This is a genomic window from Gordonia sp. McavH-238-E, from assembly GCF_022348225.1.
Taxonomy (GTDB): Bacteria; Actinomycetota; Actinomycetes; order Mycobacteriales; family Mycobacteriaceae; genus Gordonia; species Gordonia terrae.
In genome coordinates this window covers 57,672-115,342 of sequence record NZ_JAKRFE010000005.1, presented here as the reverse complement: position 1 = coordinate 115,342, position 57,671 = coordinate 57,672, and the positions used below count along the sequence as shown (strand labels likewise).

Here is a 57,671-nt window from a genome sequence, read left to right as displayed (position 1 = left end):
GAGATAACTCATCGCGAAGCTGGACAACAGGTTTCCGATCAGCATGCCCAGCCACAACGGCATTCCCAGCGGCGCCGTCATCAGGGTGAGGAACACCACCGTGGGGTAGAGGCCGACCCAGACCGCCACGGAGGTCTTGACATTCGACGGAGGTGGCGCGTCATCCCCGCCGTGGGAGAACCAGTTGCCGAAGGAGTGGTCGATCCGGCGAAGGGTGAAGTCGCCGAAGTCCTCGGCCTCGGCGAGGAGTTGGGCACGCTCACCGGATGTCAGCCAGGCGTCGAGGTGCTCGGCGGTGTCGAAGCGGTACGAGATCGTCCAGTCCTCCTGGACGCCGGGGATCGGCCGGAACAATTCCGTGCCGCGGAAGCCGGGGAATCGGTGCTCGGCGGCGTCGACCTGTTGCTGCCACGCCAGGAAGTCGTCGACCTTGGACTCGGCGACCCGGTGCGACACCACGACGGTGACGAGCGTCTCCGGCTCGGCGGTGCCCGGCGCCAGGACCTGGGCGGTGGCCGGACCGTCGAAGAGGGGCTTGCCCTCGTCGACGAGGTCGAGCCGGGCGGCGCTGTTGAGCCAGTCCTGGAGGTGGCCGACCGAGTCGAATCCGTAGATCGCCGTCCAGTCCGGTTGGCTGGGATCCGGCGCCCGCAGCTTCGAGCCGACGAAGCCGGGAAACCGGGCCGCCGCGGTCTCGATCTTCCCGAACCACTCCCGGTAGCGATCGTCCATACCCGCATGGACGCGTTGGCCGATGATGAGGGTCGCGGCGCCCTCGGGGGCTCCGGACTTCCGCCCCGTCTCGGGGCGGGAGATCTCGTTGGTCATGGGTCCTCCGGCGTGGTCTCGGGCGGGTGGGCGATCAGAGCGGCAGAACCCCCAGTGCCCGACCGGGGTCGATGTGGTCCCGCAGTCGTCGAAGTCGCGCGAGATTGCCGCCGAATGCCGCTTCGGTCTCCCGCTCGGTCTCGGCGAATCCGGGCCGGAGCTCGACGCTGTAGACGCCGATGGTGTCCGCGGCCAGCACATCGAGGGCGGCGCGGGCCCAGGCCTCGCACCGATCGGTGGCGGCGTCGTCGGACCAGATGGCGTTCAGCGGGACGTTCCACTCGGCGCCACGGCCCCAGAAGGCGGTGCTCGCGTCGTCGACGTCGGCGAGGGCGCCGCCGGTGTGCTGGAAATCGATACGGCACGCCCGGGTCGGGGCGGCGGTGATCGCGTTCCGCAATCCGTCGGCGACGTCGTCCCCGAGCGTCGGGCCGACGAACACCGACTTCCCGAAGAAGTGCCCGCGTTCCGACGACGTGTCAGGGTCGGCTGCCCGGATGGGCGGCGGGTCGGTGCCGCCCGGACCGGGGTGCGCGAATTCGGGCAACCCGCTCAGATAGCGACCCGTGGTCTGCGACCGGAAGCGGGGCGGACGGGCGGAACCGGCCACGACGGCGTCGGTGGCTTCGCGTGCCTCGGCGAGGTCGGTCGCCCGGGAACCACGGCACGCCGTGTAGACCAGAAGTGCGGGCTCGTCGTCATCGGCGCCGTACCCGAGGACCGCGCCCATCGTCGTGTGTCGGGGGAGTGTGGGCGCGATCGCGAAGTAGTCGGCCAGCGCATCGAGTTCGACCACCGCACGGTCGATGTGCACCGGGCCCTGCGCCACCGTGCGCAGTTCCGCCGCGGTGACCACGCCGAAGCTCGGGGCACATCCGCGCACCGCCCACCACAGGTCGGCCTCGGTGCCCGTGCTGTCCGCGTCGAGCCGCACCACCTCGCCGTCGGGCCGGACGAGTTCGACCTCGACGAGATGGTCGAGGGTGAGTCCGGCGCTCCGCGTGAGGTATCCGACGCCGCCGCGCGTGGCGAGGCCGAACCCGGCCAGACCGACGATGCCCACCGGGATGACCCGCCCGGACCCGGTCAGTGCCTCGAGCACCGCGCCGACGGTGGCGCCGCCCTGGACCCGGACGCGGTCGTCGTGGGCGTCGATCCGGGTGAGATGAACCGACAGGTCCATCAGCACGGCGGAGTCGTCGACGCAGGTGGAGCTGAGTCCGCCCCCACGGGCGGTGACGCGACCACCGCCGGCCGAGACGATCCGCATGGCCGTGGCCACGTCCGAGGTGTCCCGGGGGTGCACCACACATGGCGGAGTGCGTCGGGACGCGTCGGGAAAGAAGATGCGCGACAGTGACTCTCGATATCCGGCGGACCCGGGTCGATGCATGCGCCCCGCCAGCGCGGCGTCGAGCTCGGCGGCGATGCCGTCGGAAAGGGTCGTCATCGGCCGTCCGCCCCGGTACTCGTGATCGTCCGAGACGCTGGGTGTGATCTCGGACGCGGTCGGCGCAAGTATCACCCCGCCGCATCCGCATGCGCGCGCCAAACCGGAGAACTCGTCGTGAATTGGTCCGGGTGGACCAGCACGAACCGCCCGAGCGGTCCGGCGTCAGCTGTTCATGCGGACCGCTGTCCACTCGACGAAGGGGACCGTCGCCCGCCAGTCACGGCGTATGCGATCCACGAGTTCCGGCGAGTGGATGATCTCGTCGAATCCGTAGTCCCGGCCGACCGACAACGACCGGTGGCGGAGCAGTTCGATCCGCGGATGGGAGACGTCGTATCCACGTGGCGCGGTCTTGAGCCGGTCCCCGGCGATCTCCCAGCCGTCCTTCGTGAGCCGCCGGAGAATTCTCTCGAGCTCCGGTCCGCTGCGGTCGTGGTCGATGGACTTCCGCAGCTCGGCGAGCCGGGCCGGCGACGCCTCGTAGAAGCCGGCGCCGACCCGGACACCCGGAGCGCCGATCTGGACGTAATACCCGGTGGCCGGGGCCACGGCGACGAACGCGCCCTGATGGGTCTTGAACGGCGTCTTGTCCTTCGAGAATCGGACATCGCGATGTGGCCGGAAGATCTTGGCCGGACCGAACTCATCGGCCAACGCGTCGGTCAGGGCCCTCATGGGCTCGGCGACCGCCGAGCGGTAGACGTCCTTGTGGTCCTCCCAGAACACCTTGGAGTTGTCGATCTCCAGGTCGTCGTAGAAGTCGAGTGCGGCCTCGGGGAAACCGGTGAAGTCCATCGCCGTCATCCGGGGAGGCCACGACCGAAACCGACGACACCACCGTCGGACCGCCAGTCCAGCGAGTGAATCCGGATGCGCCCCATCTCGTTGCCGCCCACCGTGACGGCGGTCTCACCGTCGACCGCCACGACGATGTTGGTGTGCTGACCGAATCCCGACGACCGGTCGTACAGCACGACGTCCCCGACCCGGGGTGCGTGGTCGCCGACGGCCTCGAACCGGTTCTCGGCCTCGTAATACTCCTGGAGCGTGTACACGCCGGGGATGCGCCAGTGGCCGGAATGCGGGTTGGCCAGCGGACTGCCCGCCGCCCGCATGATCCAGCTGACGAAGTTCGCGCACCACGGCTCGTCGGCGCCCTCGGAGAAGAACGTCCCCGGGCGCTGGGCGGCGTGTTCGCGCCGCACCGCTTCGACGACCCGCACCTGCCCCGGCGTGAGCTCGGATGCGTCGACCTCGGGGAACTCGGCGGTGTCCCAGGGCAACCACCGCTCGGGCACGGTCCGCCAGGCGACGAGGCCGACGCCGGCGAGAACGACCACGACCAGCGCCGCGGCGATCGCCATCCGCCGCCCGCCCCGACGCGTCGGGCGCGCGCGCTCGGCAGCGTCCTCTGGTCGATCGGCAGTCGGGTCGGCGGTCACCTCGACGAGTGTAGGCATCCGACGCGCAGCCCGGCGGCGACCCGCCTCGCCCGCGCGAGCGCCACGGCGCCTTGGCACAATGGGCGCCGGTGGGGCCCGAGGCGATGCGAGGAGTGAACGCGGTGGACGAGTCAGCTCACGAGCCGATCCTGCGTGCCGGGGACACGTGCCGCGAGATCGCGACCGCGGACCGCGTGGCCTGCATCGTCGATGCGGCGGACTACTTTCTGCACGCGAAGTCGGCGTTGTTGCAGGCCCGGCGACGAATAGTGCTCATCGGGTGGGATGTGGACACCCGCATCAGACTCGACCCGACGACCACCGACGATGAGGTCCCCGATGTGCTCGGCGACTTCTTGCGGTGGCTGATCGACACCCGTCCGGAGCTGGAGATCCACGTCCTGCGCTGGAGCACCGGAGCATTCACCGGCATCCTGCGCGGGGTCGCACCGCCGTTCGTCCAGGACCTGCTCACCGGTCGCCGTCTGCACTATCGGATCGACGCCGCGCACCCGGTCTCGGCCGCCCACCACCAGAAGATTGCGGTGATCGACGACCAGTTCGCCTTCTGTGGCGGCATCGACATGACCGTGGACCGCTGGGATACCTCGGAGCATCTGTCGCAGAACGACTTTCGCCGAGATCCCGACGGCCGGCCGCATGGGCCGTGGCACGACGTCACCGTTGCGCTCGACGGCGACGCCGCGCGCGTGGTCGCGTCCGTCGCCCTCGACCGCTGGGAAGCAGCCACCGGCGAGTGTCTCAAGCCCCTGGTCGACACGGACGGCCCCGACATCTGGCCGGCGGATCTCGACGTCACGTTCACCGACTGCGACGTCGCGGTGGCGCGGACGATTCCGCAGTACGACGCCCGGCCCCAGGTCGAGGAGATCCGTCGCCTCTATCGCGCGGCCTTCGCCGCGGCGCAACGGACCATCTACGTGGAGAGTCAGTACCTGGCGGCCCGGGAGGTCGCGGATGCGCTGGCCGAACGCCTCGCCGAGCCCGACGGTCCCGAGATCGTCGTGGTGCTGCCTCGGCATGCGGACAGCCCGGTCGAGCGACTCGCGATGGATGGTGCGCGGCACAAACTCCTGCAACTGCTGTGGCGCGCCGACAAGTACGACCGATTCCGCGCCTACTATCCGGTCACCGCCGACGGCGACCCGATCTACGTGCACGCCAAGGTGCTGATCGTCGACGACGTCCTCCTGCGCATCGGGTCGTCGAACCTCAACAACCGGTCGTTGGGATTCGACAGTGAATGTGACGTCGCGATCGAAGCCGATCCGCGTGATCCGGCGGACCGGACCCTGCGGTCGACGATCCTGTCCATGCGTACGCGCTTGCTGTCCGAGCATCTGGGCGTCGAGCACCGGGTATTCGACGAGGCCGTGGCTCAGGCGGATTCGCTCGTGAGGGCGATCGACGGGCTGACCGGCCCCGGCCGGACACTCGAGGCCTTCGATCGCGAGACGATCGACGGCGAAGAATCGGTCATCGCGGAAAACGAACTCGTGGACCCCGAGGACGCACGGGTCGGCACCATCGACCGGATCTATCGCGCGGTCATCCGGCGCGGCACGCGGAGCCTCCTGCGCGGCTGACCGTCAGACCCGTGCGCGGGCCACCTCGATGGCCGGGGCGATGATGGCGGCGAGGTCGGAGGCGACATCCCGATCGCCCTCCGGCGGCATGGCGATGTAGCTCAGGGCCATCCTGGTGATCGCGCGTGAGATACGCACGACGTCGGACTCCGCCATCGTCAGCCAGGTGGACTGGCGGAAGGCATCGGCCAGCCGGTCGGCCGCGGTGGTGATGATCGGTGCGGCATCGGTGGTGATCAACTTCATCAGATCGGGTTTGGCCTCGCCGGACAGCAGCGACGCGATCAGCGGATCGGTGGCGACCCCGGCGAAGAACTCACCGAAACCCTTGTGCAGGGCTTCGGTGACGTCGTCGACGGAACCGGCCAGCGAGTCCGCGACGTGGCCGGCGAAACGACCGGCCAACCGGACCGCGTAGCCCTGGGCGAGGCCATAGCGTGACCCGAACTCGTTGTAGACGGTCTGACGACTGACTCCGGTGGCGGCGGCGACGTCGGACATGCGCACCGCCGCCCAATCCCGGTCCAGCAGCAGGTCGTGTAGCCCGTCGAGCAGGGAGTTGCGGAGGAGGGCCCTGCTGTCCTGGGCGAAGTTGCGTGTCGTCATCCGCCGACGCCGGCCGGCTGGCGCGAGGACTCGATCTCGGCGCGCAGCGCGCGCCCGGATGCACCCCGTCCGATACAGACCGCCCCGACCAGTCGATCACCCGCGAAGGTCCGGACGACCGAGCTGGAGTCGTCGAGTTCGACGTCGACTCGGTCCCCGGAGGTCGGCCACCCGACGACCTGGATGTTGGTGGAGTACTGCATCGTCCAGGCCAGTGGCACTCGCGGCACCGGAACCGAGGTGTCGGCGTCCGATCCGAGGTCGGCGGCGATCGTCATGGCGACCAGTCTGCCGTGCTCGGTCGCCGTGAGCCACTGCTCGGCACGCATGGGTGCCCCCGTCAACGGATGCGGGCGCGCCGCGACATCTCCGGCCGCATAGACACCGGGCACCCCCGTGCGGAGCGCATCGTCGACGACGACACCGGCCGAATCGACGGATAGTCCGGCACTGCGTGCCAAGTCGAGCTCGGGTTCCATTCCGACCGCACTGATCACCGTCCCCGTCAGCGTCTGCCCGTCGGCGAGTGTCACCGTCTGCGCGCCGAGTGCGATGGGCTCCGCGCCGGTGAGGATCCGGACACCGCGTTCACGGTGCAGGGTCGCCACCGCCTCGGCCACCGACGCCGGGACGACCCGGGACAGCAACGACGATCCGCGCTCGACCACGGTCACCTGCGATCCCTCACCCGCGGTCGCCACGGCCGCGGCGATCTCCAGACCGATCAGTCCGCCGCCGACGATGACCACCGGTCCGTCCGCGATCGCCTCCCGCAGTCCCTCCGCGTCGCGCCGGGTGCGCAACGAGGATGGGGACGACGACCCGCCGGGCAACTGCCGGGCACGTCCGCCGGTGGCCAGGACCAGCGCGTCATAACCGGCCTCGGTGGCGTCGGCGAGGCGGACCAGGCGGGACGAGGTGTCGACGTCGACGACTCGCGTCGAGGTCACGATGTCGATGCCCCGCTCCGACCAGTACCCGGGCGGACGAAGCGTGATCTTGGCGTCCGACAGGTCGCCGACGACGAGGCTCTTGCTCAACGCCGTTCGACGATAGGGGAGATGTGGCTCCTCCCCGAAGACGGTGATCGTCCCGTCGAAACCGTTGCCACGCAGTGTCTCCGCGGCGGTGATGCCGGCGACACCGGTGCCGACGATCACCACCGACACGTCTCTCCCGGAGTCACCGACGCGAACGGCGCTCATGGACGCGCCACTTCGACCATCTCGAAGTCGGCCTTCGCCGCCCCGCAGTCCGGGCAGCTCCAGTCGTCGGGGATATCGGCCCAGCGTGTGCCGGGTTCGATGCCGTCCTCCGGCCAGCCGAGTTCCTCGTCGTACTCGAAACCGCATACCTCGCAACGGAAAAGCTTGAAATTCATCGGACTGCCACTCCTTCGAAGTCGATCTTCTCGCGAACCCCGCAGTCGGGGCAGGGCCAGTCGTCGGGGATGGTGGCCCACGCGGTGCCGGGCGGGAAGCCCTCACGGGGCGCGCCGGCGGCCTCGTCGTAGACGTAATCGCAGACCGGACAACGGAATGTGCTCATCGCGGCGACACCCCGTGCTCGGCGAGGACGCGTTCGCGGCGGTGCGGTGCGATGTTGACGCGTTCGACGTCTCCGTCGTAATGGTCGAGCACCCGCCGATCCATCACGCGCCGCCAGACCGGGGGGAAGTAGGCGAGCGTGATCATGCTCGCGTACCCGCTCGGCAGGTTCGGGGCACCGTCGAAGCTGCGCAGGGTCTGGTACCGCCGGGTGGGATTCGCGTGATGATCGCTGTGCCGCTGGAGGTGGTACAGGAAGATGTTCGTGCAGATGTGATCGGAATTCCAGCTGTGCTCCGGAGTGCATCGTTCGTAGCGACCGGTGTTGGTCTTCTGGCGGAGCAGACCGTAGTGCTCGAGATAGTTCACGGTCTCCAGCAGCGAGAAGCCGTACACGGACTGGATCACCAGGAACGGCAGGATCTCCCAGCCGAAGATCGCCGTGAGCGCACCCCACAACACGATCGACATCGCCCAGGCGTTGAGGACGTCGTTGCTCGGGTGCCAGAACGGCTTGTCCGCACGCTCGAGTCGCTTGCGTTCGAGTTCGACCGAGGACTTCAGACTTCCCCAGACGCTGCGGGGAAGGAAGCGCCAGAACGATTCTCCGAACCGCGAGCTGGCCGGGTCCTCGGGCGTCGCGACCCGCACGTGGTGGCCGCGGTTGTGCTCGATGAAGAAGTGACCGTAAAAGGTCTGGGCGAGCGTGATCTTCGACAGCCAGCGCTCGAGGTCGTCCTTCTTGTGGCCCAGTTCGTGGGCGGTGTTGATCCCGATCCCGCCCATCGCGCCGATCGACAGGGCCAACCCGATCTTCGACGCCAGGCCCAATCCGCCGTCGATGCCGAGCCAGCCGAGGTCGTCGGCCGTCCACAGGTAGCAGGCCATCACGAGGCTCGCGATCTGGAACGGGATGTAGATGTAGGTGCAGTAGCGGTAGTACTTGTCGTTCTCCAGCTGCTCCATCAGCTCCTCGGGCGGGTTCGAACCGTCGGGCCCGAAGAACACGTCGAGGATGGGGAGCAGGACGTATACCAGGATCGGCCCGATCCACCACCACACCGGTGACACGACATCGAGGCCGTGGCCGATGGCATTGAACCCGGCGACGAGAAGCATCGCGAGAAAGACCGAGGTCGGTGGGATCAGGCCGAGAAGCCACAGATGGCGCTTCCGGTCCTTCCACTCGACGGGCGAGTCGTCCGCGGTGGGCGGGGTCGGTGCGCTACTCATGCGCACTCCTGTCTGGACGGGGCTGTGATGTACAGCACTGGACATTAACCGAGACAATGTCCGTTGTCTAGACAATCGGGGCAATTTGTAAAGCAAACGCCCGGGAGGGTTCCGGAGTCGCAGCTCCCGTCGACTGTGCGTCGATATGCGTTGACTGTGCGCGGATCGCTGCCGATGGGACCGGGCCACAAGAGAAATCCCCGACCCTGGAGATCAGGGTCGGGGATTCGTGTCGATGCCCACGCGTGTCGGGCTTCGGTGCTGCTACGGGGTGTTGATCCAGTTCAGGATCGACTGTCCCGCACGCGGGTCGCCGTTGTTGATGCCGATGACCGCGCCGATGGCAGCGCCGACGCCCGCGCCCCAGACGCAGCCGACGATGACGATGCAGCCGATGACGAGTCCGGCGAGCGCGCCGACCGCGGTGGTGACGTTGCCGCCGCGATTCCAGCCGTTGGTGATGTGCCAGATCATCTGCTGGTAGGCCCGGTCCTTCTTGGCCGATGCCGGGTGGACGCCGGCCGCGATGGCCGCACGCGCCTCGGGGGAGAGGATCGGCGTGAACGTCGCCTGGGTGCGATCGGCGGAGACCTGCGCGCGCATCGGGACCGCGGCCCCGTCGAACGGCAGCACGAGTCCGATCCGTTCGATGGTCTGTCCGCGGGCGTCGACGACCCGGAGTTCCTGCTCGCCCGCGACGAACGTCGCGTTGCGCAGCTGGGAAATGATGGAGGTTCCGTCGGCGGAGGCGCTCGAGTGGTGGGACGGCGCGGCAGGCGCGGGGGCGCCGTTGGCGGTGCCGAAGGAGATGGTCAGTGCCGAGATGGCCAGGGCCATGATGGCGAGGAGGCGAATGCGCTTCATCGGTTCTGGATTCCGCTTTCGTCGAGTGGGTGGTGTGCCCGGTCCGACGATCGGCACATCCGCCGTGGCTCGGCGCATGTGCGTTATGTCGGGTTCGGCGCTGTGATTGTCTCATTGCCCGTCGTCGCAGGGCGGGCTTGAGCCCCGGCGTGGGCCGGCCGGATGACACCGAAGATGCGCATCGTCTCGTCCCCTCGTGAATCACTCACCTGGATCGATGCACCACCCGCATTGATGGCGTCAGTAATTGACTTGGACATGAATGAATGGCCGGACCTACGGTCGTGACAAGGCCGAACTCAGGGCGAGGCCGACGCCGACCGCGGCCGCCGATCGAGAGCAGACGACATCGCTCGGGGCGTGACCACGGCGCGGCGATCTCGGCAGACGCCAACTCACAAGGGATGGGACCACGATGACCATTGCGCACCGACCCGCACCGCTGACCACGCACGACCTGACCGGTCAGCTCATCATCGCCGGTGAGCGGGTGACCGGTTCGGGGAGTGCCGTCCATGGCATCGACCCGACCACCGGTGGGCGATTGTTGCCGGCGTACGCACACGGCACCGAGGCCGACGTCGCTCGGGCCACCGCAGCCGCGGCGGATGCCTTCGGGCCGTATCGGGCCACCTCCTCCGAGGAACGGGCGCACTTCCTCTCGACGATCGCCGACAACCTCGACGCCGCGTCCGAGGTCCTGGTCGAGCGCGCCGTCGCCGAGACCGGCCTCCCGCCGGCGCGGATCACCGGCGAGGTCGGACGCACGTCGGGTCAGCTGCGTCTGTTCGCCTCGGTGCTGCGGGAGGGCAGCTGGCACGGAGCGCGCATCGATCCCGCGCGACCGGACCGGACGCCGCTGCCGCGTGCGGACATCCGGCAGCGGAAGATCCCGCTCGGTCCCGTGGCGGTGTTCGGCGCCAGCAACTTCCCGCTGGCGTTCTCGGTCGCCGGCGGCGACACCGCGTCGGCGCTCGCGGCCGGATGTCCGGTCGTGGTCAAGGCGCACGATGCCCACCCCGGTACCTCGGAACTGGTCGGACGGTTGATCGCCGATGCGGTTGCCGCCACCGGTATGCCCGCGGGCACGTTCTCGCTGCTGTACGGCACCGGCCGTGAACTCGGTATCGCACTCGTCACCGACCCGCACATCAAGGCGGTGGGATTCACCGGGTCACGTTCGGGCGGAACAGCTCTCGTCGCCGCTGCCGCCTCGCGTCCCGAACCCATCCCGGTGTATGCGGAGATGAGTTCGATCAACCCCGTCTTCCCGCTCGACGGTGCATTGCGCGACGACGCGGCGGGCCTGGGCCGTGCGTTCGTGGCCTCGCTGACGATGGGATCGGGACAGTTCTGCACCAACCCCGGTCTCGTGATCGCCGTGGACGGCCCCGGCCTCGACGCCTTCGTCGCCGGGGCCGCCGAAGCGATCTCGTCGTCGACGCCGACGCCGATGCTGACCCCGGGCATCGCCGCGAGCTATGCGTCCGGAGTTGACGAGTTCGTCTCCGCCGCAGACGTTCTCGCCCGGTCCGAGGAGTCGACCGGGCCGAACACCTGTCGGGCCGCGCTCTTCGGCACCGACGCCGAGACCTTCCTCGCGTCGACGACGTTGCAGCAGGAGATCTTCGGGTCGTCGAGCCTCGTCGTGCGCTGTCGAGACCTGCAGCAGGTGCGGGAGGTGGCCGCGGAGCTCGAAGGTCAGCTCACCGCGACCGTCCACGCCGCGGACTCCGACCACGAGGATGCCCGCGACCTGCTCGAGGCGCTGGAACTCAAGGCCGGCCGGATCCTGTTCAACGGATGGCCGACCGGTGTCGAGGTCGGACACGCGATGGTGCACGGCGGACCGTATCCATCCACCTCCGACAGCCGAACCACCAGCGTCGGATCGCTCGCCATCGAGCGATTCCTGCGACCGGTGGCCTATCAGGACGTGCCGGCGTCACTGCTGCCGCGGCCGATCGCCGACGGCAACCCCGAACACATCTGGCGCCGTGTCGACGGCGAACTCATCCGCGACTGAACCACACCCATCCAAGGAGTCCCAATGCTCAACGGCGTCCTGTTCTTTCCCGTCACACCTTTCGACAGCAGTGGTGAGGTGGACTACCGCCGCCTCGCCGAACACATCGACCGTGGGGTGGCGGCCGGCCCCGGGGGCGTGTTCGTCGCCTGCGGCACCGGCGAGTTCCACGCGCTCGGTCTCGAGGAGTTCGGCCGGATCGTCCGGTGCGCGGTCGAGACCGTCGCCGGGCGCGTCCCGGTGTTCGCCGGCGCCGGCGGCTCGCTCGTCCAGGCCAAGGAATTCGCGGTGAGTGCGAAAGTCAATGGCGCCGACGGCATCCTGCTGCTTCCGCCGTACCTGGTGACGATGCCGCCCGCCGGCCTCGCGGAGTACACGCGAGCTGTCGCCGCGGCCACCGATCTGCCGCTGATCGTCTACAACCGCGGCAACGCCGTGTTCGACGAGGCGTCGGCGATCGAGGTCGCCCTGCTGCCCACGGTCATCGGGTTCAAGGACGGCACGGGTGATCTCGACAATGTGTCGCGCATCGTGATCGCGGTCAAGGAGGCGTTGGGCGACACGAAGGAGTTCCTGTTCTTCAACGGCTTGCCCACCGCCGAGATCACGCAGCAGGCCTACCGCGCGATCGGGGTCACCCTGTACTCGTCGGCGACGTTTGCCTTCGCGCCGGAGCTCGCCCTGGCCTTCTACAACTCGCTGGAGACCGGCGACGTCGAGTTGACCGAGGCGTTGCTGCGCGAGTTCTTCCACCCCCTGGTCCGGCTGCGCAACACCGTCCCCGGGTACGCCGTCGCACTCGTGAAGCACGGCGTGACGATGGAAGGTATCGAGGCGGGTCCCGTCCGTGCGCCGCTGGTCCAGCCGACTCCCGAGCACAAGGCCGAGCTCGAGCGGATCACCGCCGCCGGCCGGGCGGTGCTGGCGACCGCTCTCGCCACCCCGGCCGCGGTCTAGGAAGCCATGTCGACGAACACGATCGACGCGGCGGCGGTCGCGCTGAGCCCCCTCACCGGTCCGCGGACCGACACCACGATCACGAAGGTGACCGTCACCCCGGTCGCCTTCGTCGACCCGCCGTTGCTCAACACGGTGGGTGTCCACCAGCCCTACGCACTCCGGGCGATCATCGTGATCGAGACGGCGGGCGGCGTGCGCGGACTCGGCGAGACATACGCGGACACCGCACATCTCACCCGGATGGAGGCCGCTGCCGACGCGATCACCGGCCTCGACGCCTTCGCGCTGCACCGTCTCCGGGACGCGATCGACGCCCGGATCTCGACGCTGGCGGTCACCGGTGGCGACGGGGTGGCCGGGATGATCACCACGGCCAGCACCACCGACCGTGTCTTCTCGCCGTTCGAGGTCGCCTGTCTGGACATCCAGGGCAAGACCCTCGGACGTCCGGTGAGCGACTTGCTGGGTGGGCGTGTCCGGGACCAGGTGCCGTTCAGCGCGTATCTGTTCTACAAGTGGGCGGCGCATCCCGGTGCCGCCGGCACCAACGGTCTCCCGGACGAATGGGGCGAGGCGATCGACCCGAGCGGCCTGATCCGGCAGGCGCACCGGATGATCGACCGCTACGGGTTCACCGCGATCAAACTCAAGGGCGGGGTGTTCGACCCCGACGAGGAGATCGCCGCGATCAAGGCGCTGCACGCCGAGTTCCCCGGTGTGCCCCTGCGCCTGGATCCCAATGCGGCGTGGACCGTGGAGACCTCGTTGCGCGTCGCGGCCGAGCTGGACGGCATCGTCGAGTATCTGGAGGATCCGACTCCCGGACTCGAGGGGATGGCCCGGGTCGCCGAGCAGGCGACCATGCCGCTCGCGACCAACATGTGCGTCGTCGCCTTCGATCACCTCGAACCCGCGGTGCGCAAGAGGTCGGTGTCCGTCGTGCTGTCCGACCATCACTACTGGGGTGGTCTACAGCGGTCACGCCTCCTCGGCGGTATCTGCGAGACCTTCGGACTCGGTCTGTCGATGCACTCGAACTCGCACCTGGGCATCAGCCTGGCCGCGATGGTGCATCTCGCGTCTGCGACGCCCAACCTCACCTACGCCTGTGACACTCACTGGCCGTGGAAGACCGAGGACGTGGTCAAACCGGGTGCCCTCCGCATCGTCGACGGCGCGGTGCCCGTCCCGACCGGTCCGGGGCTGGGTGTCGAACTCGACGAGGAGTCGCTGGAGGCGCTGCACCAGCAGTACCTCGACTGCGGGATCCGGGATCGGGACGACACCGGTTACATGCAGTCCATCGATCCGGGCTTCGTGAACTCCAGCCCGCGGTGGTGAACGCGCCCACGAGCGTCGCCGCGGTGGTTGCGTCAACTCGAGCCCGCAGTGGTGAACGCGCCCACGAGCGTCGCCGCGGTGGTTGCGTGAACTCCAGCCCGCGGTGGTGAACGAACCCACGAGCGTCGCCGCGGTGGGCTAGCGTCATCCACACCGGCCCGCAGATTGCGGGCTGACGATGCCGAAAGTGGATCGATGTTCTCTCTGTCGCGCCTGTCCTGCTTCATCGCGGTCGCCGAGGAGCTGCATTTCGGCCGGGCGGCCGAGCGGTTGCACATGACGCAGCCCCCGCTCAGCAGGCAGATCCAACAGCTGGAGCACGAACTCGGCGTCCAGTTGATCGAACGCAGCAGCCGGGCCGTGTCGCTCACCGCGGCCGGCGCGGCCTTTCTGCCCGACGCGCGGCGGATCGTCGCGCTCGCCGAGGGTGCGGCCCTGACCGTCCGACGGGTGCCGGCCGGCGATCTGGGGACCGTGAACATCGGTTTCACCGGGGCCTCGGCACGGGCGGTGTTGCCCCGGCTCATGCAGACCGCGCGCGAGAAGCTGCCGGATGTGCGGTTGGTGCTGCGGGAGATGGTGACCGTCGCGCAGGTCGAGGCCCTGGTCCGCGGGGATCTCGACCTCGGCATCGTCCGTCCGCCGATCTCTCGCCCGGGTGTGAATTCTCGTCCGCTGCACCATGAACGGCTGGTCGCCGCGCTCCCGGCCGACCACGAGTTCGCCGATGTCGAGCATCTGGCGATCGAGGACTTCGACGGTCAGGCGGTCATCATGTACTCGCCCACGGACGCGCGGTACTTCAACGAGCTGTTGATCAGCACCTTCACCGCGGTGGGGGCTTCACCCCGCTACGTCCAGTACGTCACCCAGGTGCACACGATGCTCGTATTGGTGCATTCCGGGCTGGGGATGGCCCTGGTGCCCGAATCGGCGATGACCATGCACCCCGATGGGGTGGTGTTCAAAGAGGTGACCGCGATCCGCGATCGTCCGGTACAGATGAACATCGCGTGGCGGGCCGACAACTCCAACCCGGCTCTCGCCCGGTTGATGAGAGACGTTCTCCCCGAACGAGAGTGGATCTGACGGCGGCCTCGACGGACGCGGCGGATTCGCTTCGCTCGTTCGACGCTGCTCGACCAGCAGTAGGCGCGGGGGAGAACCCGGTCAGACTGCGGCGCGTACGGGTGGCTTGACCGCGACCACCGGACACTGCGCGTCGAGCAGGACGCGCTGGACCACACTGCCGGTCAGCAGTTTGCCGACCGGCGAACGCCTGCGCTGACCGATCACCAGAAGTTCGGCCGCGTCGTCGTACGACGCGTCGATGAGCTGATCGGCATGCGACAGACCGGGATCGTTCTCGGCGACACGGTAATCCACCTCGCCGGCCTGGGCCAGGTCACGCGCGTTCTCGAGGTCGACCAGGAACTCCGGCGACGAGGCGTTGTCGCCATCCGCCACGACCACGACGTCGGTACCGCGCATGCGAGCCTCGGCGAAGCCGAACGGAAGGGCGCCGCGACCTTCGGGTGTCGGAAGATAGCTGAGCACGACAGACATCAGATGTCCTTTCGCAGTGCGGGATTCGGTGCGACAACCGGGGTCGACAGGTCGCCGGTCCGCAGGAACGAGTCGAGGTTGGCAAGGGTGAGTTCTTCCATGGCGGCGCGTGTCTCGACGGTGCCGCTCGCGAGATGGGGGAGCAGCACGACGTTGTCCATGGAGAGCAACGCTTCGGGCACCTCCGGCTCGTGCGCGAACACGTCCAGGCCGGCGCCCGCCAGTCGTCCGTGCTGCAACAGGTCGACGAGCGCGGTCTCGTCGACGACGCTGCCGCGGGCCACGTTGATCAGGAAACCGTCGGGGCCCAGCGCCTCGAGGACGTCCCGGTCGACGAGATGACGTGTGTTCGCGCCACCGGCGGCGGCCACGATCAGCACGTCTACCTGCGCGGCGAGCTCGGCCGGTGAGGCCGCGTAGCGGTACGGGGAGTCGGCCACGCGGTGGCGATTGTGATAGGCGATGCGGCAGCCGAAGGCATCGAGACGGTGAGCGATGGCGGAGCCGATGCGGCCGAGTCCGAGGATGCCGACGTCGGTGCCGGAGACCTTCCGGGTGAGCGGAACGTTGCCCTCCAGGGGCCAGCGCCCGGCGCGGACGAAACGATCGGCGGCCGAGAGTCCGCGCATCGTGTCGAGCAGCAGCCCGACCGCGGTGTCGGCGACGCAGTCGGTGAGGACGTCCGGGGTGTTGCTGACGCCGATACCGAGTTCGGTGGCCCGCGCGACGTCGGTGGTGTCGTAGCCGACGCCGAAGTGGACGATGGCGCCGAGGTTGGGCAGTGCGGCCATCAGGTCGGCGTCGACCCCGGTCCGGCCCGAGGTCACGACCGCGGTCACCGCGTCGGCGTTGCGGTCGAGGAAGGAGGCCCGGCGCTCGTCGTCCGGCAATCGCTCGGCGCCGTAGGTGTCGGCCAGGCGCTCCTCGAGCGACGGCTTGAGGGGTCCGACACGCAGCACGGACCCGATCTGAGGCGAAAACTCCTCTGATGCAACGGGTTCCGGTGCTGTCGCGGTGCCGGCTGAACTGCTCGTCATGATCGACCTCCAGGAGTGCAGGACACAGACCGGTCCTTCGGTGGATGCGTTCCACGCTAGAAGCGCTCACGGATACCTGTCCAACACGCAAATAACATGGATCGATACTGAAACTGTATAGATGTGACGTCGTCGATTCGGAAGGCGGAACGCCGGAGCGGAGAACTGTCAGGTCAGCGGCCATTTCTGGCGATCCGGACGTCGGCCCGGGCGCTTTCCGGGGGCGGCCAAAACCCACCGAAACGCCCGTTTCCTGGGCTTTTGTGCTGTTGACGCCGTCAATCCGACGCTCATAGCGTGTGTCTACCGTCACAAACGCGGTCGAGCCCACCGCGAGATCACTCGCAGTCTTTCTTTCAACGGAGGTCCCCATGCAGATCGCAGTCCTGCGATCCCGGAAGCGCCCCGCCGGGTGTCTGCTGGCCCTGTCCGCGGTGGCCGTGCTCGCGGCCACCGGTTGCAGCGTCGCCAACACGACCGCCGGCGAGAGCGCTTCCCCGGACACCCTGCGCATCGTCCTGCCCCAGGAGCCGCCCACCCTGGAGCCCTGCGACGCCTCGCTCACGGCGACCGGCGTCGTCGTCCGGTCCAACATCACCGAGCCGCTGATCGAACGAGACCCGAACAGCGGTGCGCTCGAGCCGAGTCTCGCGACCGAGTGGACCCAGGTGGAATCGAATGTCTGGCGCTTCACCACGGCGTCGGGCATCCGATTCAGCAACGGGCAACCATTCGACGCCGAGGATGCCGCATTCTCCATCCGCCGCACGTTCAACGGGGCGATCGGCTGCGACGTCAACGGCTATGTCTTCGACGACAGCACCCGTGAGGTGACCGTGGTCGACCCGAACACCGTCGAGGTCCGCACGGCGACCCCCGACCCGATCCTCCCGCTGCGCCTGTCCTTCATCGAGATCGTCCCGCGCACCACCGTCGCCGATGACAAGGTGCGGGTTCCGATCGGGACCGGTCCCTACATGGTCGACTTCTGGGACTCCGGTCAGCGGGTCGCGCTCAAGGCGAACCCGAACTACCACGGCGAGGCGCCCGAGTTCACCCGCGCGGTGTATCAGTGGCGCAGCGAGGGCAGCGTCCGTGCCGCGATGGTCACCAACGACGAGGCGGACGTCGCCACATCGCTCGGCCCCGAAGACGGAGCCGGTGACCTCGGGATCGCCTACACCAACAACGAGACGACGGCCCTGCGTATGCAAGCCACCGACGCGCCGCTGAACGACTATCGGGTGCGCGAGGCCATCGACCTCTCCATCAATCGCGACGGCATCGTCGACGCGCTGTTCCAGGGCCTGGGCATCCCCGCGGCCCAGCTGGTCGGCAAGGGCATCGTCGGATACGACGATCGGCTCACCCCGACGCCCTACGACCTCGACCGGGCGCGAGAACTGGTCGACGAAGCTCGTGCGGACGGGGTACCGGTGGACCGGACCATCCGGCTCATCGGACGCACCGGCCAGTTCCCCAAGATCAACGAGACCATCGAGAACCTCCAGTTCACGCTCAGCGAGATCGGCCTGGACGTCAAGATCGAGATGATGGACACCTCCGGTCAGATGCAGTATCAGACAAGGCCTTTCGTGCCAGGTTCCGGTCCGGTGCTGCTGATGATCATGCACGGCAATCAGGCTGGTGACACCCAGTTCACCCTGGACCAGTACATGCTGTCCGACGGTTACCAGAGCACATACGGCACTCCGGCCTACGACGAGCAGATCCGCGCGGCCGAGGCGCTGACCGGAGCCGCACGCCAGAACGCGCTCGCCGACGTCCTGGCCGCCGAGCCACGCGAGATCCGCCAATACGCCTACATCGCACACATGCAGGCTGTCCTCGCGAAGTCGAGCCGTGTTGCCTACCAGCCCAATTCGGCCACCGGCGACGAAATGCGTCTCGCCGAGATGACCCACGCGCCAGCCCAGAACGACTGAAACAGAGGCGATGACCGATGCTCACCTTCCTCCGGCGCCGGATGTTCACCAGCCTGATCCCGCTGATCATCGTCTTGTTCGGCGTGTTCTTCATGGCTCGGCTGACCGGCGACCCCACCAATCTCTACCTGCCCGTCTCCGCGACCCCCGACCAGCGTGCCGAGTTCGCGGCGGCGAACGGTCTCGACAAGCCGGTCTGGCAACAGATGACCGACTACCTCGCCGGTGTCGTCCACCTCGATTTCGGTGAATCACTCAAGACGGGCCAGGAGGCGGCAGGCATGGCCCTGCGGGCTTTCCCGGCCACGCTGCAGCTCGCCTTCGTCACATTGGTGCTGTCGATCCTCGGCTCGATCATCATCGGCTGCTGGGCGGCCTACCGCCCGAACTCGCTGGCCGACCGGTTCTCCAGCCTGCTGTCGATGACCGCGGCCAGCGTCCCCGACTTCTGGTTCGCGATCACCGGGATCTGGATCTTCGCGGTCGTCGCCGGCTGGCTGCCGACGTCGGGCACCGGCGGGATGCTGGCCTGGGTCCTACCCATCGCGACCCTGATGATCCGGCCACTCGGTGTGCTCACCCAGGTCGTGCGCGGCGCCATGGTCTCCGCGCTGTCGGCTCCCTACGTCAAGGTGGCGCGGAGCAAGGGGGCCGGGGATCTGCGGATCGTCACCCACCATGCCCTCCGCAATGCGGCTGCCCCCGCCCTCACCGTGGCAGGCGATCTCGCGGTCGGCCTCATCAACGGTGCGGTCATCGTCGAGGCCATCTTCGGATGGCCCGGCATCGGCAAGCTGATGATCGACTCGATCCTGCAGCGTGACTTCGCGGTCCTGCAGGCAGCGGTGCTCCTCACCGCCATCAGCATCTTCATCCTGAACATCGTCATCGACGCGGGCCTCGCGCTGCTGGACCCACGCGTTCGTGACAAGGCCACGGTCTAGTCGCCGGCGACCATCGAGGAGTACTGACACAATGTCCATCGTCACCGATCCCGTCGACTCGACGAGTCCCGTCGCCTCGACCGACATCACCGGCGACTCCGTCGCCACCAAGAAGGTGCCCGCCGGGCAGTTGCCGTTGTGGCGGTTGCTGTTCCGCGACAAGTTCGCGACCGTCGCGGCAGGCATCCTGACCCTCGTCCTGCTCACCGCGGTCTTCGGTCCGTGGCTCGTCGGCGACGCCGCCACCGACCAGAACCTCGACGAGTCGAATCTCCCGCCGTTCAACCTGGACACGGGTTGGATGAACATCCTGGGGACCGACCCGCTCGGCCGCAGCATGCTCGCCCGGCTCATCGTCGCGTGTCAGACCACACTGATGGTCTCCCTGCCTGCCGTGATCATCTCGTGCGTCGTCGGATCGGCGATCGGCATGTGGGCGGGTTACCACCGCGGCTGGCGGGAAACCACCGCGATGCGCATCGCCGATGTCATCATGAGCTTCCCGTCCCTGCTGCTCGCCGTCGTGATCCTGTATGTGTTCTCGCCGAGCGCCGCCAACATCATCGCGGTGCTCGCGATCACCCGCATCCCGATCTACCTGCGTACGGCACGCGCCGAATCCGCCGAACTGCAGAGCCGTGTGTTCGTTGACGCGGCACGGACATTCGGTGCGAGCAGCGGTGCGATCCTCCGCGGTCACGTGTTGCCGATCCTGCTCCCGACGCTGCTCACGGTCGCCACGCTCGACTTCTGTTACGTGATGCTTGCCGAGTCGTCGCTGTCGTTCCTCGGCATCGGCATCCAGCCGCCCGACATCAGCTGGGGATTGATGGTGTCGCAGGGTCGGACCTATCTGCAGACGGCGTGGTGGCTGTCGTTCTTCCCGGGTCTGGCGATCGTCATCACGACCGTGTCGGCCACGATGCTGGCCGCATGGGCGCGCATCGCGACCGACCCCGGCCAGCGGTGGCGACTGACCACCCCGAACGCGCGCAAGCGGTTCTTCTCCTCACGAAAGGCGCTGCGATGAGTGCTCCCGCCCTCGACCGGCCCGATGCCGGCACCGACGACCGGGTCGCACTCGACGTCGTCGACCTGACCGTCGATCTGCGGACCCCCACCGGCACTGTCCGCGCCGTCGATCACGTCTCCTTCCGTGCCCGTCGCGGCGAGACCCTGGCGCTTCTCGGCGAATCGGGGTGCGGCAAGTCGATGACCGCTCAGGCGCTCGTCGGCCTGCTCGACCCGATCGCCTCGGTCTCCGACGGGTCGATCACGCTCGATTCCGTCGATCTCGTCTCCGCGTCGCCGTCGAAGCGGCGTGACGTGGCCGGCACCGAGCTCGCCATCGTGTTCCAGGACGCGCTGACCGCCCTCAACCCCGTGTATCCGGTCGGCACCCAACTCGCCGAACCGTTCCGGATCCATCGTCGGATGTCGAAGAAGAAGGCCCGTCTCGAGGCGATCGAGCTGATGCGTCACGTGGGCATCCCGGAACCGGAGTCCCGGGTCGACTCCTACCCCCACCAGTTCTCGGGCGGCATGCGCCAGCGTCTGCTGATCGCGATGGCGGTCGCGCTGAGCCCCAAGGTGCTGCTCGCCGACGAGCCGACCACCGCGCTCGACGTGACCGTGCAGGCCCAGATCATGGCCCTGCTGGGCCGGCTTCGTGCCGAGCACGACATGGCGGTCATCCTGATCACCCACGATCTCGCGCTCGTCGCCGAACAAGCCGACCGTGTCGCGATCATGTACGCCGGCAACGTCGTCGAGACCGGACCGGTGGCCGAGGTCTTCGGAAGTCCGAAACACCCGTACACCAAGGGACTTCTCGATTCGGTACCCGTCAGTGCCGAACGCGGCGCCGACCTCAAGTCGATCGGTGGAACCCCGCCCGACCTGCACTCCATCCCGACGGGGTGCGTGTACCAGGCGCGGTGCCCGCTGGCTCGGGCGCAGTGCGTCCAGGAACGTCCGACGCTGACCGCAACCGGCATCAACCGTGCCGCCGCCTGCCACTTCTCGGAGGAGATCGACAATGTCTGAGACGACGACGAGGTTCGCCAAGGCCTCGACCGCGGACGGCGGTGCACCGCGCGGCGAGACGTCACACGGCACCAGCCGGGTCCTCGAGGTGCGCGACGTCGGCAAGACGTTCGCCGTGTCCGGGAAGGGCGGCCGCAAGCAACTGCGGGCGCTCGACGGTATCGACCTCGAGCTCCGTCGCGGTGAGACGCTCGGACTCGTCGGCGAATCCGGTTGTGGCAAATCCACTCTCGCGCGCACGCTGATGATGCTCGAGCGCCCCGACACCGGCACCGTGCGCTGGGACGGTACCGATCCCTACCGGCTCAAGGGCAAGGACCTGCTCGCTCTGCGTCGTAAGGTGCAGATGGTGTTCCAGGATCCCTACGCCTCGCTGAACAACCGCATGACGGCGGCCGAGATCATCGGCGAACCGTGGCGCACCCACCGGGATCTGTACCCGCGCAAGCGAGACCGGGCCGCTCGGGTGCGCGAGTTGCTGCACCTCGTCGGGCTGCGACCGAGCGACGAACACCGCAGTCCGCAGGAGTTCTCCGGCGGCCAGCGCCAGCGGCTGGGGATCGCCCGGGCGCTCGCTCTCGATCCCGAGGTGATCATCTGTGATGAACCGGTCTCCGCGTTGGATCTCTCGGTCCAGGCGCAGGTGTTGAATCTGCTCAACGAACTCCAGCAGGAACTCGACATCTCCTACATCTTCATCTCGCACGATCTGTCCGTGGTCCGCCACGTGGCCGACCGGGTCGCGGTGATGTACCTCGGTCGGATCGTCGAGACGGGCAGCACCGAGGCCGTGTTCGACCATCCCGCGCATCCATACACCGAGGCGCTGATGTCTGCGGCACCCACGCTCGACGCCGAGAACCGTCGTGAGCGAATCCTTCTCAGCGGTGAGGTGCCCTCGCCGCTCAACCCGCCGTCGGGGTGCCGGTTCCGCACGCGCTGTGCCCATGCCACCGACATCTGTGCGACCGCGCTCCCGCCGGCCGTCACCGACCACGGCGAGATCGGGCACATCGCCGAGTGCTACCACCCCCGCGGGCGGGTCGGACTGGGTATGCCCGCTCCGGCAGCATGACCGCGCCGGACAGCGCGAATGTCCAGCCCACGTGAGTGTCGTGGCATGCGTGATCATCGCCGTCGCCGTGTTCCTGGCGTCCTGCATGCAGGCGTCGATCGGGTTCGGGATGGGCATGCTCGCCGCTCCGGTGGTCGCCCTGGTGGCGCCGACGCTGCTCCCCGGCATGCTGATCGCGTCCGCGACGACCGTGACGTTGCTGGTCGTGATCCGCGAGCGGGGGAGCCTGGACCTGCGCGGTACCGGGTGGGCGCTGATCGGCCGAGTGCCCGGAACCATCGCCGGCGCCCTGCTGCTGGTGTGGTTACCGACCCGCGGGCTGTCGCTGCTGCTGGCCGCGGTCGTCCTCGGCGGGGTGGCGGTCGCATCGGTCGGGTGGCGGCCCGCCCCCGGGCGCCGCAACCTGGCGACCGCGGGAGCCGCCTCCGGACTGCTGGGCACGGCAACGTCCATCGGCGGCCCACCCATGGCCCTGGTGTACTCCGGCAAGGAGAGCGCACATGTTCGCAGCAACATGAGTGCGTTCTTCTTCGTCGGCAGTCTGATGTCGCTGGCCGCCCTGGCCGCGACCGGCAGCCTGCGCGCAGAGATCCTCTGGGCATTCGTCGCACTGACACCGGTCGTCGTCCTCGGCTTCGTCGCGTCCCGTCTCGTCAACCGGCTGCTCGACCGGAACCGGTTGCGCATGGTGTCGATCACGGTGTCGGGCATCGGCGCGGTCCTGCTCATCGGCCAGCAGCTCTTCTTCTGAATTCTCGAAAGGACCAACCATGACGACAGCGACTCCGACGCCGGCCGCCACGACGACCCCGGTCGTCACCGAGATGCGGGTGATCCCCGTCGCCGGCCGGGACAGCATGCTGCTCAACCTCTCCGGCGCGCACGCTCCGTTCTTCACGCGCAATCTGGTGGTCCTCACCGACTCCGAGGGCAACCAGGGTGTCGGCGAGGTCCCGGGTGGCGAACCGATCCGCACCACACTCGACGACGCCCGGCCGATCGTCGAGGGACGCGGGATCGGGGAGTACAACGCCGTCCTGCAGGACATCCGGCGAACTTTCGCCGACCGCGACCGGGGCGGACGGGGAGATCAGACCTTCGACCAGCGCATCACGATTCACGCGGTGACCGCCGTCGAATCAGCTCTGTTGGATCTCCTCGGCCAGCACCTCCGTGTTCCGGTGGCGGCGTTGCTCGGCGAGGGACAGCAACGCGACCGGGTCGCGGCGCTCGGCTACCTGTTCTTCGTGGGGGACCGCACCAAGACAACGCTGGACTATGCCGACGGTGCCGACGAGACCGACGAGTGGATGCGCCTGCGCCATCAGGAGGCTCTCGACGCCGACGGTGTGGTCGCCCTCGCCGAGGCAGCCCAGAAGCGCTATGGCTTCGCCGATTTCAAGTTGAAGGGCGGGGTCCTGTCGCCCGAGGAGGAGGCCGATGTCGTCACCGCACTCGCCGAACGCTTCCCGGCGGCGCGGGTGACCCTCGACCCCAACGGTGGCTGGCTGCTCGAGGAGGCGATCCGTATCGGTGGTCGTCTCCGCGACGTGGTCGCCTACGCCGAGGACCCGGTGGGGCCGGAGGGCCGGTTCTCCGGCCGTGAGGTGATGGCCGAGTTCAAACGCGCGACCGGACTGCCGACGGCGACCAACATGATCGCCACCGACTGGCGCGAGTTGGGGCACACGATCCGGACGAATGCGGTCGACATCCCGCTGGCGGACCCGCATTTCTGGACCATGGCCGGCTCGGTCCGCGTCGCGCAACTGTGTGATGCGTGGGGTCTGACCTGGGGTTCGCACTCCAACAATCACTTCGACGTGTCGCTGGCCATGTTCACGCATGTGGCCGCCGCCGCACCCGGTGAGATCACCGCGATCGACACGCATTGGATCTGGCAGGACGGACAGCGCCTCACCACCGAGCCGTACGAGATCGTCGACGGTCACCTCACGGTTCCCGACCGCCCGGGACTCGGCGTCGAACTCGACATGGAACAGGTGGACGCCGCCCACCAGCTGTACCTCACCGAAGGGCTCGGCGCCCGGGACGACTCGATCGGGATGCAGTTCCTGATCCCGGACTGGACCTTCGACAGCAAACGGCCCGCTCTCGTGCGGAGCTGACGTCGTGGCGGAATCGCACAGCGGTGGTGGTGGTCTGAAAGTCGTGGTGGGCGAACGGAACTTCGCGCCACACCGCGACCTGTTCGAGAGTTTGCTGCCCGTCGGGGTGGACACCTCCTGGCACGCGGTCTTCGACGAGGCGGCGCTCGTGACGGATCTGGCCGATGCCGATGTCTACATCGGCGGTCGGGTGACTCCGTCGATGGCTCGCGCGGGTTCGCGGCTGCGGCTGGTGCTCACCGGCGGTGCCGGCACCGACAAGGTGAGTTTCGACGACCTCCCCGCGCACACTCTGGTGGCCAACACGTTTCACCACGAGGACTCGATCGCCGAATACATCGCCGCCGCGGCGGTGACCGTGCGCCGAGACCTGCTCGTCCAGGATGCGGCCCTCCGGCGGGGTGTCTGGGCGTCGGCGGTCTATCGAGACGGTGTGCCGCAACCGCAGACCCTCCGCGGGGCCATGGTCGGTTACGTCGGCTTCGGCCACATCGGGCGGCGAACCGCGGATCTGCTGGGTGCTTTCGGCGCGCGGGCCTGCGCGGTGACGGGGTCCGGCCGGGTCGCCGACGATTCCGGACTCGAATGGCACGGCGACACCACCGATCTCGGCCGGCTGATGACGGAGTCCGACGTCGTGGTCGTCTCCGCACCGCTGACCTCGAGTACCACCGGGATGATCGATGCCGCGCATCTCCGCCGGCTCGGGCCCTCGGGTGTGCTGGTGAACGTGGGCCGCGGTCCGCTCGTGGTCGAGCAGGATCTGTTCGAGGCGTTGCGGGACGGGGTGATCGGCGGGGCCGCGGTCGATGTCTGGTATCGCTATCCGACGGCCGGTGACGAGGCGGCTCCGTCGGATCTGCCGTTCGCCGAGCTGCCCAATGTCCTGATGACCCCGCACATCTCGGGGGTCACCCGCGACACCTTCGTCGGCCGGGTGCGCGACATCACCGACAACATCTCCCGGCTCCTCGCCGGAGAAGACATACTGCGCGTCGTCACACCGACCTGATCTCGATGCGCGACCAACGTCCCGCTCCTCACCTCGAAAGAAACAACCCCCACTGCTCCCTGATCCGAAAGAGGCGCCCCCCTGCTCCCTGAGGAGCGAGCTTGCGAGCGTCCCCTCTGCTCCCTGAGGAGCGAGCTTGCGAGCGTCACGAAGGGTTTTGGTGAGCTACGTGGCAGACCCCTTCGTGACGCGCCCTCCGCAAGCTCCGGGCGCTCTTCAGGGAGCAATGGGGGCCGCTTCGCTCGCACCTCAGGGAGCAAAAGATTCGGCACTCGCTTGAAGCGGACTCGCTCAGGCGTCGGCGGTCTCGGTACGGGCCGGCTCGGGCGCTGCACGCTTCCCGTTCTGGAACAGCAACGGGTAGAGGAGACCGCCGATGAGACCGCCGATCAACGGGGCGAGCCAGAAGGCCCACAGCTGACCGGGCGCGCCGTTGCCGTTGAAGAAGGCGACCGCGGTCGAGCGGGCCGGGTTGACCGAGGTGTTGCTGATCGGGATCGAGATCAGATGGATGAGGGTGAGGCACAAACCGATCGCCAGCGGCCCGAAGCCCGCGGGTGCGCGCCCGTCGGTCGCACCCAGGACCACGATGAGGAAGAACGCCGTCAACAGGACCTCTGCGATGAGAACCGCGGTGAGGGAGTAATTGCCGGGGGAGTGTTCGCCGTATCCGTTGGCAGCCATGTTGCCCTCCGCCACGAACCCGGGTCGACCCTTCGCGATGAGGAAGAGCATCAGGCCGGCCAGCAGGCCACCCACGACCTGTGCGATCCAGTAGGTGGGCAGCTCCTTCCAGGACATCCGTCCGCTGATGGCGGCGCCCAACGTGATCGCGGGATTGAAGTGTGCTCCCGAGACGTGTCCGACCGCGTAGGCCATGGTCACCACGGTGAGGCCGAAAGCCAGCGAGACGCCGAGGAATCCGATCCCCACCTGGAAGGTGTCCTGACCGTCGTCGGATTGCGCTATCTGCTTGGCGGCGTAGATCGCGCTGCCGCATCCGCCGAAGACCAACCAGAATGTGCCGAAGAACTCAGCGGCGAGTCGTGCTGCGGGTGACGGGGAAGGCATGGACGTCCTTTCGCTCGGTGACCTGACCGTCGAGGCGCGCGAAGTGCCTCATCCTCCGAATGGCTCACACAGTAGCGGTGCCACCGTGAATCGGCAGCGTTACGGCAAATCCTGTACACGTCAGTGAAGATGGGGTGGACGAGAGTTGTCCCTTGGGATCAACGGCGAAACGTCGAGTGCATCTCCCAGAACAGAATCTCGGTGTCCATCGTCGCGGAGACGGTGACGTCTCCGTGATCGGTGGTGCGCAGGGCATCACCCTCGGCGAGCTGTATGCCGTCGTCCAACTCGACACCGCCCCGCGCCACGTACAGGTGTCCGAAGGGCGCCGGGGGGAGAATGACCGACTGCCCGGACCCGAGACGCGCGACATGCAGTGCCGCATGGGGATTCTTGATCGAGATCGCCGTGGTGTCGGTGTGCTCGGGCATTCCGGAGGCGACGGTGACCAGGCCGCCGGCTGCCAGGTCGGTGGTGAAATCGCGCTCGGCATAGCCGGGTTCACCTCCGGCGTGTTCGGGCGCAACCCACATCTGGATGACGCGAAGGTCCCGGTCTTCGCTCCGTCGAGAAGCATTCGCCTCGGTGTGGGTGATACCGCGGCCCGCGCTCATCCGCTGCGCGATGCCGGGGGTGATCACGCCCGTGTTGCCGAACGAATCACGATGAGCGACAGCGCCTTCGAGCACCCACGTGATGATCTCGGCGTCGCGGTGAAAATGTGCGTCGAAGCCTTCGCCCGCGTCGACGCGATCATCGTTGTGCACGAGCAGGACCCCGTGGGCGTTCGCGGTCAGATCGAAGTTGCCGGTGACCGGGAAGGACTGGCGGGACTCGAGCCACTCGCTCCGGAAGCCATGTCGGTCGGCGGCTCGGATGACCTGCCGTGACTCCATGGCCGCGGCTCGTGCTTCGCTCATCGTCGACTCCGATCTGGTCCGGGAACTCGGCCGACTCAACCGTCGGCGCACAGGCGCTATTCCGGTCCGTGGCGGCGCTCGCTAGTCCAGCAGGTTCACCGCGTTGGCCACCACCAGGCTCAGGATGACGATCGACAGCAATGACTGCGAGGCCATCGCGAGTTTCGCGCGCCGCGCCAGCGGCATCACATCGGTCGGACTGAAGGCCGTCGCATTGGTCAGGGCCAGGTAGAGGTAGTCGAAGAACACCGGTCGCCAACCGGAGGCTGCCAACCGCGGCTCGAGTTGCTGGGGAAACGCGAGATCCGGGTGCTCGGCGGGGTGCAGGTGCCGGTTCACCGGCCCGCCGCCGTCGAGTTCCCAGTAGAGAAACGCGAAGGCGATGACGGTCTGTAGCCAGACGAGGGCGCCGGCGACCAGCAACTGGTTCGCCGCCTCGGTCTGCGGATTGCCATGGAGAAGATCCCATACGAGTCGTCCCGCACCCCATGCTGCTCCGGCCGCGATGGCGACGACGAGACACACGGAGAGGGCGCGGACCCACCGGCCGGGGCGGTCGATCCGGCCGGGATCCACGACGACGAGCGTCAGCAGCACCATCCCCTCGATCGCGGGAAGCAACCATGCGGTCCCGGCGGCGTAACGCGCCGGGAGCAGGAACGGGATCGCCATCGCGACCAGCACGAACGCCGATGCGGTCCATCGCTGCTCGGCGCGGGGCAGGTTCTCTCCCGGGCGGTGGTCGTCGTCGTTCATCCGGCGGCCTCCTCCGGTCCGGGGCCCCGACACGTTCGGTCAACACCGTTGACTCGGCGTGCCCGGCCGGTACTGTGTTCTTCATCACATAGGCAGGAAGGGATGTGCCATGATAGCGACCGAGATCAGGGATCTGCATCGCAGCATCGGGGCCTTACGCCATCACATGACGACGCTGCAGACACAGTACGGCGATGTCGACGCCGTTCGGCGGATGTCCAACGACCTGGACCGTCTGGAGATCGACCTCCATGACTTCGAGCACGCGCCGCCGCCGCTTCTGCAGGCGAAGCTCGGACGAGACCAGGTGATCTATGTGCCCGACAGCAAGTCAGACGAATCTGCCTGGCTGGGCGCGCAAGACGAAGGGCTGGGCTTTCATTCGCGTGAGCGCACGAAGTGAGCGCCCCCGCGACTGAGCGGGACGCAGTCGGGGTCTTCTCTCCCGGTCGCGCGCGGATCCTGGCGCGCACACTCCGTCAGGACAGGTGGTGGCTGTCGCCCCTGCTGACCGTCATCGGTCTCGCGGCCTTCGTCATCTATGCGACCGTGCGGTCCTTTGTGCGGACCGCCTATTACTCGACCGAGTATCACTACCTGTCGCCGTTCTACTCGCCGTGTCTCAGTGAGTCGTGTGTGCCCGGTGCGAGTCACTTCGGTACGCCCTTCCCCGAACTCCCGATGTGGATTCCGCTGGCATTCTTGTCGCTACCGTTTCTGCTCGGGTTCCGGTTGACCTGCTACTACTACCGCAAGGCGTACTACCGGTCGGTGTGGTTGTCGCCGCCGGCATGCGCGGTCGCCGAACCGCACAGCAGGTACACCGGCGAGACGCGGCTGCCGCTGATCATCCAGAATTCGCACCGGTACTTCTTCTATGCAGCCGTGATCATCTCGGTGATCAACACCTATGACGCCGTCATCGCGTTCCACGGGTCCGACGGTGGTTTCGGCTTCGGCCTGGGCAATGTCATCCTCGTCGTGAACGTGCTGCTGCTCTGGACGTACACGGTGTCGTGCCACTCGTGTCGCCACGTGACCGGCGGCCGTCTCAAGCACTTTTCGAAACACCCGGTGCGGTACTGGATCTGGACCCGGGTCTCGAAGCTGAACACCCGGCACATGCAGTTCGCCTGGATCACGCTCGGTACGTTGGTGCTCACCGACTTCTACATCATGCTCGTTGCCAGCAACACCATCTCGGACCTGAGGTTCGTGGGTTGACCGATTGACGGCACAACGTCTGTTGTGCAGCCGTTTTCAACGTTGGGAGTCGCGCTAGATGACCGAGCCGGAACGCTACGAGTACGACGTCGTTGTCATCGGTGCGGGCGGTGCCGGGTTGCGTGCGGTCATCGAGGCCCGCGAACGCGGATATTCGGTCGCCGTGGTGTGCAAGTCACTCTTCGGCAAGGCCCACACGGTCATGGCGGAGGGCGGGTGCGCCGCGTCGATGGGCAACGCCAACTCGAAGGACAACTGGCAGACGCATTTTCAGGACACCATGCGTGGCGGCAAGTTCCTGAACAACTGGCGTATGGCCGAGTTGCACGCGAAGGAGGCTCCGGATCGGGTCTGGGAACTCGAAACCTACGGCGCCCTGTTCGATCGCACCGACGACGGCCGGATATCGCAGCGCAACTTCGGCGGTCACACCTATCCGCGGCTCGCGCATGTCGGCGACCGCACCGGGTTGGAACTGATCCGGACGATGCAACAGAAGATCGTCTCGCTTCAGCAGGAGGACTTCGCGGCCACCGGCGACTACGAATCGCGCATCAAGGTATTCGCCGAATGCACCATCACCGATCTCCTGAAGGACGGCGACGCCATCGCCGGCGCGTTCGGGTACTGGCGTGAGTCCGGTCGCTTCATCCTGTTCGAGGCGCCGGCGGTGGTCGTGGCGACGGGAGGCATCGGCAAATCGTTCAAGGTGACCTCCAATTCGTGGGAGTACACCGGCGACGGCCACGCGCTCGCCCTCCGGGCCGGAGCGAGCCTGATCAACATGGAGTTCGTCCAGTTCCATCCGACCGGGATGGTCTGGCCGCCCAGCGTCAAGGGCATCCTGGTGACCGAGGGTGTTCGCGGCGATGGCGGCGTCCTCAAGAACACCGACGGCAAGCGTTTCATGTTCGACTACATCCCACCGGTTTTCAAAGGTCAGTACGCCGAGACCGAGGAGGAGGCCGACGAGTGGCTGGCCGACAACGACAGTGCGCGTCGGACCCCGGACCTGTTGCCCCGCGACGAGGTCGCCCGGGCGATCAACGAGGAGGTCAAGGCCGGACGCGGCACCGAACACGGCGGTGTCTACCTCGACATCGCGTCGCGGATGCCCGCCGAGGAGATCATGCGCCGGCTGCCGTCGATGCATCATCAGTTCAAAGAACTCGCCGACGTCGACATCACGGCCGAGCCGATGGAGGTCGGGCCCACGTGTCACTACGTGATGGGCGGAATCGAGGTCGACCCGGACACGGCCGCCTCGCGGGTCCCGGGGCTGTTCGCGGCGGGTGAGTGCTCGGGAGGGATGCACGGCTCCAACCGATTGGGCGGCAACTCACTCTCCGACCTGCTGGTCTTCGGGCGACGGGCCGGACTCGGTGCGGCGGCGTACGTCGAATCACTGACGACGCGGCCCACCGTCTCCGCTGCCGACATCGAGCGGGCGGCGACATCGGCTCTGGCGCCCTTCGATCCGCCGGCCGAGGGCAAACCGGAGAACCCGTACACCCTGCACACCGACCTCCAACAGGCCATGAACGATCTGGTCGGGATCATCCGGAAGGAGGCCGAGATGCAGGAGGCGCTCGACGTCCTGGCAGATCTGCGAAACCGATTGGGCGGCATGCAGGTCGAAGGGCACCGGCAGTTCAACCCGGGCTGGCATCTCGCCATCGACCTGCGCAACATGCTGCTGGTCTGTGAATGCGTCGCTAAGGCCGCGCTCATGCGCACGGAGAGCCGTGGCGGGCACACCCGCGACGATCACCCGTCGATGGACTCGAACTGGCGTAACGCTTTGTTGGTCTGCACCGCCGAGCTCGACGGGGACGGCCCGGTGCCGGAGGTGAGCGTGGTGCGGACGGAACAGACCCCCATGCGTCCGGACCTGTTGGAGCTGTTCGAGTTCCCGGAGATAGAGAAGTATTACACCGCAGCCGAGATCGCCGGGCACCCCGGCGCCGGGGGCGAGCGAGCCGAAGGGCACTCGGAGGACTGACATGGGATACGACGCGAAGTTCCGGATCTGGCGTGGGGACACCGACGCCGGTGGTCTCGAGGACTACACGGTGGCTGTCAACGAGGGTGAGGTGGTGCTCGACATCATCCATCGACTGCAGGCGACGCAGGCACCCGACCTGGCGGTGCGGTGGAACTGCAAAGCGGGCAAATGCGGTTCGTGCTCGGCCGAGGTCAACGGTCGCCCGAAGTTGCTGTGTATGACCCGGATGTCCACCTTCACCGAAGACGAGGTCGTCACGGTGACCCCGATGCGTACCTTCCCCGTCATCCGCGACCTGGTCACCGATGTCTCGTTCAACTACGCGAAAGCGCGGGAGATCCAGTCCTTCACGCCCCCTGAGGGTCTCGGGCCGGGGGAGTATCGGATGAAGCAGGTCGACGTGCAGCGCTCGCAGGAGTTCCGCAAGTGCATCGAGTGTTTCCTGTGCCAGGACACCTGCCACGTCGTGCGCGATCACGAGGAGAACAAGCAGAACTTCGCCGGTCCGCGCTACCTCATGCGCGTCGCCGAACTCGACATGCATCCCCTCGACGTCGCCGAGCGCCGCGACACGGCCCGAACCGAGCACGGACTGGGCCTCTGCAACATCACCAAATGCTGCACCGATGTCTGTCCCGAGCAGATCAAGATCACCGACAACGCGCTGATCCCGATGAAGGAACGCGTCGCCGACCGACACTATGATCCGCTGGTGTGGTTGGGTAACAAGCTGTTTCGACGGCACTGACTGCGCGTCGGGACGTTGTGCGCCTCAGCCGGCGTACCCCAGGCGACGGGATACGGTGAGCGCGCCATCCACCAGCGCGGCGGCCATCTCGTCCTGGCGTTCATCGGACAGATCCGCAGACAACCCGCCGATGCTCAACGCCGCCACCACATTTCCCTTGCGGTCTCGGATGCACGCGCCCAGTGCGGCGACACCGGGTGTCACGTCGCCGACACTGATGGAGTAGCCGCGTCTGCGTGTTTCGGCGAGCGTCGCCCGCAACTCCTCTTCGGTGATCTCGTCGCCGGCCGGGGTGAGCATCGGTCGCGACTCGAGAACCTGGGGGAGGGCGGTCTCCTCGAGTTCGGCCAACAGGGCCACCGGTGCTCCGCCGAGGTAGAGCGGTAACGACCGCCCGACCGAGAGAACCATCACCCGGATGGGCTGGCTGCTCTCGATCATGTCGAGGCACACCGCCCGCGCGCCGTCGGGGACCAGTAGGTACACGTGCTCGTCGAATCGGGCCGCGAGCTCGGACATCACGTGACTGGCCTCGGTGCGCAGGTCGAAGCTGCCCAGCACGGCGGAAGCGAGCTCGAAGACGCGCAACGTGAGTCGGTAGTCGGCGGAGCGGGTGCGCTCGACCCAGCCGGCGACCTCGAGGGTGTTGAGAATCCGGTACATCGTCGTGCGACTGTGCCCGCACTTCGTCATCAGCTCCGCCAGGGACAGCTCGGCGCGATCGCCTTTGAAGGCTTCGAGGACATCGATCGCCTTCACGATCGACGCGATGTGGTTCTTCGGGTCGAGTTCCATTGATCGCGCGGGTGTCATGGCTGCTGTCTCCTTCTGTGATGCGAAGCGGGCTTTGGGATCTCACTCCAGGACGACATGTCCGCCGAACGGTTCACGCCGACCCGGTGCATGTCTTCGATCTGCGTGGCCGAACACACCGAGGCCATGGTGTGATGGTTGACACAGACCACCGGACATGCAATTGTTCCGTATGGCGCACACGTTATCCGGATTCCGGACACCGAGTCAAGCCCCGAAACCCGCGAGCATCGACTCCGCTTCCACGGTCACACGGGTGGTCATGCCGATCGACGGCCCCGCCCGAGTCCTGTGTGGAGAAGGCGGCTCTGAGTCGACGTACGAGATCCCGGGGTGGGACGTCCTACGGACTTTTGTCGATCGATTCGCCCCTGATGTCGCGGTCGACCTGTCCACCCGGTTCGCCGCGACAATTGCCGAGTGGGAAGCCAACCCCACCAGAGTCACCTACGGCGTCGTCGGGGGCCGAGACGTCTTGGTGGGGCTGTCCTATCAGACCTCGCCGGAAGAAGTGCTCGCCGCTGTCTGGCGCGGATTGTGTGTGTCGCTTGCCCGCGCGCTGCGGGACAACGGTGTCGACGGACCGGTCCGGCTCGAGTCGGGTCATCCGGGCGCCGACGTACTGGCTGATCGATTGAGTCGCTTGGGTATCCGTGTCCAGGGCGTCCACACACCCGTCGACGCGGAACTTCGGCTGGGCATCGACGCACTCGTCCGCGCGGTTGCCGATACCGCACAGGAGGCGTCCCGGTGACCCGTTCGGTCGTGATCGGTATCGACAAAGGCACCAGTTCGCTCAAGACGATCGCCGTCGATCTCGCCACCGGAGAGCTCGTCGCCGAATGCGGTGCTCGGACCCCGAGTGTCTACCCGACCGCGGGCCGGCACGAGGAGGACCCCGAACGGACCTGGGCGACAGTCGCAGGCACGATCCGGGCGGTCGTTGACGCGCTCGGCGCGGGGACGTCCATCGCAGGCGTCGGGGTGACCGGTCACATGGGTGGACTGTGGACCGTCGGCCCTGACGGCGCGCCCGTCGGCCACGCGATCTGCTGGCCCGACGCCCGCGCGACCGGCGTTCTCGACGCAGTACGCGACCGCGGCCACCTCGACGCCTTGTTCGAGATCAGCGGGAACGCTCTCATTCCGGGAACCCCATATCCCTTGCTGGCGTGGATGAAGCGCGCCGAGCCGGAGCGGTACGCGAGGATCCGGCACTTCTTCATGGCCAAGGACTACGTGAACTACCGGCTCACCGGAGTCGTGGCGACCGAGGAGTCCGACCTGTCGTTCGCACCCTGCGACTTCCGCAATCGCCGCAAGGCGGAGGAGTTCTTCACCGCCTTCGGCATCGAGGAGATGTCTCCGCGACTGCCCGAGGTCGGCGTCAGCACCGACCTCCTGGGGACCGTGACCGCCGCGGCGTCGGCCGAGACCGGGCTCCCGGTGGGGACCCCGGTGTCTGCGGGCACCGGAGATGCCACGGCCAACATGATCGGGATCGGCGCCGCCGACGACGGCCAGGCTGTCACCACCATCGGTACGAGCCTCATGAACGGCACCTCCACGGATCATCCGCTGCTCGAACCCGCCGGAATCGGTTTCGGCTTCCTCATGCCGGAGAATCGATGGCAACGCCAGATCACCAATTCCGGAGGCGGCACCCTGTGCCTCGACTGGGTGATCAACACCTTCTGCCCGGCAGAGGTGGAGCGCATGGCGCGCGGCGCCACCACGCTCGGCGATGTGGTGCGCGACTTCGCCCGCCAGACCGAGCCGGGAAGTCGTGGGCTCGTGTTTCATCCGTATCTCAACACCGCGGGCGCGACAGCTCCGTTCCTCGATGTCAACGCGCGCGGCAGCTTTGTCGACTTCCGCCCGGACACGTCGTCGGCAGAACTCGTCCGGGCCGTCATGGAGGGCACGGCTCTCTCGGTGCGGGACTGTTACGACGCCATGCCCGTACGCATCGACGAGATCCGCCTGACCGGCGGTGGGGCCCGCAGTGTCGAGTGGAGCCAGATCATCGCCGATGTGCTGCAGAAGACCATCGTGGCACCCGATGTCCCCGAGTCGGGGGCGCTGGGGGCGGCGATGCTCGCCGCGGTTGCCACCGGGCAGTACGCCGACCTCGACGCCGCAACCGCGCAACTGGTACGGCCGGGGCGCGTCCACGAACCCGACCCCGAGACAGCGAGTACCTACGACGAGGCCTTCGCCATCTACCGGGCCGTCCTCGCACCGCTGCGTGACGTCTGGGCCGCGACGGCCGCGACCGACCGCCTCATCCCGGCCTGACCGGCCGACCCACCGCACGACACACGCGAAACGGAGAACTCGTGCCCGTCATCAGAACCGTGCTCGGCGACATCGCCCCCGAAAGCCTGGGAGTGACCCTGTGTCATGAGCACCTCTTCACCAACCCGCCGAAGTGGGCGCAGGACAAGGACCCCGACATGGTGCTCGACCGTGTCGACGCGGCGATCGGTGAGGTGACCGACTTCGACAGCCTGGGCGGGGGCGCACTCGTCGAGATGACCACCGCCGACTACGGACGACGCGGCGACGGCCTGCTGGCCGTCGCCCGGGCCACGCCCGTCCACATCATCAGCGCCAGCGGCTATCAGAAGGGCATCTACTATCCCGAGTCGGTCGCCACCGAGTCGGTGGAGGAGATCGCCGCCCGGTTCGCGGCCGACGTGACGGCCGGTGTCGACGGCACGTCGGCGCGGGCCGGCGTGATCAAGTTCGGGACCTGTCGCACCGATGAGATCCGCGCGGACGAGCGCAAGGTCCAGAAGGCCGTTGCGCGAGCACACCTCGAGACAGGCGCGCCGATTTCCACCCACTGTCAGGCCGGAACGCTGGGTGACCTGCAGGCGAACGGTTTCGCCGACCTCGGCGTCGATCCCGATCACGTCCTGATCGGTCACCTCGACCGCAACCTCGACTACGACTACCTCCGCAAGGTCGCGAAGACCGGGGTGTGGCTCGGATTCGACCATTGGACCAAACCCAAATACCCGTCCGACGACCTCCGGGTCGACCACATCCGGCGTCTGGCCGACGAGGGCTTCACCAAGATCATGGTGTCCGGTGATCTGGGCCGGCCGTCGTATCAACCCCACCATGGCGGCACGCCGGGCTTCGCGGGACTGCTCAAGCAGATTCGCGACCGGCTCCCCGCCGACATCGCCGAGCGTGTCTTCGTGCAGAACCCGCGGACGTTCTTCGCGTTCACACCGCGCGAGGGGGTGGCATGATCTCCACCGCACCGGCTTCCGCGGGCGGCGTCGGAGCCCCGGTGACGACACACGGCGTGCTCTTCGACCTGGACGGGACCCTCATCGACTCCCGGTACGCGATCATCGAGGCCTACCGCGCAACATTCGAGAACGAACTCGGACAACCGCTGCCCGACGAACTCGAGGATCCGAGCGCCATCATGGCACCTCGGCCCCCCGAGATCTTCGCGCGATTCTCTGACCGCGATCCGCTGGAACTCGAACGCGCGTACGGCACGCATTACACGTCGGGCGCCTTCCGGCGCGTGGCGGCCTACCCGGAGCTGCGTGAGACCCTCGCCGCTCTCGCCGAGCGCGGCATCACCGTGGGCATCGTCACCAACAAGCGAATGAGCCGCGTGCGCAAGGATTTCCACCATCTCGGCATCGACGAGAAGTCGTTCGCGACCATCGTGACCGCCGACGACACCACCGAACGCAAACCGCACCCCGCCCCGGTGCTGCTCGGACTCGAGCGGGCCGGACTCGACCCGGCGCACACCTGGTACGTCGGGGACGGCCCGCAGGACATCCGCTCCGGCGCCGCCGCCGGCACCCGCACGATGGGCGCCGCCTATGGCTACTACGGAACCGACACCCTCGCCGGTCACCGACCCGACCATCTCCTCGACACGCTGAGCGAACTCCTGCACCACATCTAGCGAACCGACCACACATACGGTCCCGCACCACACCCGGTGGCGCGGTACCGCTCGCTGCCCCGAAATCCCTCCGGCGCAGAACCCTTCATCGATCCGCCCACCCCCGGAGAGTGGGCACTCTCACGAACGGATGTCGTCATGACCCAACTACTCCCTGCCCGAAATCGGGCGCTGACCACTGTCGCCGAGGTCGATGACCTCGTCGACTCCGAGGACATAAGGACCCGCAGGCACAAGCTCATGCTTGTTCTCGGTCTCGCCGGCATCGCCTTCGAGGCGTACTTCCTGGCGGTCTTGAGTTCGGGCACGGCCCCGATGAGCGAACAGCTCAACCTCGACGCGAACGGCGTCGGGCTGGTCAGCGCATACGGCTACGTCGCCACCCTGATAGCCGCGGCGACCTGCGGCCTGCTCGCCGACCGATACGGTCGGGTGAAGATCATGGTCGTCGCCAAGATCGTGGCGGTGATCGCCGCCCTGATGATGGCCGCCGCACCGAGTTTCGCGATGCTCGTCTTGGCCCGGTGCATCGCGGGCGCGGCCTACGGCGTCGACCTCGGCGTTGCGATGGCATACCTGTCGGAGAACCTGCCGAAGAAGCGCCAGTACCTGCTCAACTTCTGGCAGGCACAGTGGTACATCTCCACGGTCGTCGCCCTGGCGATCGTCCTGGGTCTCTACCACCTCGACGTGGGACTGAGCATCTGGCGCTGGGGCCTCGTCACCGCCGCGATCTTCGCCTTCGTCGTCGCCGTCGCACAGTGGGCCCTGATGCCCGATAGCCCGCGCTGGCTCGCCAAGAAGGACAGGCTCCCCGAGCTGACCAAGTCGTTGAAAGCCATGTACGGAATCGACGCCACATATCCCACCGGGCATCTCGACGCGGCCATCGAGGAACCACGGAAAGAGCGCCGTTTCACCGAACTCTTCAGCGTCCGCTTCCGTGCGCGGACCATCCTGGCCAACGTCGTCACCATGATGCAGGCCCTGCAGTACTACGCCGTGGCGTACTACCTGCCGGTCATCGCGCTGAGCCTGTTCGGTGAGAACTTCGGCGAGGCGACCTTCGGCTCCATCGTGTTCAACGTCTTCGGCATCGTCGGCGGTGTCGCCTCGATCTGGGTGGCATCCAAACTCGGTGCGAACGGCGCTGCGAAGTACGGATTCCTGGCGGTCGCCGCGATGATCCTGGTCCTCGGCGTCTTCTTCGACTCGCTCCCGATCCTCCTGGCGTTCATCGTCCCGGCCATGTTCATCTTCTTCCACTCCGCCGGACCCGGCGCATCCGGTCTGACCATGGCGGCGATGGCGTACCCGTCGGATCTGCGCGGTCGCGGCGGACAGCTGGCCACCATTTCGCAGAGCATCGGCGGCATCGTCGGTCTGTATGCGTTCCCGCGGATGTCGGAGGCGCTCGGGCTCTCGACCACCATCACGATCTTCGTCGCGGTGCCGTTGATCGGTGCGGCCATCTGCATGCTGATCCGCTGGGAGCCGTTCGACACGACTCACGACGCCAACGAGATCGCCGCCGCCGAGGGCGACATGACGGTACGGGAGGTGTACGGACGATGACCGGGGCACGTGTGACGATCCCCGGCTCGGTGGCGCTGATCACCGGTGGCGGACAGGGTCTGGGCCTCGCCATGGCGCGACGGTTGCGGGCCGACGGACACCAGGTGGTGATCGCCGACATCGACGCCGGACGTGCTGATCAGGCGGCCGCCGACGTCAGCGGGTCCGCGCTGGTCGTCGACGTCACCGACGACGAGTCCGTCCGCCGCGCGGTCGAGGCCGTGCGAGAGCGGTTCGGACGGCTCGACGTCCTGATCAACAATGCGGGTATCATTTCGCGGACCCAGGCCGAGGCAATCGATTCCGGCCGGTGGCAGGCCGAACTCGACGTCCACCTCGGCGGCACCATGCGGTGCAGCCGGGAGGCCTTCGTCCTCCTCCGCGAGGCGCCCAACGCGTCGATCATCAATCTCGCCTCGGTGGGTTCGACATTCGGTCTACCCGGACGATTGGCGTACACCGCCGCGAAGTCCGGCGTCCTGGGTGTCACACGCACACTCGCGGCCGAATGGGGACCGCACGGGATCCGGGTCAACGCGGTGGCCCCCGGATACATCGACACCGGGATGATGCGGACGGGTCTCGACACCGGAACCCTCGATGAGAAGCGACTGATAGATCGAACACCGATGCGCCGGTTCGGTTCTCCCGACGAGGTGGCTGCAGCCACCTCCTTCCTCGCGTCGACGGACGCGTCGTTCGTCACCGGCACCGTGCTCCGGGTCGACGGCGGGATCACCATCGACGGCACATTCCACTCGGCCGACGCCGAGATGACCAGAGAGGGCACCTGACACATGCTCGTAGACAACGACATCGATCGCCCGTCGACCGCGCAACTGGCCGACACCGCGTTCCGGCTGAGGTCGGCGATGATGCGAATGGCAGCGGACAAAGGCGAGGGATACATCGCTCAGGGGCTCGGGATCGCCGACCTGCTCGCGGTCATCTACTTCCGGCAGTTGCGTTTCGACGCCACTGATCCGGACTCGCCCTCCCGGGACCGGTTCCTGATGTCCACCGGGCACTACTCGATCGCGCTCTATGCGGTGCTCGCCGAACTGGGCATCCTGACCGAGGAGCAGATCGCGGACTACGGACTCAACGGCAGCGAACTGCCGATGAGTACTTTCGACGAGACGCCCGGAGTCGAGATCACCGGTGGCTCACTGGGACACGGTCTCGGGCAGGGTGTCGGGATGGCGCTCGGGCTCCGCCTCGACGGTGGGGATCAGAAGATCATCGTGGAACTCTCCGACGGTGAGCTGCAGGAGGGGTCGACCTGGGAGTCGGCGATGTCGGCCGCCAGTTTCGGTCTCGGCTCTCTCACCGCCGTGGTGGACTGCAACGGAATCCAGGCCGACGGTCCGATCGTGCTCGACATGGAACCGATCGCGGCCAAATGGGCCGCCTTCGGGTGGGCGGTCGAGGAGGTCGACGGCAACGACATCGAGGCTCTCGTCCGGGCGTTCGATGCGCTGGCAGCCGCGCCGGCAGACGTCCCGCGCGTGCTGATCGCCCGGACGACTCCCGGGACCGGCGTGCCCACCCTGGTCGCCCGGGAACGGGCACATTTCGTCCGCGTCCACGACACCGAGTGGACCGGACTCATCGCCGAACTGGAGGAAAATCGTGGCTGAGCTCAGAAACCGTGCCGGCGGCATGGGTGAGATCGCCGACGTCGAGGGACCCTACGAGCGGGCGCCTTTCGGTACCGAACTCGCCGAACTCGGTGCCCGCGACGAGCGGATCGTCGGACTGAGTGCCGACATGTCGAAGTATTCCGACATCATCCCGTTCCGGGATCGCTTCCCGGAGCGCTACTTCAACGCCGGCATGGCCGAGCAGAACGCGGTGATGATGGCCGCGGGATTGGCGAAGGTCGGCAAGATCGCTTTCTGCGCGACCTACGCGGCATTCCTCACCCGCCGGGCCCTCGACTTCATCGCCGTGTCATGCGCCCACAGCAAGGCCGACGTGAAGATCGTCGCCGGTTCGCCGGGGCTCGTAAATCCCTATGGCGCAACACACCAGTCCCTCGAGGACCTGGTCGTGATGCGGTCCATCCCCGATCTGACGGTCATCGATCCGTGCGACGCGGTGGAACTCCGTCACGTCATCCGCGCTGCCGCGGCCACGCCGGGTACCTTCTACATCCGCAACTTGCGCGGCAAGGTCCCCGTCGTGTTCGACGAGGACGACTTCGAGTTCGAGATCGGCCGCGCACGGATGCTGCGGCCGGGCCGTGATGTCGCGGTCATCGGAACCGGATTCATGACCGCGCGTGCGCTGAAAGCCGCGGTGTCGGCGGAAGCGGCCGGGGTGTCGACGGCCGTTCTGCACGTGCCGACCATCAAGCCCCTCGACACCGACGCAATCGCCGCGGTGGCCGCGGACGTCGGCCGGATCGTGACAGTCGAGAACGGCTTGCGCTCGGGCGGTCTGGGCAGCGCGGTCGTCGAGACACTGGCCGACCGGGGGATCGCGGTTCCGGTGACCAGGATCGGGCTGAAAGATCGCTTCCACCCCTGCGGTTCCCAGGGTTACAACGAGGCCCTGTTCGGTCTCGACGAGACGGCGATCACGCACGCGGTGATCACCGGGAACTGGCCGCACGCATGAGCGCTCTGCTGGACGGGATCGGTGTCGCCCGCGCCGCCCGTCGGTTCGCGGCACCGCAACAGTATCTGCAGGGCCCAGGGGTTCTCGACGACGTCGGTGGGGTGGTGGCCGAGATCGGGGGAGCGCCGATCGTCGTCATCGACGCCGACATCTCGGGACTGTTCGGGGCGCGTATCGAGGCGTCGCTCGCCGCTGCCGAACTACGGGCCCAGGTGATCCCGGTGGCCGGACCGGTGACGCGCGGCGTCATCGCCGACACCCTGACGCGTGTGTCAGCCGGGCAGGGCGACGTGGTGGTCGGCATCGGGGGAGGCAAGGCGCTCGACATCGCCAAGGGCGTGGCCGAGACCGTCGGACGGCCGATGGTCTCGGTCCCCACGGTCGCGTCGAATGACGGCCCCACCGCCAGTGTGTTCGCGCTCTACGACGAGTTCGGACGGCTGTCGGAACTCGGTCGTCTGCCCGCGAATCCGGCCGCGGTCGTCGTCGACACAGAGGTGATCGCGAAGGCCCCGATCCGATTTCTGGTATCGGGCATCGGGGACGCGCTGGCCAAGAAGTACGAGGCCCGCTCGTGTGCGCGGGGGCGCGGTGTCACCACGCAGGGCACCCGTCCGCTGATCATCGGCGAGGTGGTCGCCGACGGATGTTCACGAGTCCTGTTGCGCGATGGCGAGGTCGCGGTGCGCGATGCACTCGCGCACCAGGTCACCCCCGAGCTCGAGGCGGTCGTCGAGGCGGTGATCCTGTTGTCGGGCATCGGTTACGAGAACGGCGGCCTGTCGATCGCGCACTGTATGACGCGAGGACTGCAGGTCGGTCGTGGGTCGTCGGCGCACCTGCACGGCTACCACGTCGCCTACGGGTTGCTCGTCCATCTGGCGCTCGAGGACGATCCCGAGGTCGACCGCGACGAGATCCGCCGCTTCCTCCGTGCCCTCGGTCTCCCGACCTCGCTGGCCGATCTGGACATGGGCGAACCGTCGAACGCCGAGATCGAGGCCCTGGCCGTCGCCGCGGCGTCGGCGCCGCACGTCGCGAACACCTGGGTCGACGCATCGGTCCCCAGTATCATCGCGGCCATCGAACAGGTGGAGAAAGAGGCGGCGATCGATGGTGACTGACCACGGCCCGGACCCGGACATCGACAGCGCCCGGAGTCCGGTGCCGCCCGCGGCCGAATTCACCTTCTCCGCACTCAGTCCGGCCACGTTCCTGGATCGAGCCGCTGCGGTATTCGCCGGACGAATCGCGGTGATCGACGGGTCACGTTCCTTCACCTACACCGAGTTCCACGATCGGGTGCAGCGGTTGACCGCGGTGATCGAACAGCTCGGTGTAGGTCCCGGTGACCATGTCGCCGCGTTGTGTGCGAACTCGCACGTGATGCTCGAACTGCACAGTGCTGCGCCCGCTCACGGATCTGTCCTTGTGCCGTTGAACGTCCGGCTCTCCGAACCGGAGCTGACCTACATCCTGGAACACAGTGGCGCGTCGGTTCTCGTCTCGACGGTCGAGTTCGCCGATCGCGCACAAGCAGTCGGCGAAGCAGTCGGGATCCGGGTGGTGATCGGTGGGTCGGCCGACGGCTCGGACGAGTACGAGCGTCTGCTCGCAGACGCGGGCGCGCCGGTTCGTCGGGACACCGACGAACGGGGTCTGCTCGCGATCAACTACACCTCCGGGACGACGGGACGCCCGAAAGGCGTGATGTACCACCATCGGGGCGCGTATCTGCAGTCCGTGGCGATGGCCCACCACTCCGGGCTCGGTCCGGGGTCGAAGTATCTCTGGACGCTGCCGATGTTCCACTGCGACGGTTGGTGTTTCACCTGGGCCGTCGTCGCCGCCGGTGGCACGAGTGTCTGCCTGCGCAGCATCGACACCGGACTCATCTGGCGTCACCTCGTCGACGACGACGTGACCCATTTCAGCGCGGCACCCACGGTCCTCACCATGATCGCCGAAGATCCGTCGGCGGCTCGGCTCGATCCAGTCGTCCAGGCCGCAACGGGAGGTGCACCGCCATCGCCTGCCCTCCTCGCCCGGATGGCCGGGTTGGGCATCGAGATCACCCACCTCTACGGGATGACCGAGACCTTCGGCCCGATCGTCGTGAACCAGTGGCAGCCGGAGTGGGATGACGCCACGGACGAGGTGCGCGCCGTACGCAAGGCGCGACAGGGGATCGGAAACATCGTGGCAGGGCGTGTCCGAGTCGTGTCCGACGAAGGAGGCGATGTCGCGGCCGATGGCGAGACCATCGGCGAGTTGGTGGTGCGCGGCAACAACGTCATGCTCGGCTACTACCGCGATCCCGAGGCCACTGCCGCGGCAACCCTGGACGGTTGGCTGCGGACCGGTGATCTCGCGGTGATGCATCCGGACGGGTACGTCGAGATCCGCGACCGTAGTAAGGACGTCATCATCTCCGGCGGCGAGAACATCGCGTCGGTCGAGGTGGAGCGGGTGCTCGACAGCCATCCCGACGTCGTCGAATCGGCGGTCGTCGGCCGTCCGGATGAACGATGGGGCGAGGTGCCGATCGCCTATGTCAGCGTGCGCGCCGGAGCGAGCCTGACCGCTGAGGGTCTCGTCGAGTTCGCGCGCAAGACGCTCGCCCGGTTCAAGGTGCCGAAAGAGATCGTGTTCGCGGAACTGCCGAAGACGTCGACGGGCAAGATCCAGAAGAACGTGCTCCGCGGTGGTGGGGCGTCCAGCTGACACAAAGCGTTCCGGTCATCCCAACGTAACGTTGCCAACAAGCACTGTTACGCTCGCCATTGACACTGTCAATCGTGGATAGGTACTCGCACCATGGCCGAACGGTCCTCTTGGGAAAACGACGATCTCAGCGCCCTGCGCGATCTGGCTCGCAGCTTCTGCGAGAAGGAGATCAAGCCGAACGCCGATAAGTTCATCGAGCAGCACCACGTGGACCGCGACCTGTGGAACAAGGCCGGCGAGCTGGGTCTTCTCTGCATGTCGATCCCGGAGGAGTACGGGGGCGGGGGCGGCAACTTTGCGCACGAGGCCGTCTTGATCGAGGAGCAGGCGCGCGTCGCCGACAGCTCGTGGGGCGTCAGCCTGCACAACGGCATCGTTGCGCATTACATCCTGGAGTACGGCTCCGAGGAGCAGAAGACCACGTGGCTGCCCAAGATGGCCAGCGGCGAGGCCGTCGGCGCCATCGCGATGACCGAGCCCGGTACGGGATCGGACCTGCAGAGCGTCAAGACCAAGGCGATCAAGCAGGGTGACGAGTACGTCATCGACGGCTCGAAGACGTTCATCACCAACGGAAGTCAGGCCGACATCATCATCGTCGTCGCCAAGACCGACGTGTCCGAGGGCGCCAAGGGCATCTCGCTCATCCTCGTCGAGGCGGACCGCGAGGGCTTCCGTCGCGGCCGGGTGCTCGACAAGGTCGGCCAGCGCGGGCAGGACACCTCGGAGCTGTTCTTCGACGGTGTGCGCGTTCCCACCTCGAATCTGCTCGGCACCGAGGAGGGGCAGGGCTTCATCCAGCTGATGCAGCAGCTCCCGCAGGAACGTCTGATCATCGCCGTGGCGTCGGTGGCGGGAATGGAGAAGGCGGTTTCGGAGACCATCGCCTACACCAAGGACCGCACGGCCTTCGGCCGGCCGATCTTCAGCTTCCAGAACACCAAGTTCAAACTCGCGGAGGCGGCCACCGAGACCCGGATCGGCCGGGTCTTCGTCGACGACTGCATCACCAAGCACATCAAGGGCGAACTCGACATCCCCACCGTGGCGATGGCCAAGTGGTGGACCAGCGACCGCGCCATGGTGGTCGCCGACGAATGCCTCCAGCTGTTCGGCGGCTACGGCTACATGAACGAATACCCGATCGCTCGCCTGTGGGCCGACAATCGTGTGCAGAAGATCTACGCCGGCACCAACGAGATCATGAAGGAGATCATCGCGCGGACACTGTGACGATGTGTCGACTCCCGACTCGGCGACGGCCCCGGTGACCCGCTCACCGGGGCTGTCGCCGTCCCGGTGGTCCCCGGAGTGATCAAGTCGATGATTCATTAGCGGGCTGAACGGCTATACGGGGAGCCGGGGGTACGGCCGAAGCATTTCCAGAGGGGAGCCAGAACTGACGATGTCACAGCGACCATCGCGTCTCTCGACCACTGCAGAGCAACCGTGACTCCGCATGACGACGTGCCGGTCAACGGTCGAACCAGGCACTACGGCGACTTCTACGGCGTCACCGAGACCCCGCTGGCCGACGACAGGCAGCTACTGCTGGTCTGGGGAAACTGCCAGGCCGAGGCGTTGCGGATCGTCCTGTCCGGTTCGCCCGACCTCTCGTTTCGTACCGTCCGCGTCCCACCGGTCCACGAACTCGAGTCCTCCGACGTCGACCACGTCGAACGCCTCGTCCGTCGAGCCGCGGTGATCGTCTCCCAGCCGGTGCGCGCCGGTTACCGGGGACTCCCGATCGGTGGACCGGACCTGGTCGACCTGGCACCGTCGGCGAGGGTCATCGTGTGGCCGGTCATCCGCTATGGCGGGTTGTATCCGTTCCAGGTCATCGCGCGACATCCCGCGCAGCCGTCCGCGGTACCCGCTGCTGTGCCGTATCACGATCTGCGAACGGTCCTGGCCGTGCGGGACGGACGTAGATTGTTCGACGAATGGGATGTCCACGTCACGGGCGAACACCTCCGAGAAGCGGCGCGCTGGAGTGTGGAACAGCTCGCGATGCGCGAACGCCGCCAGTGCGACATCGCGATTTCCGACATCTTGCTCGACGCCGGGGCGGACGCCGCCCACACGATCAACCATCCCGGCAACCGGGTGTTGCTGACCCTCGGCTGCCGAATCCTCGACGTACTGGGCGCGTCGGCACCGGTCCCGCCGACGCGGGAGCTGCTCGGCAACATTCGCGCGCCGCTGGAACAACGGGTGATCGATGCGCTCGACATAGACGCATCCGCGCGGATCGCCTGGGACGTCGACGGGTCCGCGTTGACTGAGGAGGCCGTCCACCGTAGCCAGATGCAGTGGTACGCGGATCATCCCGAGTTCATCGATGCCGTGTTGAGCCGCTACGTCGAGCTCATCGACATCCTGGGGCTGGCATGACGAGACCACTGGGACACCTCCTCGTCGGACCCCGGTCGCACGGTGTGGTGCGGTATGCGCAGTCGGTGTACGACGCGGTGACCGCCGAGGGCGGCCATCATCGGTTGGCGCATATGCGCACACTCTGCGCCGGCCTGCCGGCGGGACTGGCCGACTGTGCGCTCGTGCACCTGCATGTGACTGATCGTCTGTTCGGGCGCACGCCCCTGCAGGCGCGCGACAATCTGCTCGCGATGATCGCGGGTCTGCACCGACCGGTCTCGGTGACGCTGCACGACCTGCCCCAGCCATCGGACGGGCGGTCGATGCAGGCACGCATCGAGTTCTTCCGGTCGGTGGCCCGATCGGCGACCGGCGTGATCGTGTCGAGCCGTCACGAGGCGTCGCTGTTCTCCGAATTCGTCGACCCGACGATCGATGTCGAGGTCGTTCCGCTGATGATCGACTCCCGACGCGTCGACAAACCCTCGGCGACAGCGGAATCGACGGTGGGCGTGCTCGGCTACCTGTATCCCGGGAAGGGACATCTCGAGACCCTCCGGGCGATGTCCGGTCTCGATCCGTCAATCGGCTTCGTCGCACTCGGCACCCCGTCGCCCGGACACGAGGATCTGGCCGACGACCTGGCCAAGCTGGCGGCGGACATGGGTAGGCGGTGTGAGATCACCGGCTACCTGACCGACGACGAACTCCGGCGGGCGTCGGCCGAGGTCACGGTCCCCGTCGCCTATCACCGGCACATGTCGGCATCCGGCTCGATCAACTCCTGGATCTCCGCCGGGCGCAGGCCACTGGTCCCGCGCACCACCTACACCGAGGAACTCGCCGCGCGGTCCCCGGGCGTGCTGACGATGCACGCGAACGACGACGATGCGCTGCAGGCCGCCATCGAGCAAGCGTTCGCGCATCCTGCGGACACCTGGATCGATCCGTCCGTGGTTCCGTCGCCCACGGCCGTCGATGTCGGGCTGGAGCACGAGCGGCTGCTGCGGCGGTGGAGTGCGTGACGGTCGTCTGTCTCGGCGACGGCCGGATCGTCGTGCCCGACAACCGCTGGGACCTGATCGGTGACGCCTTGCCGACGCCGCTGGTGAGTGTCGTCATCCCGTATTACAACCAACCCCGTCAACTGGCGCTGGTCCTCGAGGCACTGACGGCCCAGACCTATCCGTCGGAGCGACTGGAGGTCGTCGTCGCCGACGACGGATCGACGCATCCACCGGACGTGAGCGCGTGGAGTTCCCGCCTCGACATCACCGCGGTGTCGCAGGAGGACAAGGGCTTTCGGGCGGCGGCGGCCCGCAATCTGGGCGTCGCGGCGTCGAGCGGCTCGGTCCTGTGTTTCCTCGACGCGGACACGGTTCCGACGCAGGACTACATCCGGCGCGCGACGAGGTTGCCCGCTTCAGCGCCCGACACCCTCGTGGTCGGACGGCGTAAGCATGCGGACCTGAGTGAGGTCGCTCCGGATTCGGTGGTCCGATGGCTCGCCGACCGGCAGCATCTCGAGCGTTCGCACGAGTGTGAACCCGAGTGGCTGGTCGACGCATACGACCGCACGGCCGATCTCCTGGACCCTGGCTGGGACGGCTACAAGTACCTCATCAGCGCCGTGATGAGTTGCAGCCGTGAGCTGTTCGACGACGTGGGGGGATTCGATCCGTCGTTCGTCCAATACGGGGGAGAGGACTGGGAGTTCGCGAACCGGGCCTTCATGATGGGCGCGGTGTTCGCGCACGAACCCGACGCCGTCGCCTGGCACGATGGTCCCGACTGGGCCGAGCGTCCGGTGTCAGAACGGATCTCGGAGAAGAACGCCGAAGCCCTGGCGCTCGCGCCACTCGTCACCGACCCGGCGGCCCGGACCGCCGGGCTCCTGTATTGCATCCCCGACATCGTCGTGGCGCTGTCGGTCGAGGGACACACCGCGGCGTCGCTGATGCGAACGGTCGGCAGCGTGCTGCGTGGGGCGGACGGTCGCAGCGTGGATGCGGCCATCTGGCTCGTCGGCGCACGTGCCGACGCTCTGCTCGCCCAGCTGGGGGTGCACGATTCGCGAATCCGGACCGGCGGCCCGGACGCATCGACGCTGTCGCGGTGCAGATTCGTCCTCGAGGTCACCGGGCCCGTGATCTTCTCGGGCGACTCGCTCGCGCGGCTCACCGGCGAGGTCGCGCCGGGGGAGTGTGGCCAGGTGACGGTGGACTTCGGCGGATCACCGTCGGCGTCGGTGACGATCGCGTCGTCGCGCGCACGCCACCGGGTCCGACGCTGGGAGGCGCACACCGACCTGGATAGGGACGAGCTTCTCGACCGGCTGTTCGGGGTTCGGACGGCGGACCACGGCGATGTCGGGATCGCCGTCGGCGACACTGAACCGATGTTGTCCTGGTGAGTGTCGAGTAGGACCTGGTCCATGAGCGCGACATGCTCTGGTGTGACTGGTGCCCCCGGTCAGACTCGAACTGACACTGGACGGGTTGTGAATCCGCTTTCCCGAGCGAATACCAACGTTCGACCGTAGACGAATGACAGTACCCGTCGGCACGGAGTGTCCATGCGCTGGTTGGTTCTGGATGTGACCGAGCGGTCCGTGTACGAGGACGTGCCCGTCCGAAGTGGCCCGGGCCAGTGGCCAGCGTGATGCATCTGATGCAGCATGCGGCACTCAAAGTGCCGAATGTCTGTGGTCGGCTGCCAGTCTAGCGCCCTTCCGTTGCGCGGCAGGGGATCTCGTGCCATCGCGCCCAGAACGCGCGGAGGCTCGATACCTTTGGGTAACTCTTCGTCAGGCTGTTTCGGCTTGCTTCTCGCCATCGATGAGGTCGACGGTGCCGATGATGTGTCGGCGCATGGCGTCGCGTGCTCGTTCGGCGTCATGGTTTGAGATGGCGTCGGCGATCTCGTCGTGATCGCATTGCCGTTGGGGGAGTGCGTCGGAGAGCGGATTGGCGATGCCGGCAGTGTTGATGAGGAAGTCGGACATGTCCCACATCCTCTGGCTGGTTTCCTCCATGATGCGGGAGTGGGCCATCGTATGGATGACGGCGTGGAACTCCCGGTTGTGGAGGCGATAACCGTGCGCGCGGGCGGTTGGGTCGTTCGAGCTGAGCAGAGCTTCTACTTCGGATGACACTCGGCGTAGTGCGTCCAGTTGGGCGTCGGTGCGCCGCGCTGCGGCAACCGCGGCGATGGTGCCTTCGAAGTCGCCGAAAAGGAGGTAGAAGTCCTCGACCTCGCGGTGGGTGTAGCTGAGGACTTCGATGCCGCTCTGCGGGATGATCGCGACGAGCCGGTCAGCGGCCAGGCGGCGCAGTGCATCCATGACCGGTTGTTTGCTGACGTCGAATTCGTGGCGAATCTGCTCGACGACGATCCGTTCGCCGGCTGCGTAGGTGCCCTCCAGAAGGCGGGTCTTGAGGACGTCGTAGAGAACGGTCGACAGGCGGGCGCCTGACAGTCGCGCAGCGGACGCAACGGCGGTGTCGTGTGAAGACATGGGCATAACGCAGATCACCTTTGCTCGAACGTTCAGTCGATGTGACGGTAGCGCCTCAAGAGTTCACGAGCCGCCCATGACCAGTGTGTCGGACAACTAGCATTCTAGCTACTTGTGGTCTCGATCACCATGAGCTACCGTCGTCTAGAACGCTAGCATTCCAGTTTTGGTGCTGCTGGTGTTCAGGAGTCCACTGCGCGAGGGCGTGGATGGGCACGCTCTGGCGGCCACCGTTGCGTTGTGCTTCGGGCTTCGAGTCGCTCCCTACATCGAAGGAGAAGCCATGCAATTCAGCATCGGGACCTGCGCCAAGATCGACCAGGTCGCCATGGTGCGGCAGGCCGAGGACTTGGGGGTCACCCATTTCGGCGTGGGAGAGGGGCCTCTGCTGTTCAGCGACCCGTACCAGTTCCTCGCACTGGCCTCGCAGCAAACATCGACGATCCAGCTCGGCACGATGGTGACCAACCCGCTGACGCGGATCGCGCCCGTAACCGCGAACTCGATGGCGACGTTGAATGCGCTGGCACCGGGACGCACGTTTCTGGGTATTGGTACGGCCAACAACGCGCTGCGGTCGATGGGCAATCGGCCGGCCAAGATCGCCGAGCTGTCGCACTCGATCGAGGTCTCGCGAGAGTTGATGGCCGGTCGTCGGGTGATGCATAAATGGCTCGGCCAAGAGCGTGAGGTCGAGTTACTCGACAAGGAGAGCGGCTTCTACAACGTCACCGACCACATTCCGATCTGGGTCGCCGCCGGCGGGCCCCGCGGCCTCGCCGAGGCCGCCAAGTACGCCGATGCCGTCGTCTACTGCCTGGGTCCCAACGTCGAGATGATCAAGCTGATCCGTAGCAAACTCGACAAGGCCGTCGCCGACGCCGGGCGCGCACCGGGATCGGTGAAACTGGTGTCGCTGTCGTGGTTCTATCAACTCGAGAACGGCGAGACGTGGGAAGACGGCGTCACCAACGGATTCGGATCCGGACCGATCAGCTCCTGCATCACCAATTCGGGTCTGATGAACGAACATCGCGATCAGCTCGGCGATTCGATCGTCGACGCATCGATCACCGCCGCCCAGCAATATCTGGGCGATCCCACCGCACCGGACCAACCCCACTATCTCGAGGTGTGGGCGAAGTACCTGCGGGGACTGGATCCGCGTCATCGTCCGATCATCACCAAGGAACTCGTCGACTACTGGTGCCTCTACGGCTCTCCATCTGAGCTGCGGGAGAAGAGCGCGTTGATGCTCGAGTCCGGCGTCGACGTCTTGCAGGTGTTCTTGTCCAATCCCTTCACTGCGGTCCGCGACATCGACAACATCGGCCGCTCCATCATCGCCCACGCCTGAAACAACGACTACGCCCCACCAGCGTTCACCAGCAACACATCCCATCAAGGAGACCCTTCCATGAGCATCGAACTCGACCCCCGCACCACCGCACTCATTGCAGTGCACCTACAAGGCGACGTCGTTGGACCCAAGGGGGCGTTCAGCGATTTCTTCTACAACCAGGTCGTCGAACGCAACGTCCTGGCGACCATCGCGTCGCTGGCCGAGTCTTTCCGCGCCGTCAACAGTCCGGTCGTCTACACCAGGGTTGCCTGGCAACCGGACTTCTCCGATCTGCAGGTCAATTCTCCGATCCTGGGAATCGTGTCGCAGTCGGGATGTCTCAAGGACGGCAGCGATCTCGCCGCGATCGTCGACGAAGTCGCCCCCACCGACACCGATGTCGTCGTCACCCACACCCGGGTCGGCGGCTTTCAGGACTCCGATCTCACCGACGTCCTCACCCAGCGCGGTATCGACACGGTCGTGTTCGCCGGTGTGGCCACCAACTTCTCGGTCGAAGGCACCGCGCGCACCGCCAGCGACCTGGGCTACCGCGTGATCATCGCCGAGGACGCGTGTTCGGCGGCCGACGAAGCCACCCATGCCGCCAGCATCGCCTCGCTGGGACTACTCGCCGAGATCACCACCACCGGGGAGATCGCAGCCGCGTTGTCCACGACCACCTCGCCAGCGTCGGCATAAGCACCCCCGACTTCCTCCACCGCCCTCGAAAGAGAACCGTCCATGACTGAAACCATGCTCGCCGCCCGACTGCACGACCACGACGCCCCGATGCGCATCGAGTCGCTACCCACACCCCAGCCCCGCGCCACTGATGTGGTCGTCCAGGTCAAGGCCTGCAACGTGGTTCCCAATCTGCGCAACGTGCTGGCCACCTACGCCGAGTGGTTCCCCTACCTTCCGCTGCCCCAACTGCCGGCGGTGTTCGGCCTCGATTCCGCTGGCGTGGTCACAGCGGTGGGAAGCCACGTCACCGACGTCAGCGTCGGCGACCGAGTCTATGTCAACCCCGGCTTGTCCTGCGGCGCGTGCCGAGTATGTCGCCAGGGGTCCGATCAGAACTGCGACAGCTACACCTTCATGGGCTACTTCGCCTTCGGGGAGCGGGGCCAGCACCTGTTCGACGCCTACCCCTACGGCGGCCTCGCCGAGTATCTTACTGCGCCACAACGTAATCTGGTCAAGCTGCCCGACTCGGTGTCATTCGAGGAAGGTGCCCGATTCGGCTATCTGTGCACCGCGTACGCCGCGCTGCGCAAAGCCGATATCGGCCCCGGCTCGACCGTTCTCATCGACGGAATCTCCGGCACCCTCGGTCTGGGAGCCTGCCTCAATGCCCTCGCCCTGGGCGCCACCCGCATCTTCGGCACCGGCCGCAACGCCGAACTGCTCGCCGACGTCCAGGCCATCGCCCCAGACCGCATCTTCGTCAGCAATGACCACACCGGCGGCGCACTCCGGGACTGGGTCCGTGAACACAACCACGGCGAGGGCGTGGACGCCGTCATCGACTGCCTGGGACCCGGCGCCCCGGTCACCTCATTCACCGAAGCGCTGACCACCCTGCGTCGCGGTGGCGTCGCTGTCGACATCGGCGGAATGATGGAACGCGTTCAGGTCGACATGTTCGCGATGATGTGTGCACAGCAAAGTCTGCTGGGCAGCCTCTGGTTCAGCACCGCCGAGGCGCAGGAGATGGCCGAGCTCGCCGGCGCCGGGCTACTCGACCTGTCGGTCCTCGAACATCATCCCTTCCCGCTCGAGAAGATCAACGAGGCGCTCGACGAGCTACCGGCCCGCCATGGGGGCTTCACCAACTTCATCAGCGTTCCCTAACCCACCCCGTCGTCACGGGCCCGACAGCGTCCCCAGTCTCTCCGACCTCCCACAGAGACTTGCATCACGACGAGTGCGCCCGTATCGTCACAACTAGACGGCTAGCATGCTAGTTGTTCGTCACGAAAGGCTGTTATGGCAGTCCACCTCTTCGATGTTCAGCTCCTGCGCATCGTTCATCTCGTAAGGACCATCCGATGACCGCACCATCCTCCTCGTCGCCGATGAAGGTGGCGATGGCGAGTTTCATCGGGACCACGGTGGAGTACTACGACTTCTTCATCTACGGCACCGCCGCGGCGCTGGTATTCCCGAAGTTGTTCTTCCCCAACGCCTCCCCAGCCATCGGCGTCCTGTTGTCGTTCGCGACATTCGGCGTAGGATTCCTCGCTCGCCCGCTGGGCGGGGTGGTGTTCGGACACTTCGGCGACCGCCTGGGCCGCAAACAGATGCTGGTCATCTCCCTGGTCGGAATGGGTACAGCCACCGTGCTGATGGGCCTGATGCCCACCTACGCCCAAATCGGTATCGCCGCCCCGATCCTGCTGACCGTGCTCCGACTCCTCCAAGGCTTCGCCGTGGGAGGGGAGTGGGGTGGTGCCACCCTGATGGCCGTCGAGCACGCTCCGAGTGCCCGTAAGGGGTTTTTCGGGTCGTTCTCGCAGATGGGCGCCCCGGCTGGTACGGCGTTGGCGACGTTGGCGTTCCTTGCGGTGGCGCAGTTGCCCGACGATCAGTTCCTGTCGTGGGGCTGGCGGGTGCCGTTCCTGTTCAGCGCTGTGCTCATCGTCATCGGTCTGGTCATCCGGCTGTCACTGACCGAGAGCCCCGATTTCGCGAAGGTCCGCGAGCAGGCGGCGGTGGTCAAGATGCCCATTGTCGTTGCGGTGCGACGGCATTGGCGTCAGATCCTGCTCGTCGCGGGCACCTATCTCAGTCAGGGCATCTTCGCCTATATCTGCATGGCCTACCTGGTGTCGTACGGGACCACCGTCGCCGACATCCCGCGCACGCAAGCTCTGCTCGGTGTGTTCGTGGCCGGCGTGGTGGCCGTGGTGTTGTATCCGGTGTTCGGGTCGCTGTCGGACACCTACGGCCGCAAGACCCTGTACTTCATCGGTGCGGTGGCGATGGGTGTGGTGATCGGTCCAGCGTTCGCGCTGATCAACACCGGCAATCCGTGGTTGTTCATGCTCGCCCAGGTGCTGGTGTTCGGCATCGCCATGGCACCGGCGGCCGGGGTGACCGGGTCGTTGTTCACCATGGTTTTCGACGCCGACGTCCGCTACAGCGGCGTCTCCATCGGTTACACCCTGTCTCAAGTCCTCGGCTCGGCGTTCGCCCCCACCATCGCGACCGCGCTGTTCTCGGCGACCGGATCGAGTACCGCGATCGTGGCCTATCTGATTGCCGCGTCGGTCATCTCGGTCATCTCGGTCTGCCTGCTGCCGGGCGGGTGGGGGCGTGAGGGAGCGCGCCGCCAACTCGACTCCGACCGAGAGGTCAATGCGGTGGCCGCCGCCGATCCTGCGGTTACCGACGCCGCCGCAGATTCAACGTCTATGACGTCTCTTGCCCCTACCAACAAAGAAGCGATCTCGTCATGAATGCCCCCAACACCTCACCAGCTAATGGTTTCGACACCGATGTGCTGATCGTGGGAACCGGACCCATGGGTTCGGCGACCGCACTGGCACTGGCCACCTATGGCGTACGTGTCCACGTGGTCAACCGATGGAACTGGTTGGCCAATACCCCCCGCGCGCACATCACCAACCAGCGAGCCGTGGAAGTCCTGCGTGACCTGGAGGTCGACAAAGAAGCCGAGAAATACGCCACCCCATGGGAACTAATGGGCGACACCCTGTTCACCACCAGCCTGGCCGGCGAGGAGATCGCTCGGTTACGCACCTGGGGCACCGGGGATGACCGAGTCGGCGACTACATTCAGCACAGCCCGTGTGGCCTGCTGGACATCCCGCAGCTCTACATGGAGCCGGTGCTGTTCAAGAACGCCGCCGAGCGTGGTGCCACCTCGTCGTTCAACACCGACTACGTCTCACACACCCAAGACGAGCACGGAGTGACCGTGCAACTCGTCGACAACATCTCCGGCCGCCAATACAGCATGCGCGCAAAGTATCTGGTCGGTGCCGACGGCGCACGATCCCAGGTCGCCGAGGACATCGGATTGCAGATCGACGGCGAAATGGCGCGTGCAGCCACCGCATATGTGCTGTTTCACGCCGACCTGGGCCGCTACGTCGAGCATCGACCCAGCATCCTGCACTGGATCCTCACCCCCGGCGGCAGCTTCGGCGAGATCGGTATGGGCCTGCTACGCGCAATCCGACCGTGGGACACCTGGATCGCCGGTTGGGGTTTCGATATGGCAGACGGTGAACCCGACTTCGACCCCGATGATGTCCTGGCCAAAGTCCGCACGCTCGTCGGCGACCCCGAATTACAGATCGAGATCGAGTCCACCTCGGTGTGGTACGTCAACCAAGCCGTGGCCGCCACCTACTCAAAGGGCAGAGTCTTCTGCGGCGGTGACGCGGTGCACCGGCACCCACCCAGCAGCGGACTCGGGTCGAACACCTGCATACAGGATGGTTTCAACCTGGCCTGGAAACTCGCGTTCGTCCTCAACGGATACGCCGCCCCCTCGCTGCTGGACAGCTACAACGCCGAACGACAGCCCGTCGGCGCCCAGATCGTGGCCCGCGCCAACCAGTCCCGCAAAGATTACGGGCCACTGAACACCTGTTTCGCCACCGAGGGCGCCGACGACCCGGTGGCGGCCGGGCTGGCCAAGGTCCGCGACCGCGGCCCTGACGGCGTCGCGGTGCGTGATGCCATCGCCGAGGCGCTGGACCTAAAGAACTACGAATTCAACGCGCAAGGTGTCGAACTCAACCAGCGCTACACCTCCACCGCGGTGATCGCCGACGCGGACGAGGGGGAGGAGCAATGGATTCGTGACCGGCAGCTCTACGTCCAACCCACCACTCGCCCCGGCGCCAAGATTCCCCACGCCTGGCTGGTCGACGAACGCGGCCAGCGCGTCTCGACGCTCGATGTCACCGGCAAGGGCAAACTCAGCCTGGTCACCGGGCTGGCCGGGACCGCGTGGGCCAATGCGGCGGCCAAGCTCGACCTACCGTTCCTGCGCACGGTGGTCATCGGCGCACCCGAGACCGCCGATCCCTACGCCGCGTGGCACAAGGTGCGTGAGATCCACGAGGCCGGAGCGCTGCTCGTGCGACCCGACGGCTACGTCGCCTGGCGGCAATCAGCAGCGGTGTGGGACGACCACGACGCCTTCGAACAACTACTCACCGCCCTGACCGCGGTACTGGGCACCAGCCCCGACGGGAGCCTGCCGGACCTCGACGTCACCGTGGAACCGCCGCTGGCCGCCACCTGAGCCAGCCTCCCACCGACAGAAAGGAAACACTCACATGTCTGTCGCTCTGTGTGCACTGTCGCACTCACCGTTGATGGGCCGAAACGACCCGGCTCAAGACGTGATCGCCGAAGTCGATGCCGAATTGGCCGCCGCACGGCGCTTCGTCGCCGACTTTGATCCCGAGGTGGTGGTGGTCTTCGCGCCCGATCACTACAACGGCGTCTTCTACGACCTGCTACCACCATTCTGCGTGGGCCGCGCCGCGCTATCGGTGGGCGACTACGGGACCCAGGCTGGTCCGCTCGACGTCGATCGCGACACCGCGCACCTCATAGCCACACGCGTCCTGGACTCCGGTGTCGACACCGCGGTCTCCGAGCGGATGCACGTCGACCACGGGTTCGCTCAGCCCCTCGAGCTGCTGTTCGGTTCCATCGCCGCAATTCCGACGGTGCCCATCTTCATCAACTCCGTCAGCACGCCGCTGGGACCCGTCCAGCGCATCCGATTGCTCGGCGAAGCGGTCGGCCGTGCAGTCGCCGGCCTCGACAAACGCGTCCTGCTCCTCGGTTCTGGGGGACTCTCGCACGATCCGCCGGTCCCGCAGTTCGACACCGCGCCGGAGGAGGTCCGCCAGCGTCTCATCGACGGGCGCAACATCACCGACGAACAACGCGCCGCCCGCGAAGACCGGGTCATCACCGCCGGCCGCGACTTCGCCGCCGGCACCGCGACCCTGCAACCACTGAACCCGGTGTGGGACAACCAACTACTCGACATCCTCGCCGATGGCGACCTCACCCCGATCGACGCGTGGACCGTCGCCGACTTCGTCGCCGCCGCCGGCAACTCCTCCCACGAGGTCCGCACCTGGATCGCTGCCTACGCCGCGCTCTCGGCTGTGGGGCCCTACCGCATGACCTCGCGCTACTACCGCGAGATCCCCGAATGGATTGCCGGATTCTCCATCACCACCGCGACCCCGACCACCACCTGACCCCCGCACGCCCAGGCGCCCACCCGCAGCGTCAGCAAGGAGCAACACCATGACCAGCACCGTGGCCACCCCCGACTACACCACTGACAACTTCTTTGGCC

55 protein-coding genes and 1 tRNA gene (2 of these 56 cut by a window edge) are annotated in these 57,671 nt (G+C 66.9%); 38 read left to right on the top strand and 18 right to left on the bottom strand.

All coding sequences use genetic code 11. From position 1 onward, the window contains the following. The 4 genes from MHN80_RS08615 to MHN80_RS08600 all read right to left on the bottom strand — a co-directional run. Positions 1–828 carry the 5' portion of an antibiotic biosynthesis monooxygenase gene (locus MHN80_RS08615; RefSeq protein ID WP_239400938.1) on the bottom strand. Its footprint begins 168 nt before the window's first position, so 828 of the gene's 996 nt are visible here — the first part of the coding sequence; its start codon is at positions 826–828; its stop codon lies off the left edge, out of view. A 34-nt stretch (positions 829–862) separates the two neighbouring features. Continuing rightward, positions 863–2,278 carry an FAD-binding oxidoreductase gene (locus tag MHN80_RS08610; protein ID WP_239400936.1) on the bottom strand — a complete coding sequence of 472 codons (1,416 nt, stop codon included), beginning with the start codon at positions 2,276–2,278 and terminating at the stop codon, positions 863–865. Positions 2,279–2,443: 165 nt separating this feature from the next. Next, complete coding sequence (locus tag MHN80_RS08605) at positions 2,444–3,076, bottom strand: DUF2461 domain-containing protein (RefSeq protein ID WP_239401214.1); 633 nt, start codon at positions 3,074–3,076, stop codon at positions 2,444–2,446. A gap of 5 nt (positions 3,077–3,081) precedes the next feature. After that, on the bottom strand, positions 3,082–3,645 hold the full coding sequence (locus tag MHN80_RS08600; protein WP_239401212.1) for a CHAP domain-containing protein: 564 nt from the start codon (positions 3,643–3,645) through the stop codon (positions 3,082–3,084). A 200-nt stretch (positions 3,646–3,845) separates the two neighbouring features. Here MHN80_RS08600 and MHN80_RS08595 point away from each other — a divergent pair, with 200 nt between their 5' ends. Next, a complete protein-coding gene (locus MHN80_RS08595; RefSeq protein WP_239400934.1) occupies positions 3,846–5,330 on the top strand; it encodes a phospholipase D-like domain-containing protein in 1,485 nt (494 codons plus the stop codon). Positions 5,331–5,333: 3 nt separating this feature from the next. Here the strand turns inward: MHN80_RS08595 and MHN80_RS08590 are convergent, their stop codons facing one another. The 6 genes from MHN80_RS08590 to MHN80_RS08565 form a co-directional block, all read right to left on the bottom strand. Further along, entirely contained in the window at positions 5,334–5,936 is a 603-nt protein-coding gene (locus tag MHN80_RS08590) for a TetR family transcriptional regulator (RefSeq protein WP_004019851.1), read from the bottom strand. Further along, entirely contained in the window at positions 5,933–7,141 is a 1,209-nt protein-coding gene (locus tag MHN80_RS08585) for an NAD(P)/FAD-dependent oxidoreductase (RefSeq protein WP_239400932.1), read from the bottom strand. The genes MHN80_RS08590 and MHN80_RS08585 overlap by 4 nt, the downstream gene beginning before the upstream one ends. Then, positions 7,138–7,317, bottom strand: coding sequence for a rubredoxin (locus MHN80_RS08580; protein ID WP_058251790.1), 180 nt, complete (start codon positions 7,315–7,317; stop codon positions 7,138–7,140). Before MHN80_RS08580 ends, MHN80_RS08585 begins: the two co-directional genes overlap by 4 nt. Then, a complete protein-coding gene (locus MHN80_RS08575; RefSeq protein WP_064569808.1) occupies positions 7,314–7,484 on the bottom strand; it encodes a rubredoxin in 171 nt (56 codons plus the stop codon). Before MHN80_RS08575 ends, MHN80_RS08580 begins: the two co-directional genes overlap by 4 nt. Next, positions 7,481–8,716, bottom strand: a complete 1,236-nt coding sequence (locus tag MHN80_RS08570) for an alkane 1-monooxygenase (RefSeq protein WP_239400930.1) — start codon at positions 8,714–8,716, stop codon at positions 7,481–7,483. The genes MHN80_RS08575 and MHN80_RS08570 overlap by 4 nt, the downstream gene beginning before the upstream one ends. Before the next feature lie 264 nt (positions 8,717–8,980). After that, a complete protein-coding gene (locus MHN80_RS08565) occupies positions 8,981–9,580 on the bottom strand; it encodes a hypothetical protein (RefSeq protein WP_239400928.1) in 600 nt (199 codons plus the stop codon). Positions 9,581–9,995: 415 nt separating this feature from the next. Between MHN80_RS08565 and MHN80_RS08560 the strand changes: the two genes are divergently transcribed. From MHN80_RS08560 to MHN80_RS08545, 4 genes are all read left to right on the top strand, one after another. After that, positions 9,996–11,606, top strand: a complete 1,611-nt coding sequence (locus MHN80_RS08560; protein ID WP_239400926.1) for an aldehyde dehydrogenase (NADP(+)) — start codon at positions 9,996–9,998, stop codon at positions 11,604–11,606. A gap of 24 nt (positions 11,607–11,630) precedes the next feature. Further along, positions 11,631–12,563, top strand: a complete 933-nt coding sequence (locus MHN80_RS08555; protein ID WP_239400924.1) for a 5-dehydro-4-deoxyglucarate dehydratase — start codon at positions 11,631–11,633, stop codon at positions 12,561–12,563. Between the two features lie 6 nt (positions 12,564–12,569). Next, on the top strand, positions 12,570–13,907 hold the full coding sequence (locus MHN80_RS08550) for a glucarate dehydratase family protein (protein ID WP_082931979.1): 1,338 nt from the start codon (positions 12,570–12,572) through the stop codon (positions 13,905–13,907). A gap of 195 nt (positions 13,908–14,102) precedes the next feature. Continuing rightward, complete coding sequence (locus MHN80_RS08545) at positions 14,103–14,996, top strand: LysR substrate-binding domain-containing protein (RefSeq protein WP_004019861.1); 894 nt, start codon at positions 14,103–14,105, stop codon at positions 14,994–14,996. Between the two features lie 81 nt (positions 14,997–15,077). Here the strand turns inward: MHN80_RS08545 and MHN80_RS08540 are convergent, their stop codons facing one another. Beyond that, positions 15,078–15,473, bottom strand: a complete 396-nt coding sequence (locus MHN80_RS08540) for a universal stress protein (RefSeq protein ID WP_004019862.1) — start codon at positions 15,471–15,473, stop codon at positions 15,078–15,080. Further along, entirely contained in the window at positions 15,473–16,510 is a 1,038-nt protein-coding gene (locus MHN80_RS08535; protein ID WP_239400923.1) for a 2-hydroxyacid dehydrogenase, read from the bottom strand. The genes MHN80_RS08540 and MHN80_RS08535 overlap by 1 nt, the downstream gene beginning before the upstream one ends. Positions 16,511–16,881: 371 nt before the next feature. Between MHN80_RS08535 and MHN80_RS08530 the strand changes: the two genes are divergently transcribed. From MHN80_RS08530 to MHN80_RS08495, 8 genes are read left to right on the top strand one after another with little or no spacing between them, the layout of a single operon-like run. Beyond that, a complete protein-coding gene (locus MHN80_RS08530; protein ID WP_239400921.1) occupies positions 16,882–18,456 on the top strand; it encodes an ABC transporter substrate-binding protein in 1,575 nt (524 codons plus the stop codon). Positions 18,457–18,473: 17 nt separating this feature from the next. Further along, positions 18,474–19,400: an ABC transporter permease gene (locus tag MHN80_RS08525; protein WP_004019867.1), complete on the top strand. Its 927-nt coding sequence runs from the start codon at positions 18,474–18,476 to the stop codon at positions 19,398–19,400. A 31-nt stretch (positions 19,401–19,431) separates the two neighbouring features. Then, positions 19,432–20,430: an ABC transporter permease gene (locus MHN80_RS08520; RefSeq protein WP_004019868.1), complete on the top strand. Its 999-nt coding sequence runs from the start codon at positions 19,432–19,434 to the stop codon at positions 20,428–20,430. Then, positions 20,427–21,446 carry an ABC transporter ATP-binding protein gene (locus MHN80_RS08515; RefSeq protein ID WP_239400919.1) on the top strand — a complete coding sequence of 340 codons (1,020 nt, stop codon included), beginning with the start codon at positions 20,427–20,429 and terminating at the stop codon, positions 21,444–21,446. Before MHN80_RS08520 ends, MHN80_RS08515 begins: the two co-directional genes overlap by 4 nt. Next, entirely contained in the window at positions 21,439–22,521 is a 1,083-nt protein-coding gene (locus MHN80_RS08510) for an ABC transporter ATP-binding protein (RefSeq protein ID WP_239400917.1), read from the top strand. Before MHN80_RS08515 ends, MHN80_RS08510 begins: the two co-directional genes overlap by 8 nt. 31 nt (positions 22,522–22,552) lie before the next feature. Continuing rightward, positions 22,553–23,272 (top strand): sulfite exporter TauE/SafE family protein, encoded by a 720-nt coding sequence (locus MHN80_RS08505; protein ID WP_308219767.1) that lies wholly within the window; start codon positions 22,553–22,555, stop codon positions 23,270–23,272. A 19-nt stretch (positions 23,273–23,291) separates the two neighbouring features. Next, positions 23,292–24,650 (top strand): enolase C-terminal domain-like protein, encoded by a 1,359-nt coding sequence (locus MHN80_RS08500; protein ID WP_064569814.1) that lies wholly within the window; start codon positions 23,292–23,294, stop codon positions 24,648–24,650. 34 nt (positions 24,651–24,684) lie between these two features. Further along, on the top strand, positions 24,685–25,662 hold the full coding sequence (locus MHN80_RS08495) for a 2-hydroxyacid dehydrogenase (protein WP_239401208.1): 978 nt from the start codon (positions 24,685–24,687) through the stop codon (positions 25,660–25,662). Positions 25,663–25,953: 291 nt separating this feature from the next. Here the strand turns inward: MHN80_RS08495 and aqpZ are convergent, their stop codons facing one another. From aqpZ to MHN80_RS08480, 3 genes are all read right to left on the bottom strand, one after another. Continuing rightward, a complete protein-coding gene (gene aqpZ / locus MHN80_RS08490) occupies positions 25,954–26,733 on the bottom strand; it encodes an aquaporin Z (RefSeq protein WP_004019875.1) in 780 nt (259 codons plus the stop codon). A gap of 158 nt (positions 26,734–26,891) precedes the next feature. After that, positions 26,892–27,653, bottom strand: a complete 762-nt coding sequence (locus MHN80_RS08485) for a pirin family protein (protein ID WP_239400915.1) — start codon at positions 27,651–27,653, stop codon at positions 26,892–26,894. 81 nt (positions 27,654–27,734) lie between these two features. Continuing rightward, complete coding sequence (locus tag MHN80_RS08480) at positions 27,735–28,409, bottom strand: DUF1345 domain-containing protein (protein ID WP_004019877.1); 675 nt, start codon at positions 28,407–28,409, stop codon at positions 27,735–27,737. A gap of 109 nt (positions 28,410–28,518) precedes the next feature. Between MHN80_RS08480 and MHN80_RS08475 the strand changes: the two genes are divergently transcribed. Genes MHN80_RS08475 through MHN80_RS08460 form a run of 4 tightly spaced genes read left to right on the top strand, consistent with a single transcriptional unit; the run spans position 28,519 to position 32,386 of the window. Next, a complete protein-coding gene (locus MHN80_RS08475; RefSeq protein ID WP_239400913.1) occupies positions 28,519–28,812 on the top strand; it encodes a hypothetical protein in 294 nt (97 codons plus the stop codon). Beyond that, complete coding sequence (locus tag MHN80_RS08470; RefSeq protein WP_239400911.1) at positions 28,809–29,633, top strand: hypothetical protein; 825 nt, start codon at positions 28,809–28,811, stop codon at positions 29,631–29,633. The genes MHN80_RS08475 and MHN80_RS08470 overlap by 4 nt, the downstream gene beginning before the upstream one ends. A gap of 58 nt (positions 29,634–29,691) precedes the next feature. Next, complete coding sequence (locus MHN80_RS08465; protein WP_239400909.1) at positions 29,692–31,635, top strand: fumarate reductase/succinate dehydrogenase flavoprotein subunit; 1,944 nt, start codon at positions 29,692–29,694, stop codon at positions 31,633–31,635. 1 nt (position 31,636) lies between these two features. Next, a complete protein-coding gene (locus MHN80_RS08460; RefSeq protein ID WP_239400907.1) occupies positions 31,637–32,386 on the top strand; it encodes a succinate dehydrogenase/fumarate reductase iron-sulfur subunit in 750 nt (249 codons plus the stop codon). 24 nt (positions 32,387–32,410) lie between these two features. On the opposite strand, the gene MHN80_RS08455 is transcribed toward MHN80_RS08460, so the two are convergent. Beyond that, positions 32,411–33,199, bottom strand: coding sequence for an IclR family transcriptional regulator (locus tag MHN80_RS08455; RefSeq protein ID WP_239400905.1), 789 nt, complete (start codon positions 33,197–33,199; stop codon positions 32,411–32,413). Between the two features lie 262 nt (positions 33,200–33,461). Between MHN80_RS08455 and MHN80_RS08450 the strand changes: the two genes are divergently transcribed. From MHN80_RS08450 to MHN80_RS08385, 14 genes are all read left to right on the top strand, one after another. Beyond that, entirely contained in the window at positions 33,462–33,953 is a 492-nt protein-coding gene (locus MHN80_RS08450) for a hypothetical protein (RefSeq protein ID WP_239400903.1), read from the top strand. Then, positions 33,950–35,497, top strand: coding sequence for an FGGY-family carbohydrate kinase (locus MHN80_RS25805; RefSeq protein ID WP_239400901.1), 1,548 nt, complete (start codon positions 33,950–33,952; stop codon positions 35,495–35,497). The genes MHN80_RS08450 and MHN80_RS25805 overlap by 4 nt, the downstream gene beginning before the upstream one ends. Positions 35,498–35,538: 41 nt before the next feature. After that, on the top strand, positions 35,539–36,462 hold the full coding sequence (locus tag MHN80_RS08440) for a phosphotriesterase (protein WP_004019885.1): 924 nt from the start codon (positions 35,539–35,541) through the stop codon (positions 36,460–36,462). Then, on the top strand, positions 36,459–37,145 hold the full coding sequence (locus MHN80_RS08435) for an HAD family hydrolase (RefSeq protein ID WP_239400899.1): 687 nt from the start codon (positions 36,459–36,461) through the stop codon (positions 37,143–37,145). The genes MHN80_RS08440 and MHN80_RS08435 overlap by 4 nt, the downstream gene beginning before the upstream one ends. Before the next feature lie 138 nt (positions 37,146–37,283). After that, a complete protein-coding gene (locus MHN80_RS08430) occupies positions 37,284–38,720 on the top strand; it encodes an MFS transporter (RefSeq protein ID WP_239400897.1) in 1,437 nt (478 codons plus the stop codon). Then, complete coding sequence (locus MHN80_RS08425) at positions 38,717–39,514, top strand: SDR family NAD(P)-dependent oxidoreductase (protein WP_239400895.1); 798 nt, start codon at positions 38,717–38,719, stop codon at positions 39,512–39,514. The genes MHN80_RS08430 and MHN80_RS08425 overlap by 4 nt, the downstream gene beginning before the upstream one ends. A gap of 3 nt (positions 39,515–39,517) precedes the next feature. Continuing rightward, on the top strand, positions 39,518–40,360 hold the full coding sequence (locus MHN80_RS08420; protein ID WP_058251821.1) for a transketolase: 843 nt from the start codon (positions 39,518–39,520) through the stop codon (positions 40,358–40,360). After that, positions 40,353–41,342: a transketolase family protein gene (locus MHN80_RS08415; protein WP_239400893.1), complete on the top strand. Its 990-nt coding sequence runs from the start codon at positions 40,353–40,355 to the stop codon at positions 41,340–41,342. The genes MHN80_RS08420 and MHN80_RS08415 overlap by 8 nt, the downstream gene beginning before the upstream one ends. Further along, positions 41,339–42,466, top strand: coding sequence for a glycerol dehydrogenase (locus tag MHN80_RS08410; protein WP_239400891.1), 1,128 nt, complete (start codon positions 41,339–41,341; stop codon positions 42,464–42,466). Before MHN80_RS08415 ends, MHN80_RS08410 begins: the two co-directional genes overlap by 4 nt. Then, positions 42,456–44,066: an AMP-binding protein gene (locus tag MHN80_RS08405; protein ID WP_239400889.1), complete on the top strand. Its 1,611-nt coding sequence runs from the start codon at positions 42,456–42,458 to the stop codon at positions 44,064–44,066. The genes MHN80_RS08410 and MHN80_RS08405 overlap by 11 nt, the downstream gene beginning before the upstream one ends. 93 nt (positions 44,067–44,159) lie before the next feature. After that, on the top strand, positions 44,160–45,302 hold the full coding sequence (locus tag MHN80_RS08400; RefSeq protein WP_004019893.1) for an acyl-CoA dehydrogenase family protein: 1,143 nt from the start codon (positions 44,160–44,162) through the stop codon (positions 45,300–45,302). 216 nt (positions 45,303–45,518) lie between these two features. Next, the gene (locus tag MHN80_RS08395; RefSeq protein ID WP_239400887.1) at positions 45,519–46,463 is read left to right on the top strand and encodes a WcbI family polysaccharide biosynthesis putative acetyltransferase; all 945 of its coding nucleotides are present in this window, start codon (positions 45,519–45,521) and stop codon (positions 46,461–46,463) included. After that, on the top strand, positions 46,460–47,470 hold the full coding sequence (locus tag MHN80_RS08390; RefSeq protein ID WP_239400885.1) for a hypothetical protein: 1,011 nt from the start codon (positions 46,460–46,462) through the stop codon (positions 47,468–47,470). Before MHN80_RS08395 ends, MHN80_RS08390 begins: the two co-directional genes overlap by 4 nt. After that, positions 47,467–48,858: a glycosyltransferase gene (locus MHN80_RS08385; protein WP_239400883.1), complete on the top strand. Its 1,392-nt coding sequence runs from the start codon at positions 47,467–47,469 to the stop codon at positions 48,856–48,858. The genes MHN80_RS08390 and MHN80_RS08385 overlap by 4 nt, the downstream gene beginning before the upstream one ends. 47 nt (positions 48,859–48,905) lie before the next feature. Here MHN80_RS08385 and MHN80_RS08380 read toward each other — a convergent pair. Next, positions 48,906–48,971, bottom strand: a tRNA-OTHER gene (locus MHN80_RS08380). Between the two features lie 280 nt (positions 48,972–49,251). Beyond that, the gene (locus MHN80_RS08375; protein ID WP_239401206.1) at positions 49,252–49,962 is read right to left on the bottom strand and encodes a GntR family transcriptional regulator; all 711 of its coding nucleotides are present in this window, start codon (positions 49,960–49,962) and stop codon (positions 49,252–49,254) included. 283 nt (positions 49,963–50,245) lie between these two features. On the opposite strand from MHN80_RS08375, the gene MHN80_RS08370 reads away from it, so the two are divergent. The 7 genes from MHN80_RS08370 to MHN80_RS08340 all read left to right on the top strand — a co-directional run. Next, entirely contained in the window at positions 50,246–51,319 is a 1,074-nt protein-coding gene (locus MHN80_RS08370) for an LLM class flavin-dependent oxidoreductase (RefSeq protein ID WP_239400881.1), read from the top strand. Positions 51,320–51,385: 66 nt separating this feature from the next. After that, entirely contained in the window at positions 51,386–52,006 is a 621-nt protein-coding gene (locus MHN80_RS08365; protein WP_239401204.1) for a cysteine hydrolase family protein, read from the top strand. A 42-nt stretch (positions 52,007–52,048) separates the two neighbouring features. Next, positions 52,049–53,161 (top strand): alcohol dehydrogenase catalytic domain-containing protein, encoded by a 1,113-nt coding sequence (locus MHN80_RS08360; RefSeq protein ID WP_239400879.1) that lies wholly within the window; start codon positions 52,049–52,051, stop codon positions 53,159–53,161. A 197-nt stretch (positions 53,162–53,358) separates the two neighbouring features. Continuing rightward, on the top strand, positions 53,359–54,768 hold the full coding sequence (locus tag MHN80_RS08355) for an MFS transporter (RefSeq protein ID WP_239400877.1): 1,410 nt from the start codon (positions 53,359–53,361) through the stop codon (positions 54,766–54,768). Continuing rightward, a complete protein-coding gene (locus MHN80_RS08350) occupies positions 54,765–56,591 on the top strand; it encodes an FAD-dependent monooxygenase (protein ID WP_239400875.1) in 1,827 nt (608 codons plus the stop codon). The genes MHN80_RS08355 and MHN80_RS08350 overlap by 4 nt, the downstream gene beginning before the upstream one ends. Positions 56,592–56,625: 34 nt before the next feature. After that, positions 56,626–57,570: a 3-carboxyethylcatechol 2,3-dioxygenase gene (locus MHN80_RS08345; RefSeq protein WP_239400873.1), complete on the top strand. Its 945-nt coding sequence runs from the start codon at positions 56,626–56,628 to the stop codon at positions 57,568–57,570. A gap of 49 nt (positions 57,571–57,619) precedes the next feature. Further along, positions 57,620–57,671: the start of an alpha/beta fold hydrolase gene (locus MHN80_RS08340; RefSeq protein ID WP_239400871.1), read on the top strand. The gene runs 815 nt beyond the window's last position; the window shows 52 of its 867 coding nt (coding positions 1–52); the start codon lies at positions 57,620–57,622; its stop codon lies beyond the right edge, outside the window.

Coding starts and splice junctions, on each gene's coding strand:
- MHN80_RS08575 (WP_064569808.1), bottom strand. CDS start 7,484: ATGAGCACATTCCGTTGTCCGGTCTGCGATTACGTCTACGACGAGGCC.
- MHN80_RS08585 (WP_239400932.1), bottom strand. CDS start 7,141: ATGAGCGCCGTTCGCGTCGGTGACTCCGGGAGAGACGTGTCGGTGGTG.
- MHN80_RS08370 (WP_239400881.1), top strand. CDS start 50,246: ATGCAATTCAGCATCGGGACCTGCGCCAAGATCGACCAGGTCGCCATG.
- MHN80_RS08460 (WP_239400907.1), top strand. CDS start 31,637: ATGGGATACGACGCGAAGTTCCGGATCTGGCGTGGGGACACCGACGCC.
- MHN80_RS08565 (WP_239400928.1), bottom strand. CDS start 9,580: ATGAAGCGCATTCGCCTCCTCGCCATCATGGCCCTGGCCATCTCGGCA.
- MHN80_RS08455 (WP_239400905.1), bottom strand. CDS start 33,199: ATGACACCCGCGCGATCAATGGAACTCGACCCGAAGAACCACATCGCG.
- MHN80_RS08500 (WP_064569814.1), top strand. CDS start 23,292: ATGACGACAGCGACTCCGACGCCGGCCGCCACGACGACCCCGGTCGTC.
- MHN80_RS08465 (WP_239400909.1), top strand. CDS start 29,692: ATGACCGAGCCGGAACGCTACGAGTACGACGTCGTTGTCATCGGTGCG.
- MHN80_RS08550 (WP_082931979.1), top strand. CDS start 12,570: ATGTCGACGAACACGATCGACGCGGCGGCGGTCGCGCTGAGCCCCCTC.
- MHN80_RS08590 (WP_004019851.1), bottom strand. CDS start 5,936: ATGACGACACGCAACTTCGCCCAGGACAGCAGGGCCCTCCTCCGCAAC.
- MHN80_RS08515 (WP_239400919.1), top strand. CDS start 20,427: ATGAGTGCTCCCGCCCTCGACCGGCCCGATGCCGGCACCGACGACCGG.
- MHN80_RS08435 (WP_239400899.1), top strand. CDS start 36,459: ATGATCTCCACCGCACCGGCTTCCGCGGGCGGCGTCGGAGCCCCGGTG.
- MHN80_RS08600 (WP_239401212.1), bottom strand. CDS start 3,645: ATGGCGATCGCCGCGGCGCTGGTCGTGGTCGTTCTCGCCGGCGTCGGC.
- MHN80_RS08480 (WP_004019877.1), bottom strand. CDS start 28,409: ATGAACGACGACGACCACCGCCCGGGAGAGAACCTGCCCCGCGCCGAG.
- MHN80_RS08420 (WP_058251821.1), top strand. CDS start 39,518: ATGCTCGTAGACAACGACATCGATCGCCCGTCGACCGCGCAACTGGCC.
- MHN80_RS08535 (WP_239400923.1), bottom strand. CDS start 16,510: ATGACGAGCAGTTCAGCCGGCACCGCGACAGCACCGGAACCCGTTGCA.
- MHN80_RS08555 (WP_239400924.1), top strand. CDS start 11,631: ATGCTCAACGGCGTCCTGTTCTTTCCCGTCACACCTTTCGACAGCAGT.
- MHN80_RS08525 (WP_004019867.1), top strand. CDS start 18,474: ATGCTCACCTTCCTCCGGCGCCGGATGTTCACCAGCCTGATCCCGCTG.
- MHN80_RS08605 (WP_239401214.1), bottom strand. CDS start 3,076: ATGGACTTCACCGGTTTCCCCGAGGCCGCACTCGACTTCTACGACGAC.
- MHN80_RS08580 (WP_058251790.1), bottom strand. CDS start 7,317: ATGAATTTCAAGCTTTTCCGTTGCGAGGTATGCGGTTTCGAGTACGAC.
- MHN80_RS08410 (WP_239400891.1), top strand. CDS start 41,339: ATGAGCGCTCTGCTGGACGGGATCGGTGTCGCCCGCGCCGCCCGTCGG.
- MHN80_RS08390 (WP_239400885.1), top strand. CDS start 46,460: ATGACGAGACCACTGGGACACCTCCTCGTCGGACCCCGGTCGCACGGT.
- MHN80_RS08360 (WP_239400879.1), top strand. CDS start 52,049: ATGACTGAAACCATGCTCGCCGCCCGACTGCACGACCACGACGCCCCG.
- MHN80_RS08350 (WP_239400875.1), top strand. CDS start 54,765: ATGAATGCCCCCAACACCTCACCAGCTAATGGTTTCGACACCGATGTG.
- MHN80_RS08375 (WP_239401206.1), bottom strand. CDS start 49,962: ATGTCTTCACACGACACCGCCGTTGCGTCCGCTGCGCGACTGTCAGGC.
- MHN80_RS08545 (WP_004019861.1), top strand. CDS start 14,103: ATGTTCTCTCTGTCGCGCCTGTCCTGCTTCATCGCGGTCGCCGAGGAG.
- MHN80_RS08405 (WP_239400889.1), top strand. CDS start 42,456: ATGGTGACTGACCACGGCCCGGACCCGGACATCGACAGCGCCCGGAGT.
- MHN80_RS08540 (WP_004019862.1), bottom strand. CDS start 15,473: ATGTCTGTCGTGCTCAGCTATCTTCCGACACCCGAAGGTCGCGGCGCC.
- MHN80_RS08425 (WP_239400895.1), top strand. CDS start 38,717: ATGACCGGGGCACGTGTGACGATCCCCGGCTCGGTGGCGCTGATCACC.
- MHN80_RS08610 (WP_239400936.1), bottom strand. CDS start 2,278: ATGACGACCCTTTCCGACGGCATCGCCGCCGAGCTCGACGCCGCGCTG.
- MHN80_RS08345 (WP_239400873.1), top strand. CDS start 56,626: ATGTCTGTCGCTCTGTGTGCACTGTCGCACTCACCGTTGATGGGCCGA.
- MHN80_RS08355 (WP_239400877.1), top strand. CDS start 53,359: ATGACCGCACCATCCTCCTCGTCGCCGATGAAGGTGGCGATGGCGAGT.
- MHN80_RS08450 (WP_239400903.1), top strand. CDS start 33,462: ATGCCGATCGACGGCCCCGCCCGAGTCCTGTGTGGAGAAGGCGGCTCT.
- MHN80_RS08510 (WP_239400917.1), top strand. CDS start 21,439: ATGTCTGAGACGACGACGAGGTTCGCCAAGGCCTCGACCGCGGACGGC.
- aqpZ (WP_004019875.1), bottom strand. CDS start 26,733: ATGCCTTCCCCGTCACCCGCAGCACGACTCGCCGCTGAGTTCTTCGGC.
- MHN80_RS08560 (WP_239400926.1), top strand. CDS start 9,996: ATGACCATTGCGCACCGACCCGCACCGCTGACCACGCACGACCTGACC.
- MHN80_RS08520 (WP_004019868.1), top strand. CDS start 19,432: ATGTCCATCGTCACCGATCCCGTCGACTCGACGAGTCCCGTCGCCTCG.
- MHN80_RS08475 (WP_239400913.1), top strand. CDS start 28,519: ATGATAGCGACCGAGATCAGGGATCTGCATCGCAGCATCGGGGCCTTA.
- MHN80_RS08400 (WP_004019893.1), top strand. CDS start 44,160: ATGGCCGAACGGTCCTCTTGGGAAAACGACGATCTCAGCGCCCTGCGC.
- MHN80_RS08530 (WP_239400921.1), top strand. CDS start 16,882: ATGCAGATCGCAGTCCTGCGATCCCGGAAGCGCCCCGCCGGGTGTCTG.
- MHN80_RS08430 (WP_239400897.1), top strand. CDS start 37,284: ATGACCCAACTACTCCCTGCCCGAAATCGGGCGCTGACCACTGTCGCC.
- MHN80_RS08485 (WP_239400915.1), bottom strand. CDS start 27,653: ATGAGCGAAGCACGAGCCGCGGCCATGGAGTCACGGCAGGTCATCCGA.
- MHN80_RS08570 (WP_239400930.1), bottom strand. CDS start 8,716: ATGAGTAGCGCACCGACCCCGCCCACCGCGGACGACTCGCCCGTCGAG.